At 68.7% G+C, this 55,377-nt stretch carries 55 protein-coding genes (1 of these 55 only partly in view); 15 read left to right on the forward strand and 40 right to left on the reverse strand.

The features are described 5' to 3' along the window. Window positions 1-517: 517 nt before the first annotated feature. Entirely contained in the window at window positions 518-1,120 is a 603-nt protein-coding gene (locus D7V80_RS11255; RefSeq protein WP_120588146.1) for a hypothetical protein, read from the forward strand. A gap of 80 nt (window positions 1,121-1,200) precedes the next feature. On the opposite strand, the gene D7V80_RS11260 is transcribed toward D7V80_RS11255, so the two are convergent. Continuing rightward, window positions 1,201-2,382, reverse strand: coding sequence for a right-handed parallel beta-helix repeat-containing protein (locus D7V80_RS11260; protein WP_120588147.1), 1,182 nt, complete (start codon window positions 2,380-2,382; stop codon window positions 1,201-1,203). Between the two features lie 289 nt (window positions 2,383-2,671). Between D7V80_RS11260 and D7V80_RS11265 the strand changes: the two genes are divergently transcribed. Further along, a complete protein-coding gene (locus tag D7V80_RS11265; protein ID WP_147447043.1) occupies window positions 2,672-3,187 on the forward strand; it encodes a homoserine O-succinyltransferase in 516 nt (171 codons plus the stop codon). Here D7V80_RS11265 and D7V80_RS11270 read toward each other — a convergent pair. Genes D7V80_RS11270 through D7V80_RS11280 form a run of 3 tightly spaced genes read right to left on the reverse strand, consistent with a single transcriptional unit; the run spans window position 3,180 to window position 7,220 of the window. Further along, complete coding sequence (locus tag D7V80_RS11270) at window positions 3,180-3,950, reverse strand: NTP transferase domain-containing protein (RefSeq protein WP_120588149.1); 771 nt, start codon at window positions 3,948-3,950, stop codon at window positions 3,180-3,182. The two genes, D7V80_RS11265 and D7V80_RS11270, sit on opposite strands and share 8 nt — an antisense overlap. Beyond that, the gene (locus tag D7V80_RS11275; protein ID WP_147447044.1) at window positions 3,947-4,576 is read right to left on the reverse strand and encodes a gamma-glutamyl-gamma-aminobutyrate hydrolase family protein; all 630 of its coding nucleotides are present in this window, start codon (window positions 4,574-4,576) and stop codon (window positions 3,947-3,949) included. The genes D7V80_RS11270 and D7V80_RS11275 overlap by 4 nt, the downstream gene beginning before the upstream one ends. Then, a complete protein-coding gene (locus D7V80_RS11280) occupies window positions 4,569-7,220 on the reverse strand; it encodes a PEP-utilizing enzyme (RefSeq protein WP_120588151.1) in 2,652 nt (883 codons plus the stop codon). The genes D7V80_RS11275 and D7V80_RS11280 overlap by 8 nt, the downstream gene beginning before the upstream one ends. A 176-nt stretch (window positions 7,221-7,396) precedes the next feature. Here D7V80_RS11280 and D7V80_RS11285 point away from each other — a divergent pair, with 176 nt between their 5' ends. Further along, a complete protein-coding gene (locus D7V80_RS11285) occupies window positions 7,397-8,185 on the forward strand; it encodes a hypothetical protein (RefSeq protein WP_120588152.1) in 789 nt (262 codons plus the stop codon). A gap of 5 nt (window positions 8,186-8,190) precedes the next feature. Here D7V80_RS11285 and D7V80_RS11290 read toward each other — a convergent pair whose 3' ends face one another. From D7V80_RS11290 to D7V80_RS11315, 6 genes are read right to left on the reverse strand one after another with little or no spacing between them, the layout of a single operon-like run. Continuing rightward, window positions 8,191-9,180, reverse strand: a complete 990-nt coding sequence (locus D7V80_RS11290; RefSeq protein WP_120588153.1) for a nucleoside-diphosphate kinase — start codon at window positions 9,178-9,180, stop codon at window positions 8,191-8,193. After that, window positions 9,177-10,853: an alpha-amylase family glycosyl hydrolase gene (locus D7V80_RS11295; RefSeq protein ID WP_120588154.1), complete on the reverse strand. Its 1,677-nt coding sequence runs from the start codon at window positions 10,851-10,853 to the stop codon at window positions 9,177-9,179. The genes D7V80_RS11290 and D7V80_RS11295 overlap by 4 nt, the downstream gene beginning before the upstream one ends. Beyond that, on the reverse strand, window positions 10,850-11,761 hold the full coding sequence (locus tag D7V80_RS11300; RefSeq protein WP_120588155.1) for a nucleotidyltransferase domain-containing protein: 912 nt from the start codon (window positions 11,759-11,761) through the stop codon (window positions 10,850-10,852). The genes D7V80_RS11295 and D7V80_RS11300 overlap by 4 nt, the downstream gene beginning before the upstream one ends. Next, window positions 11,758-13,008: an aminotransferase class I/II-fold pyridoxal phosphate-dependent enzyme gene (locus D7V80_RS11305; protein WP_120588156.1), complete on the reverse strand. Its 1,251-nt coding sequence runs from the start codon at window positions 13,006-13,008 to the stop codon at window positions 11,758-11,760. The genes D7V80_RS11300 and D7V80_RS11305 overlap by 4 nt, the downstream gene beginning before the upstream one ends. Continuing rightward, window positions 12,995-13,804, reverse strand: coding sequence for an ABC transporter permease (locus D7V80_RS11310; RefSeq protein WP_158616594.1), 810 nt, complete (start codon window positions 13,802-13,804; stop codon window positions 12,995-12,997). The genes D7V80_RS11305 and D7V80_RS11310 overlap by 14 nt, the downstream gene beginning before the upstream one ends. Beyond that, entirely contained in the window at window positions 13,801-14,622 is an 822-nt protein-coding gene (locus D7V80_RS11315) for an ABC transporter ATP-binding protein (RefSeq protein ID WP_158616595.1), read from the reverse strand. Before D7V80_RS11315 ends, D7V80_RS11310 begins: the two co-directional genes overlap by 4 nt. A 483-nt stretch (window positions 14,623-15,105) precedes the next feature. Between D7V80_RS11315 and D7V80_RS41720 the strand changes: the two genes are divergently transcribed. Then, window positions 15,106-15,261 (forward strand): hypothetical protein, encoded by a 156-nt coding sequence (locus D7V80_RS41720; protein ID WP_158616596.1) that lies wholly within the window; start codon window positions 15,106-15,108, stop codon window positions 15,259-15,261. Between the two features lie 229 nt (window positions 15,262-15,490). Continuing rightward, window positions 15,491-17,068, forward strand: coding sequence for a hypothetical protein (locus D7V80_RS11320; protein WP_120588159.1), 1,578 nt, complete (start codon window positions 15,491-15,493; stop codon window positions 17,066-17,068). Window positions 17,069-17,105: 37 nt separating this feature from the next. Here the strand turns inward: D7V80_RS11320 and D7V80_RS11325 are convergent, their stop codons facing one another. The 8 genes from D7V80_RS11325 to D7V80_RS11360 all read right to left on the reverse strand — a co-directional run bounded on the left by D7V80_RS11325 (window position 17,106) and on the right by D7V80_RS11360 (window position 23,058). Continuing rightward, window positions 17,106-17,612: an SgcJ/EcaC family oxidoreductase gene (locus D7V80_RS11325; RefSeq protein ID WP_120588160.1), complete on the reverse strand. Its 507-nt coding sequence runs from the start codon at window positions 17,610-17,612 to the stop codon at window positions 17,106-17,108. A gap of 42 nt (window positions 17,613-17,654) precedes the next feature. Then, complete coding sequence (locus tag D7V80_RS11330) at window positions 17,655-17,945, reverse strand: DUF2378 family protein (RefSeq protein WP_233585260.1); 291 nt, start codon at window positions 17,943-17,945, stop codon at window positions 17,655-17,657. 170 nt (window positions 17,946-18,115) lie between these two features. After that, window positions 18,116-19,159, reverse strand: a complete 1,044-nt coding sequence (locus D7V80_RS11335; RefSeq protein WP_158616597.1) for a hypothetical protein — start codon at window positions 19,157-19,159, stop codon at window positions 18,116-18,118. Further along, on the reverse strand, window positions 19,105-19,614 hold the full coding sequence (locus tag D7V80_RS11340) for a phage holin family protein (RefSeq protein WP_120588198.1): 510 nt from the start codon (window positions 19,612-19,614) through the stop codon (window positions 19,105-19,107). Before D7V80_RS11340 ends, D7V80_RS11335 begins: the two co-directional genes overlap by 55 nt. Window positions 19,615-19,625: 11 nt before the next feature. Further along, window positions 19,626-20,057 carry a hypothetical protein gene (locus tag D7V80_RS11345; RefSeq protein WP_120588163.1) on the reverse strand — a complete coding sequence of 144 codons (432 nt, stop codon included), beginning with the start codon at window positions 20,055-20,057 and terminating at the stop codon, window positions 19,626-19,628. Window positions 20,058-20,445: 388 nt separating this feature from the next. Then, a complete protein-coding gene (locus tag D7V80_RS11350; protein WP_147447045.1) occupies window positions 20,446-20,796 on the reverse strand; it encodes a hypothetical protein in 351 nt (116 codons plus the stop codon). Between the two features lie 54 nt (window positions 20,797-20,850). Continuing rightward, window positions 20,851-21,444 (reverse strand): hypothetical protein, encoded by a 594-nt coding sequence (locus D7V80_RS11355; protein ID WP_120588165.1) that lies wholly within the window; start codon window positions 21,442-21,444, stop codon window positions 20,851-20,853. A gap of 21 nt (window positions 21,445-21,465) precedes the next feature. Then, window positions 21,466-23,058, reverse strand: a complete 1,593-nt coding sequence (locus D7V80_RS11360) for a hypothetical protein (RefSeq protein WP_120588166.1) — start codon at window positions 23,056-23,058, stop codon at window positions 21,466-21,468. A gap of 322 nt (window positions 23,059-23,380) precedes the next feature. Here D7V80_RS11360 and D7V80_RS11365 point away from each other — a divergent pair, with 322 nt between their 5' ends. Together D7V80_RS11365 and D7V80_RS11370 are read left to right on the forward strand one after the other, a co-directional pair. Then, window positions 23,381-24,538 (forward strand): efflux RND transporter periplasmic adaptor subunit, encoded by a 1,158-nt coding sequence (locus tag D7V80_RS11365; RefSeq protein ID WP_233585261.1) that lies wholly within the window; start codon window positions 23,381-23,383, stop codon window positions 24,536-24,538. Window positions 24,539-24,559: 21 nt separating this feature from the next. Then, window positions 24,560-27,667: an efflux RND transporter permease subunit gene (locus D7V80_RS11370; RefSeq protein WP_120588168.1), complete on the forward strand. Its 3,108-nt coding sequence runs from the start codon at window positions 24,560-24,562 to the stop codon at window positions 27,665-27,667. A 105-nt stretch (window positions 27,668-27,772) separates the two neighbouring features. Here D7V80_RS11370 and D7V80_RS11375 read toward each other — a convergent pair whose 3' ends face one another. From D7V80_RS11375 to D7V80_RS11405, 7 genes are all read right to left on the reverse strand, one after another. After that, window positions 27,773-29,908, reverse strand: coding sequence for a glycosyltransferase (locus D7V80_RS11375; protein WP_120588169.1), 2,136 nt, complete (start codon window positions 29,906-29,908; stop codon window positions 27,773-27,775). Beyond that, complete coding sequence (locus tag D7V80_RS11380) at window positions 29,905-30,759, reverse strand: glycosyltransferase family A protein (RefSeq protein WP_120588170.1); 855 nt, start codon at window positions 30,757-30,759, stop codon at window positions 29,905-29,907. The genes D7V80_RS11375 and D7V80_RS11380 overlap by 4 nt, the downstream gene beginning before the upstream one ends. Continuing rightward, window positions 30,756-31,394: a hypothetical protein gene (locus D7V80_RS44090; RefSeq protein ID WP_120588171.1), complete on the reverse strand. Its 639-nt coding sequence runs from the start codon at window positions 31,392-31,394 to the stop codon at window positions 30,756-30,758. Before D7V80_RS44090 ends, D7V80_RS11380 begins: the two co-directional genes overlap by 4 nt. 307 nt (window positions 31,395-31,701) lie before the next feature. After that, complete coding sequence (locus D7V80_RS11390) at window positions 31,702-32,559, reverse strand: glycosyltransferase family 2 protein (protein WP_120588172.1); 858 nt, start codon at window positions 32,557-32,559, stop codon at window positions 31,702-31,704. 32 nt (window positions 32,560-32,591) lie between these two features. Next, window positions 32,592-33,227: a hypothetical protein gene (locus tag D7V80_RS11395; RefSeq protein ID WP_120588173.1), complete on the reverse strand. Its 636-nt coding sequence runs from the start codon at window positions 33,225-33,227 to the stop codon at window positions 32,592-32,594. After that, a complete protein-coding gene (locus tag D7V80_RS11400) occupies window positions 33,224-34,165 on the reverse strand; it encodes a 3-hydroxyacyl-CoA dehydrogenase family protein (protein WP_233585263.1) in 942 nt (313 codons plus the stop codon). Before D7V80_RS11400 ends, D7V80_RS11395 begins: the two co-directional genes overlap by 4 nt. A gap of 150 nt (window positions 34,166-34,315) precedes the next feature. Continuing rightward, window positions 34,316-34,951, reverse strand: coding sequence for a hypothetical protein (locus D7V80_RS11405; protein WP_120588175.1), 636 nt, complete (start codon window positions 34,949-34,951; stop codon window positions 34,316-34,318). A gap of 183 nt (window positions 34,952-35,134) precedes the next feature. Here D7V80_RS11405 and D7V80_RS11410 point away from each other — a divergent pair, with 183 nt between their 5' ends. Together D7V80_RS11410 and D7V80_RS11415 are read left to right on the forward strand one after the other, a co-directional pair. Further along, on the forward strand, window positions 35,135-36,643 hold the full coding sequence (locus D7V80_RS11410) for an aldehyde dehydrogenase family protein (protein ID WP_120588176.1): 1,509 nt from the start codon (window positions 35,135-35,137) through the stop codon (window positions 36,641-36,643). 80 nt (window positions 36,644-36,723) lie between these two features. Further along, window positions 36,724-38,418 carry a delta-60 repeat domain-containing protein gene (locus D7V80_RS11415; protein ID WP_120588177.1) on the forward strand — a complete coding sequence of 565 codons (1,695 nt, stop codon included), beginning with the start codon at window positions 36,724-36,726 and terminating at the stop codon, window positions 38,416-38,418. 23 nt (window positions 38,419-38,441) lie between these two features. Here the strand turns inward: D7V80_RS11415 and D7V80_RS11420 are convergent, their stop codons facing one another. Then, the gene (locus D7V80_RS11420) at window positions 38,442-39,296 is read right to left on the reverse strand and encodes a class I SAM-dependent methyltransferase (RefSeq protein ID WP_120588178.1); all 855 of its coding nucleotides are present in this window, start codon (window positions 39,294-39,296) and stop codon (window positions 38,442-38,444) included. Between the two features lie 74 nt (window positions 39,297-39,370). Between D7V80_RS11420 and D7V80_RS11425 the strand changes: the two genes are divergently transcribed. After that, a complete protein-coding gene (locus D7V80_RS11425; RefSeq protein WP_120588179.1) occupies window positions 39,371-39,802 on the forward strand; it encodes a helix-turn-helix domain-containing protein in 432 nt (143 codons plus the stop codon). 20 nt (window positions 39,803-39,822) lie between these two features. Here D7V80_RS11425 and D7V80_RS11430 read toward each other — a convergent pair whose 3' ends face one another. The 5 genes from D7V80_RS11430 to D7V80_RS11450 all read right to left on the reverse strand — a co-directional run bounded on the left by D7V80_RS11430 (window position 39,823) and on the right by D7V80_RS11450 (window position 44,091). Then, window positions 39,823-40,140 carry a hypothetical protein gene (locus tag D7V80_RS11430; protein ID WP_120588180.1) on the reverse strand — a complete coding sequence of 106 codons (318 nt, stop codon included), beginning with the start codon at window positions 40,138-40,140 and terminating at the stop codon, window positions 39,823-39,825. A 21-nt stretch (window positions 40,141-40,161) separates the two neighbouring features. After that, window positions 40,162-40,794: a glutathione S-transferase N-terminal domain-containing protein gene (locus tag D7V80_RS11435; RefSeq protein ID WP_120588181.1), complete on the reverse strand. Its 633-nt coding sequence runs from the start codon at window positions 40,792-40,794 to the stop codon at window positions 40,162-40,164. Between the two features lie 53 nt (window positions 40,795-40,847). Further along, window positions 40,848-42,080 (reverse strand): serine hydrolase, encoded by a 1,233-nt coding sequence (locus D7V80_RS11440; RefSeq protein ID WP_120588182.1) that lies wholly within the window; start codon window positions 42,078-42,080, stop codon window positions 40,848-40,850. A gap of 91 nt (window positions 42,081-42,171) precedes the next feature. Next, window positions 42,172-43,224: a lipocalin family protein gene (locus D7V80_RS41725; RefSeq protein WP_158616598.1), complete on the reverse strand. Its 1,053-nt coding sequence runs from the start codon at window positions 43,222-43,224 to the stop codon at window positions 42,172-42,174. A 78-nt stretch (window positions 43,225-43,302) separates the two neighbouring features. Next, complete coding sequence (locus D7V80_RS11450; protein WP_120588199.1) at window positions 43,303-44,091, reverse strand: AraC family transcriptional regulator; 789 nt, start codon at window positions 44,089-44,091, stop codon at window positions 43,303-43,305. A 77-nt stretch (window positions 44,092-44,168) separates the two neighbouring features. Between D7V80_RS11450 and D7V80_RS11455 the strand changes: the two genes are divergently transcribed. Beyond that, window positions 44,169-44,660, forward strand: a complete 492-nt coding sequence (locus D7V80_RS11455) for a DUF1772 domain-containing protein (protein ID WP_120588183.1) — start codon at window positions 44,169-44,171, stop codon at window positions 44,658-44,660. Window position 44,661: 1 nt separating this feature from the next. On the opposite strand, the gene D7V80_RS11460 is transcribed toward D7V80_RS11455, so the two are convergent. Next, the gene (locus D7V80_RS11460; protein WP_120588184.1) at window positions 44,662-45,069 is read right to left on the reverse strand and encodes a DUF3224 domain-containing protein; all 408 of its coding nucleotides are present in this window, start codon (window positions 45,067-45,069) and stop codon (window positions 44,662-44,664) included. 390 nt (window positions 45,070-45,459) lie between these two features. Here D7V80_RS11460 and D7V80_RS41730 point away from each other — a divergent pair, with 390 nt between their 5' ends. Next, window positions 45,460-45,630: a hypothetical protein gene (locus tag D7V80_RS41730; protein WP_158616599.1), complete on the forward strand. Its 171-nt coding sequence runs from the start codon at window positions 45,460-45,462 to the stop codon at window positions 45,628-45,630. A 4-nt stretch (window positions 45,631-45,634) separates the two neighbouring features. On the opposite strand, the gene D7V80_RS11470 is transcribed toward D7V80_RS41730, so the two are convergent. Continuing rightward, window positions 45,635-46,078: a DUF4437 domain-containing protein gene (locus D7V80_RS11470; RefSeq protein ID WP_120588185.1), complete on the reverse strand. Its 444-nt coding sequence runs from the start codon at window positions 46,076-46,078 to the stop codon at window positions 45,635-45,637. Window positions 46,079-46,180: 102 nt separating this feature from the next. On the opposite strand from D7V80_RS11470, the gene D7V80_RS11475 reads away from it, so the two are divergent. Next, complete coding sequence (locus tag D7V80_RS11475; RefSeq protein ID WP_120588186.1) at window positions 46,181-47,104, forward strand: LysR family transcriptional regulator; 924 nt, start codon at window positions 46,181-46,183, stop codon at window positions 47,102-47,104. A gap of 27 nt (window positions 47,105-47,131) precedes the next feature. Here the strand turns inward: D7V80_RS11475 and D7V80_RS11480 are convergent, their stop codons facing one another. Next, window positions 47,132-47,635 (reverse strand): nuclear transport factor 2 family protein, encoded by a 504-nt coding sequence (locus D7V80_RS11480; protein ID WP_120588187.1) that lies wholly within the window; start codon window positions 47,633-47,635, stop codon window positions 47,132-47,134. Between the two features lie 47 nt (window positions 47,636-47,682). On the opposite strand from D7V80_RS11480, the gene D7V80_RS11485 reads away from it, so the two are divergent. After that, a complete protein-coding gene (locus D7V80_RS11485) occupies window positions 47,683-48,987 on the forward strand; it encodes a hypothetical protein (protein ID WP_120588188.1) in 1,305 nt (434 codons plus the stop codon). 13 nt (window positions 48,988-49,000) lie between these two features. Here the strand turns inward: D7V80_RS11485 and D7V80_RS11490 are convergent, their stop codons facing one another. From D7V80_RS11490 to D7V80_RS11515, 6 genes are all read right to left on the reverse strand, one after another. After that, window positions 49,001-49,393 carry a hypothetical protein gene (locus D7V80_RS11490; protein ID WP_120588189.1) on the reverse strand — a complete coding sequence of 131 codons (393 nt, stop codon included), beginning with the start codon at window positions 49,391-49,393 and terminating at the stop codon, window positions 49,001-49,003. Between the two features lie 90 nt (window positions 49,394-49,483). After that, a complete protein-coding gene (locus tag D7V80_RS11495) occupies window positions 49,484-50,071 on the reverse strand; it encodes a hypothetical protein (RefSeq protein WP_147447048.1) in 588 nt (195 codons plus the stop codon). A gap of 109 nt (window positions 50,072-50,180) precedes the next feature. Beyond that, window positions 50,181-50,939, reverse strand: a complete 759-nt coding sequence (locus tag D7V80_RS11500) for an ABC transporter ATP-binding protein (RefSeq protein ID WP_120588191.1) — start codon at window positions 50,937-50,939, stop codon at window positions 50,181-50,183. Next, window positions 50,936-51,907 carry an iron chelate uptake ABC transporter family permease subunit gene (locus D7V80_RS11505; RefSeq protein ID WP_233585264.1) on the reverse strand — a complete coding sequence of 324 codons (972 nt, stop codon included), beginning with the start codon at window positions 51,905-51,907 and terminating at the stop codon, window positions 50,936-50,938. The genes D7V80_RS11500 and D7V80_RS11505 overlap by 4 nt, the downstream gene beginning before the upstream one ends. Next, complete coding sequence (locus D7V80_RS11510) at window positions 51,897-52,991, reverse strand: ABC transporter permease (RefSeq protein WP_233585265.1); 1,095 nt, start codon at window positions 52,989-52,991, stop codon at window positions 51,897-51,899. The genes D7V80_RS11505 and D7V80_RS11510 overlap by 11 nt, the downstream gene beginning before the upstream one ends. Continuing rightward, window positions 52,954-53,979: a siderophore ABC transporter substrate-binding protein gene (locus D7V80_RS11515; protein ID WP_120588193.1), complete on the reverse strand. Its 1,026-nt coding sequence runs from the start codon at window positions 53,977-53,979 to the stop codon at window positions 52,954-52,956. The genes D7V80_RS11510 and D7V80_RS11515 overlap by 38 nt, the downstream gene beginning before the upstream one ends. A 163-nt stretch (window positions 53,980-54,142) precedes the next feature. Here D7V80_RS11515 and D7V80_RS11520 point away from each other — a divergent pair, with 163 nt between their 5' ends. Then, window positions 54,143-55,377: the 5' portion of a family 43 glycosylhydrolase gene (locus D7V80_RS11520; protein ID WP_120588194.1), read on the forward strand. It continues 355 nt past the right edge of the window; 1,235 of the gene's 1,590 nt are visible here — the first part of the coding sequence; its start codon is at window positions 54,143-54,145; its stop codon lies off the right edge, out of view.

The raw sequence follows: 55,377 nt of genomic DNA on the forward strand, positions 1-55,377 counted from the left end.
TCGACCGCGCAGCTACTGCGCCAGGTGCGCGCTGCATTCGGACGCCTCGGCCGCCATCATGCGGCCCTGCGTGGCTTCTTTGCCCACGCAGGGCTCTCCCTTCATGGACTTACCTGAAGGGGATTAGGGCAACCGCGCAAGGCGTGCTTGCAGGGCCGCGAGCTGGTTTGACACATCATCCTTCACCGCCTCGTCTTGCGCGGCAGCGCGGCTCCGTGGACAGCCCCGTTTTACGCACCGGCTTGCCGTCGCCGAAGTAGGTCACCCGCGCGAGAATCGGGATGCCCACGACGCACCACACTGGCGACTGCGGGCCTTGGATATCCCGGGCTCAGGGCGTCTTCGGAAGGCCCGCGTTCCTACCCGTCGGTCGGGTGCCTTGTAGGCCCGGAGGAACTGTTTTCACTGTGAGTACCTTCTTCTTGGGTTCAGTGAAATCAGATGATTTCGCATTCACGGCACAATGCCTTGAACGCCAGTCGATGGACGGCGTGGGCACCGCCGCGGGGGAGCACACATGAACCCGAGCAGCGCCCCATCCCAGTCCTCCCAGGACAAGGCTCCTGCCGCCCTGCACGAGGTGAGCGGAACCTCGATCCTCAACTTCCTGAAGTACTTCGACAAAAAGGGCGTGCGCGCCACCATGCGCCAGCGGGTGAGCCCCGCGACGGCCATCTACTTCGACAAGCTCATCCTGCGCACGTCGTGGGTGCATCGCTCGGTGCTGGACGACATCTACGCGGCGGTGGCGATGGACGGTGGCGAGGACGCCGTCCGCCGGTTCAGCCTGGAGGTGACCCGGGACGGCTATGGGCCCATGGTGCGCCAGTTCGCCGAGACGCTGCTGGGCCTGATGGGCGCATCTCCGTCCACCCTCTTCAGCCGCTACGGCGCCATTGGTGGCATGTATGAGCACGGCACCGAGTACAGCTACACCGCGCTCTCTCCCCGCTCCGGGGAACTGGTGGTGCGGCTCGTGGAGCCCGCCCCGCGCCTCGTCTTCGTCGCGTGGGAGGGCGTGTTCCAGTTCGCCTTCGAGCTCACCCGGGAGCAGGGCACCGTCGCGCCGGTACAGGTCTCCGAGAACGGCCGAGTGGGCCGCTACCTGCTGACGTGGTGAGCGCGGAGGCCCCACGAGCGATGTTTCGGTCGAGCCGATCAACCCGGCGCCGTTCCCGAGCACGAAGCCTTCGTTCAACCCTAGTAGGGGGCGCAGACGATGCCGAAGCAGTCGCCCGCGCCATTGTCTCGCGCGACGTTCCCTCCGCCGTTGAAGGCGGTGGGCGCATGGATGCCCCAGCCGGTGTTGCCCAGGGCGACGTTGTTGATCAACACGGGGGTGCTGGGAGCCAGGACCCGGAGGCCATCGCCGTCATTGCGCAGGAATTGGTTGCCGCGGACAATGCCTGTCAGCGTGATGGGGAACTCAAGTGGCGTGTCGGACAAGGTCAATCCGCCCGCGTTGTCATGGAAGGTATTGCCGTCCATGTAGATGTCCACCGGCGCGACATGCAGACCCGCACCGTTGTTGACGGCCAGCGAGTTGAGCATCGAGAACCTGAACAGCTGCCACGCCGGAGCGAACGCGGGGGCGAACGCGGTGTTGTTCGCGATGAGCGAGTTCTCGAATCTCAAATTGCCGCAGGTGTCGGGGCCGCCAATGTCGACCAGCAGCAAAGCCACGGAAGCGTTCCACGCGAGCGTACTCGACCTGATGCGAATGGAGCCGTTGAGGCACCGGAGGACGTTTTCGTTCGACGTGAAGGTGGAGTCGAGCACGTCGATGGTGTGGAAATCCGCGGTCATCGCGGTCCCGTTGTGGGTGAAGACCGAAGTCCTCACGTCGAACGCACCGCTGGACTGCCCGTGATCACTGGCCAGCCCGGAGACGTTCCCGCTCAGGCGGCACTCCGTGATGAGCAGGTTCGTATTGAACCGGGTGTAGACGGCGTAGCCGTTGTCGAGGAGCACGAGCTTGTGCAGTCGCAGGTTCTCCGTGATCGAAGTAATGGGGGTGACGACTCCAAAGCTGAACCCCTGAACCGTGCCATTGCGCACCATGCTGTTGAAATCGACCGCGATGCCTTGCGAGTTCGGAGTGACCGGGCCTGTGCGGCGCACGGTATGGCCGCCAAGGTCCAGGACGATGCCTTCGGCACCGATCCGGAGCGCGAAGGGGATGTCCCCCGGGCAGTTGAGGTCGTGCGTGAGTTTCGTGTGCTGGGTGAGGGTGTCACCGCACTGGACGACGCCGCCGCCCAGGTTGAAGGCAACCGGGGCCTCCGCATCGAAACGCACCGCATCGCGGGCCTGGGCGGCGGGCGCCCCCATGAGCATCGTGGCCATGGCCATGGCGACGAGGAAATCGCAAGTCTTCCGCATGTTGCCTCCCCGGGGCTGGAGGTGTCCGGTCCCAAGCAAGCAGGCTAGACACTGCGCTCCCGATGGCTTCCCTCCCAAAGGTGGCAGCGCGCTGCACTGGAGGTGACACCCTCAGGCACCGTCACGGCCTCGTCCTGCGCAAGCGTGCGCCCAACGCTCCCAAGCTGGCATCCCGTTGTACGAGGTGCTCCAGGGACCTTGAGCATCCCGCCTGGGGTAGAACCACCGGAGCAGGCTGTCAGACCGCGAGGGCAAGCTTCCTTCGACTGGCACCGAGCGAAGGACGTTCATGGCAACCTTGAAACAGCTGGCGTTCCGGATGGCGCGCACCCCTGCCTCCGGCTCCCTGGTGCGCTTCGGCTTCGCGCACGCGGACCGGCTCCTGCCCCTCACCTCCGTGGACCGCTCGGGGCAGGCCGCCATCTACCGGCACCCGCGTCCCGTCTACGGCACCTTCCACCACATCGCCGTCCCCCTGCGCGGCGTGCCGGACGTCTTCGCCCTGGCGCACCCGCGCCACGCAGGGCTTCGCGCGGACCTCCTCGCGCTCATCGCTGGAGCACGGCAGCGGGCCCCCGCGTCGGTGCTCGTCAACGCGGGCCCCCGGCAGGACGTGGGCCAGGTGCACTTCCACCTCACGGACGACACGCCCTTCAGCGACGCCGTCCGCTCGGAGCACCTCACCTGGCCGGACTGGGACGCGGCCATTCGCGCGCTGACCTCCGTCCCCGACATCCAGGAGCGCTACCGCGCTGGCTTCTCGCTGCTCCAGGACGCCGGGGACCCCCGGGTGCGCCTCATCTGACGGCCGTGGGGGACCAGAAGCCCGCCAGTGCTCCCGAGGCGTGGGCCTCGGTGTAGCGGCGCAGGTCCTCCGCGTTGTCCGCCTCCAGCCAGCCGGACGCGATGGGCACGGCGTGGACCGCCACGCCCTCGGAGATAAGGTCCTGGAGGAAGGCCGTCATGGAGATGTTCCAGTAGCGTGGGTCCCTCGCCACGCGCTGGTCGAAGCGCTCCAGGAGCGTGTGCAGGACGCCGGGCCCGAACCGCAAGAGCCCGATGTACTGCCCCTGCACCTCCTCCACCGAACGCACCCTCGAGCCGATGTCCACGATGCGCTCGCCTTCCAGGCGCAAGGACTCGCAGTCCGTCGTGGGGTCCTCCATCCGCAGCTCCCAGAGCCGGCGCCACTGCGTGTCGATGGCGACTTCCACGTCCCGGGTCGCGGCGAGCATCCGCGCCAGCACCTCGTGCGAGAAGACGATGTCCCCATAGGAGACGAGGACCGGCTCCGTGCGGGACACCACCGGCAGGCTGAAGCGCAGCGTGGAGACCATGTTGCCGGTGGTGTAGGCCGGGTTCACCACGACGCGCACGTTCCGCCCCGCCCCGGTCAGCTCGGGATACGCGCCGGCCATCACCGTGACGTCCACGCCGAAGTGCGCGTAGACGGCCAGCTGATGGTCGAGCAGCGGGGCTCCCGCCAGCTCCACCAGGCACTTCGGCCGGTTCGCCGCGAGCGGCCCCATGCGGGTGCCCAGGCCCGCTGCAAGGATGATGGCTTTCACGGTTCGTACGCCTCCATGGATTCGAGGACTGCGGGAAGGTGATGGGGCTCACGCTCGGGGTGCCACAGGACGCCCAGCGAGCGCCGCTCCCGGTTCGCGAAGGCCTCCACCGCGCCATCCTCCGAGCGCGCCAGGACGTCCCATCCCTCAGGCATGGAGTCCTCCGCCACGCCCCAGTGGTGGAAGCTCGCGACTTCCGCGGGGCCCCGCCACGCCCGGGCGAGTGGACCCGTCAGCGCGTGGCGCACGCGCACGTGGCCTTCGACAGGCACGAGCCGCATGCCCGCGAAGCGCGCGAGCATCTGCGCGCCCCGGCACACGCCCAGCACCGGCGTCCGCGTCCGGGCGGCGAGCGACAGGAGGGCGGACTCCGCCCCGTCGCGCGCGGGGACGGAGTCCGGTCCCGTTCCCGGAGCGTCGTTGCCTCCACTCAGGATGACGAGCCCCGGACGGAGGGCTTCGAACTGGGCCACGGCCGCGGCGGCCACGTTCACCACGGGGAACGGCACCCAGCCGGCCTCCCACAGGCCTTTGGCCCAGGAGTCCTCGAGCGCATCCCGCACCTCCGGACGTCCCGGGACGCGGTCACTGCGCTGGGTGATGAGGGCCACGCGGCGCTCACTCATGGACGAGCCTGCGCCCCCCACAGTCCAGCGTCATCACCCGCCCACCCGACAGCCGCCGGAACTGCTCCCGTCCCACGCCGATGGCGGCGGGCAGCTGCAGCTCGGTGCAGCGCACCGCCATGTGCGAGTTCGCGCCCCCGTACGCCGTGACGATGCCGGCGACGCCCAGCGCGAGCAGCCCGTCGTAGCCGGGGTCGGCGCGCTCCAGCAGCACGATGTTGCCGCGCACGCGCTCCGGGTCTGGCAGCCCGTCCGCGACCAGCACCGGCGCGCGCACGCAGGCCTTGGTGACGAACAGGGGCTGCTCTCCACTGCTCACGTGGAAGAGCAGGTGCGACGTGCGCGTCAGGATGTCCGGCAGCTCGATGAGGTTGACGGCGGCGGCCTGCTCGCGGGCCTCCTCCACGGCGTCGCGGCACCACGACCGGGCTTCGCGCGGCGGAAGCGACAGGGCGGTCTCCACCTGCTCCAGCGACAGGTGCGCCAGGTCATCCCGGCTCAGCCCCAGCGGCTCGCCCCACGCCGCGAGGTGTTCGAGCACGCCACTCAGCGTCTTCGTGAACACGTGCTTGCCGTACTCGCGCCCCGCGATGCCCGCGCCCAGGTGCGAGAGAAACACCTCGCTGGTCATCGACAGGCCGGCGCTCCGCAGGCCCGCGCCCAGGCGCTCGTGGAGGCTTCGGGAGAGGGGAGCCTCGTGCCTGAACGGTTCCTCCGCTCCGGAGATGAGCGGACCGAAGTAGCGCTCCGGGTCCGCGCCATAGTGGGGCATCCGGATGTCATAGGTCCCCGGGCGCAGGTGCCCGAACTCCGCGACGAGCGCCTCCAGGCCCAGCTCGCCCCGCCGCACGCGGTGCGCGTCCGCTTGCAGTTGTCCCGCCACCGTCCGGATGCGCTGGAGCACTTCGCGCTGCTCGCTGAAATCCATCACGCCCTCGCGCACGAAGCTCTTGAGCAGCGCGGTCACCACGAACGCCGTCCGCGCCAGGTGCGCGAAGGGCAGGGTGCCCAGCATGCGCAGGCGCGCGAGGATGGGGCCGAGCCCGCCCTCGAAGCCCGGCGCGAGCGGCTCGGCCCGCAGCCGCTGCACCTGCTCTACCTGCGCGGGCAGGTCGCGAAGCCCGTGGAGCGTGATGTCCCTCAGCGCGGTGGCCAGGGCGTCCAGCTCCCCTGCATCCAGTGAGGACGCATAGAGCCTCCGGAGCCGCTCGCGCAGGCCCAGGCTCGCGCACGTGTCCGCGATCTCGAACTCCACCTTGTCATGCAGCTCGGGGGCGCTGGCCAGCCGGGCCAGCTGCTGGGAGATCAGGACCTCCGCCACGCGCGCCGGGGTGCCGGCCGGGATGAAGGAGTTGAGCGAGGCGCGCACGTCCACGTAGGCGTGCCCCGCGAAGTCGCGCAGCAGGGGCGTGCCGCGCAGGTCTCGGTAACCATAGGCCGCGCGCTGCTCCGCCCAGGTCCGGTCCGTGATGAGCCGGCCGTAGAGCGTCCTCGCGAGCGGAAGCGGGCGCCGGCCAATCATCTCCGCCGGGTTCCAGTCCGTCATCGTGCTGTAGACGGGCCCTTCTCCGACGACGGGAGCCTTGGGCCGCAGCAGCGCCTGGTGTGCCGTGCAGGCATCCGCCAGCAGCATCGCCCGGCGGACCTCACCTCCCTCCGGCAGCGACGAGCCCTTGGCGATGGGACGCGCCTGGAGGAGGTGGAAGTCACCGCCCGCCAGCGCGAACTCGATGTCCAGCGCCTCCACGCCCACGAGCTTCACCAGCTCACGCCCCACGGTGACGACGCGACGGAGCGAGTCCGGCAACAGGCCCCGGGGCACGCCGTGCTCCACGTAGGCGGACGAAGGCTTCTCCAGGGCGCCGGACGTAATCTGATCCGTGCGCCCGCTGGAGACGTCCGACGCCACCACCCAGTACGAGGCCAGCGTCTCCGGGTGCCGCGCCATCAGCACGCCGCTTTCGCTCACGGGGTGGACGTAGGACTGGAGGAAGACCTTCTCCTCCCTGGCTTCCGGACCGTACGACTCGAACACGTCCGAAATGGCGCCGCCCACGGCCGCGGCATCGCCCGCGTCCACGTCGAGCACGGAGAGGAAGCGGCCCGCGTTCGACGCGGTCCACGCATCCTCCGCGGAGCAGGAGGAGCGCACCACGATGCGCTCGTTCCCGAAGCGCTCGCGCACCCGCTGGAGCACGGCGTCCCGGTCCTGTTCCCAGTCCTCGCCCCGCACGATGTGCGGCCGGGAGATGCACCACGGCCCGTGCAGCTCCGACAGGATGTCGAGCGTGCGCGCCTTGTCCCCCAGCACGAGCCGGCCCACGGGGGCCTGGGGCTCGCTGGAGACCTCGTCCTCTTCCAGCTCGAACCGCGCCACGTCTCCGGCCTGGGCAAGCCTGTCCGCCACCTCGTCCAGGTCCCATCCCTCCAGCGCCGCACGCACCGCCTGGGTCCTTCCGACGATGAAGCGGCACTCTCCCCGCCAGGTCGCGATGACGGCGGAGGACTCATCAAGCAGCACGCGGAGCGCGCGTGGACGCGGGAGCACCGTTCCCTTGAACACGAGCGTCAGCGGCACGCCGTCGTACGTCTGGGCGAGTGTCTCCAGGACGCGCTCGGCCCAGGCCCGCATGGACGCGTGCACGGGGCCGACGCCACGGATGCGGCAGTCAGGAGGACTTCCAACCGGAGGGGTGGGGCGAAACATCACGGCTTCGCATTCCAGGGCTGTCACGGGCGACCTCGCACGAGCGGACGTGGGGCATGGCGCGTGCGCGGCATCGCATTGTGGCCTCTGCCCACGTGTGGTGGATTCGATGCATGAGAACCTTCGCCACGGATGAGCGGCTGGCGTACCGCCGCGCGGGCAATGAGCTTCAGCCCCGCCCGTCCGAGGACCATGTCCTCTCCTACGAGTACCGCTTGATGCAGCTGCCGCTGGTGCGGCCGGACCACCCGGAGGTCGTGCCGTTCGACCTCAAGGCCGGCTACGACTGGCTGGGCACCTACCGCGCGCCCCGCGTCTCGCTGGTGGGCTTCGTGGACTTCGGCGCCTTCGCGCAGAGCCCCCAGTTCAACCGCTTCATGAACGCCGTGGCCATGACCGCCGCGGCGCGGAAGATCTCCTGGGAAACCGTCGAGCGGCGCAAATACAGACATCACTTCACCATCTGCAACGGGCTGCATGAGCGGATGCCCATCGCGGACATCGTGCCCTTCGTGAAGCAGCGGCTGGAGGGCTTCCCCCGCTTCCGCATCCAGGTGAAGGGCGGCTGGTTCTGGGGCAAGAAGAACGGCCGCATCTACTTCCCCGTCTACCCGGAGCTGACGGACGGCCCGAACCCCGTGGACCACCTCACCGAGGTCCAGACGCGCCTGGGCCACTCGCTCCACCCGGGCTTCTACATCGGCTGTCTCCAGCTGATGGACCACCTGCGCTTCAACTCCGAGCTGGACGTGCACGAGGCGGGCGAGCTCTTCGACGTGCTGAGACGCTTCCGTGAGACGACCATCGTGGAACTCGACGTGACCGAACTCTCCATCCTGCGCACGCACGACGACCTCATCCTCAAGAGCCGGGTGCTCGAACGCGTGCCGCTGGCGGGGTGACGGGTTCATTCGAACTCCTGGAGCGCGCTGCGCAGGAGCACGCGCTCATAGGCGTTGCGGACCAGCGCCCCCAGCGGACCGATGAGCCGCGTGAGGTCCGTCTCGCGGTACAGCGCCGGGTGATGGAGCAGCTCCAGCACCGTGGCGACGAGCGCAGGCTCCACGCGGTAGTCGAACATCCCGGGCCGGCGAGGATGCGAGAGCCCCGCCTGGACCGCGTCGTCCACCAGCGCCGCCTCGTGCGCCACGACGCGCAGGTACACCTCGCGGGACGCCGAGGGCTCGGAGCGGAGCCCCTCCAGTTCGGTCGCTGCCTCGCGCCACGGAGAAACCAGGTCCTCCGGCAAGGGGGCGACGAGCTCCACCTCCTCCGCGAGGCGCAGGCGGAGGTGGACCAGGAACTCCAGGGGCGAAGGCCGCCACGCCCGTCCCACGACGGCACCCGGCAGCTGCTGGATGGCGGAGTTCGCGCGCCGGGTGGGACGCCCCTCCGACTCCAGCAGCATGCGCAGCTCTCGGGGATCGAAGGCCGTGGCGGCCTCTTCAATCATGGCGCGCGTGTCGTCCGAGGAATGCATGAGGCTCAGCGCGCGCGTCGGGGCCTGGAGCTGGCTGCGCAGGTGGTGCGGTGAGCGCTTGTGGGGATTCGCCGACCCCTTGAGCGACCTGAACGCCTCGCAGGCCGACCGGCTCGGGGTGCGGAGGATGAGCGCGCAGGAGGACTCCAGCAGGTACACCTCGCTGGGCACGGCCCACGTCTTGTCGAGCGCGATGGGACGGTTGGGGCTGTACACCGCCTCGATGCTGCTCTGCGTGAATTGGACGAAGCGCCGGTCCACGACGCGAAAGCCCTCGCGCTCCAGGAACGCGAGCGCCTCTTCCGCGAGCCCGAGCCCGATGGCGTACGGGTCGAAGAACGTGAAGACGAACTCTTCGCTCCCTGGACGCGAGCCGAAGGCCTCCACGAGGCCGGACACACTGGCAACGTTTCTCATGTGAGGTCTCCACTCCCGGCTTCCACGAGCCACAGCGCTTCGGAAGGCGCGAGCAGGACGTCCCCCTGGCCCTGGCGCCCGCCGAGCAGGTCCGTCCACTTCCGCAGCGGCACGGGGACGGACACGGGTTCCACGCCGAAGTTCACCAACACGTGCAGCGGCTGACGGCCATGGCCTCGCGCCAGGTGCAGGACCTGGGGCGCTGGCAGCCGCGCCTCACTGCCACTGTCCTCCCGCAGCGCGGGCGTTTGGTCGCGCAGGCGGATGAGGCCCAGCAGGGACTTCAGGATGCGCGCGTGCACCGGCTGCCGGACCAGCGCACGCAAGGCCCCGTCCGAGTACCGGTGCCGGTTCGCGGCGCGGGGATTGGAGGGCTCGACGCCCACCGCGTCCGGCAGCCCGAACAGCGTGGGGAAGTAGAGACAAGGCGTGGCAGGGAGTGCGAAGAGCAGCGCGTGCGCGGCCAGGTAGCGCTCGACGTCGAGCCCCGCCTCCGTGGAGAAGATGCGATGCAGGGAGCTGTTGAGCTCGTACGGCCGGGGTTCTCCTCCCACGTCCGCGTAGGACACCCGGACCCCGGTACGCTCCAGCCGCTCCATCACCCGCCGCAGGGTGGGGGCCTCCAGCGGCGGATCCATGGGGCGCAGGTGCACGCCGTCATGTGTCTGGAGGAAGGCGTAGCCGTCACGGCCGTGGGCATCCGCCGCGGACGCGTTCACCCAGTCCACCAGCGGACCGCCTTCGCCCGCGAGCGCCGCCGCGAAGACGAGCAGCGGCACCGCGAGGTGGTTGTCGTGCTGCGCCAGCTCCTCGCCCAGGTAGCACCGCTCTCCCGTGCGGTGGTCCGTCTCCGCGAGCAGGCGCACCGACGGGTCCACCAGGTCGGCCACGGCACGCAGCGCGCGCACCAGCAGCTTCGCCTCCGGCTGGTGAGGCCCTCCGGGAATGCGCTTCCACACGTGGGGAATGGCATCCAGGCGCACGACCCGCGCGCCTGCCTCCACCAGCCGCAGCAGGGTTCCCGCCATGGACAGGAAGACGTCCGGCGAGCCGTGGTTCAGGTCCACCTGGGCGCGCCCGTACGTGCACCACGCCCAGACCGCGCCAAAGCGCTGGAGGATGGAGGAGGTCCGCACCCGCGTCCCCCATTCGATGTCCCGCGGCTCGGAGAAGAGGTGGAAGTCCCCGGGCCGTCCCTCCCCGCGCAGCACGTCCCGGAACGCCGGGTGCGACGTGGACACGTGGTTCATCACCAGGTCGAGCATCAGCCCGCCGCTCACCTCCGACAGCCGCTCCAGGTCCTCCCACGCCCCCAGGCGGGGATGCACGGCCCGGTGGTCCACCACCGCGAAGCCGTCATCCCCGTCCGACACATAGGGCGGGAGCACGTGCAGCAGGGCCGGTCCCACGCCGCCCACCTCCTCGTCGAGGAAGCGCCGCAGCGCCGCGAGCGGAGCCATGCCCCCATCGAGCACGTGGTCCGGATACACGGCGATGACCGTGGGCCGCGCGTGCCCGGGCCTCGGGCGCGCGCGAACGCCCTCCGCCGCCTGGTCCAGCTCCCGGACGAGCGCCTCCGCGCGCTCCGCCCCGTAGAGCTGTCCCAGCGCGTCCCCCAGCCGCGCCCTCGCGGGGGCGCGGACCGGGTGGGCCGTGTGTCCGGGGGCGCTCATCCCTGGTGCTCGAGGACGTAGTCGATGCTGCCCTGGAGGAACTCCACCGCGCGCGCCAGCTCCGGCTCCGCCGACATGCGTTGGGCCATGCGCTGGTGGAGCGCTTCGATGCGCGTGAGGCAGCCGCCCAGCGGCCCCGTCGCGCAGTCCGCGTGCAGCAGGAGCCCCTCCTCCAGCAGGCCCCGGTCCACCTCGCTCGCGGTGGCCATCGCCTTGCGCGACTCGATGAGCAGCCACTTGCGCGCCGCGCTCGTCACTCCCAGGGCCGCGAGGATGGAGACCAGCGCCTCCTCCACCGCGATTCGCGCCACGTGCCGGCTGGACTCCTCGCTGACGGCACGGTGGCTGATGGCGTCCTCCAGATACTCGTGGACCTCCATGAAGTGCCGCACGGTGAGGTAGGTGGGCAGCAGCTCCACCAGGAACTCGTCCCGCCAGCTCGCCACCAGGCTCGGGTTCATCAGCGGCAAGCCCACGCGCAGCCGGTGCAGGAAGCGCAGCTCCGGGCCGTCGATGATGGGGATGAACTTCAGCTCGGACGGCTTGTAGAGCGCCGGCGCGATGGCCGTCATCCACGTCATGATCTCCGCGACGCGGCTGCGCTCCGCCAGCTCGATGTTGACCTCGATGCCGTCGCAGTACTGGAGCGCTTCACTGAAGCGGCTGTTCTTGAAGCGCACGCCCTCCTTCGTGGAGATGAGCGACGTGCGGTGCGGCACCAGCACCATCAGATCCACGTCCGAGCTGGGCGTGCCATTGCCGGCCGCGAGCGAACCCGTCAGCAGCACCCCGCACGAGGCGGGGGCGCTGACGAGCTCCGACAGGATGCGTTCGACGTCCACGCCGTGCGCGCGAAGCGTCTGCGTGGTGAGCGGTTGACCACTGGAGAGCTGATGCGTGCGCTTCATGATGCCACCTTCCCCCGTCCCTCATGGGACAGCTGCAAGTCCGAGAAAACGTCCGCGCACGCGTCCGCGACGGTGCGCACCATCTGCTCCTCATGCGTCCGCATCACGCTCAGGCGCAGCAGGCCGTGGCCCGCCGGGACGGCAGGGTGGATGACCGGGTTGGCGTAGATGCCCCGGTTCCACAGCAGCCTCCACGCCTGGAGCGTGTCGAAGTCCGCGCCCACCTCCACGCTGACGATGGGACCGTCGGACGGAATGGGCCGCAGCCCGCGCTCCACCAGCGCCTCGCGCAGCGAGCGCACCCGTTCCTTCAGCTGGGCCACCAGCGCCGGGTCCTCATGGAGGATGCGCAGGGCGGCCAGGGCCGCGGCCACGGAGGCCGGCGTGTTGGCGGCGGTGAAGAGGAAGGGCCGCGTGAGGACGCGCAGCGCTTCAATCTGCGCCTTGTCCCCGATGATGGCGCCGCCGCAGGAGCCCAGGCTCTTGGAGAAGGTGATGGTGATGAAGTCCGCGTCCTGGACGACGCCGTCCTCCTCCACGGTGCCCAGTCCCCGCGCGCCCACCGTGCCCAGGCCGTGCGCCTCATCCACGACGAGCGCCAGCCGCGTCTCGCGGCACACCTCCAGGAACCGGCGCAGCGGGGCCCGGTCACCGCGCATGGAGTAGACGCCCTCCACGACACAGAGGCCGGCCGCGGTGTCGTCCTTCGCCTGGGCCAGCAGGTGCTCCGGGTCGTTGTGGCCGAAGCGCTTCATGTTCGCGCGCGCCAGCCACACGCCGTCCAGGACGGAGGCGTGCATCTCCTCATCCACCCAGGCCCGGTCATTGCGGCCCAGGAGCGAACTCATCAGGCCCAGGTTGGCGCCGTAGCCGGTGGAGAACACCATGGCGCCGGTGCGGCCATAGAAGCGCCGCAGGGCTTCCTCCAGCTCCTCGTGGAGCGTCAGGTTGCCGTTGAGCAGGCGCGAGCCCGTCACGCCCGCGCCCCAGCGGGCGGAGGCCTCCTGCGCGGCGGCGATGACGCGAGGGTCGTTCGCGAGCCCCAGGTAGTTGTTGGAGCCGAAGTTGAGGATGTCCCGGCCCTCCATGCGGGTGATGGGGCCGGTGGCCGACTCCACCCGCGTGAAGTAGGGGAGGCGGCCAATGCGCTTGCCCAGCCGGGCCTGCGCCACGCGCGGATCCCCGAGCAGCCGCTGGATGACGGGCGCCCGAGGGCGGCCCGCGGTGTCTTGTTCAGGTCGTGTCATGTTTTTGGTCCCGGAAGTCGAACGCCAGACTCGCGGCGGTCGCGCAGACAGCAGTGAAGGTGAGGATGACGGCGGTGCTCTGGAGCACGACGCTCCAGCGCCCCTGGCCGAAGGTGGCTTCGTTGAGCGCGCGCAGGGCCCAGTAGTGCGGCGTGGCGTAGCCGAGCGTGCGCGACCAACCTGGCAGGGCTTCGGTGGCGACGATGGCGCCACCCACCGCGCTGAACGTCACCAGCACCAGGTAGGAGAGGTTGGAGAGCGTGGCGGTGCTGCGAGTAATGGCGAAGAGGAGGAAGCCCAGGGCCGAGCCGCTGGTCACCAGCGCCGCGCCGGTGAGGGCCACCTGGAGGACGTTGCCGTTGAGCGGCAGGCCCAGGCACACCGCCGCGAAGCCCGTGAAGAGCAGCAGCTGCACGAACGACATCGCGCACGCGGGCAGCACCTTGCCCATGGCGAACGCGAGCCGGGAGGGGCGGATCAGCGCCTGCCTGCCGTCGGTGTGGTACCAGAAGTCCCGGTAGAACGCGTGACCGGAGTAGGTCACCACCATGTAGCTGAACATCACCGCGAAGCCGATGGTGGCCCGGCCCATGGCGCCCGGAGCCGAGTCGAGCCCCGACACACCCGGGCCCAGGATGGCGGAGAGCACCGCGGGCAGGATGAAGATGAACACCATGGCCGTGCGCTCGCGCGCGAGCACCCGCCACTCCGTCAGCGCGTAGCAGCGCACCACGTTGACAAAACCCGCCACGCCGCTGGGAGCGGAGAGGGCACTGGAAGCGATGTCTTGATTCATGGCCCCTCTGACTCCCGAGCGAAGGCGCTCAGGGACGGGTCCCTCAGCAGGATGTCGCGGAGCCGGTTGCCGGACAGGCGCAGCTCGGACAGGTGGACATCGGAGGGGACCTCGCCCAGCTTCGAGCGGACCTCCTCCAGGCTGCTGGTGGCGAGCGTGAGCTCCCACGAAGCATCGGGACGCGCGCCACGCAGCGACAGCGTGCGCACCTGGTTCGAAAGCACGGTGCCCAGTTCGCCCAGGTCGAGAGTCTTCCCGTCCCGCAGCAGCACCAGCTCCGTGGACAGCTCCTCGATGTCCTCGGGGTAGTGCGCGGTGACGAGCACCGCGGCGCCCTCCTCGCGCCATGCGCGCACCCGGCGCACCACCAGCTGGCGGGCCTCGAAGTCGAGCGCGACGGTGGGCTCATCCAGCAACCGGATGGGCGGCGCATGGACGAAGCTCGCCGCCAGGTGCACGAGCCGCCGCTGCCCACCCGACAGGTGATGCACCCGCATGCGGGCGATGGGACCCAGCGCGAACTCCTCCAGGGTCCGCGCGATGGCGGCCTTCGCCTCTCCGCGTCCCAACAGCAGCCGGGCCAGGTGCCCGACGTTCTCCTCCACCGTGAGCACGGGATAGAGCGCGATGGCCTGCGTCGCGAACCCGATGGCGCGGCGGGCGTGCAGCCCACCCACGTCGAGCCGCACCGAGCCGCCCGTCGTTCCCCGAACGGTGCCGGTGAGCGCTCCCAAGAGCGTCGTCTTGCCCGCGCCGTTGGCGCCGAGCAGCCCCACGGACGTGCCCCCCTTCAAGCGGAGGGAGACATCGCGGAGCACGGGCGTCCCCTGAGGGAAGGCGAAGGAAAGCCGCTCCGCGGAGAGCAGGGCGGTTCCTTGCGCGGACCCCATGGACTGACGAAGACGCCCAGGTGTTTTGACTGGATCCTGAAATCCTGTTTCTTCAGGAAAGGTGATTTTTTCGGTCATCGTCGGGATGACCTTCTACAGATGCGGTCTGACATCCAGCGTCAGCGGTCCGTGCTGAAGATGAAGTGGCTGAACTCCTCAGGGAGGTTTTGTTGAGAGCCTTTTCCAATCCCTCACATCCTCCTCACGCGTCGGAAGCGAGTAGCGTCAAGGGAAGGGCGGCATGGTGACCCAGGCGGTCGCGGAGACGTCCAAGCCGAAGCTGCGCCCGGTGCTGGCCTGAAGCCTGACGTGGCTGGCTTTGGATGCACTCCGCCGAGCCCGGCGACTCCGCGATAACAGGATCTTCCAAATTGTCGACAACTCCTGATCATCGCTGGAGGTGCTCACGCGGTGCTCGACACCCACACCTGCGCGGCGGACATCGCCCGGAAGTTCCTGCGCAAGCCCACGGTGCGGCCCGACACCTCCTGCGCGGCCGCGAGCCGCATCGAGTTCCTCGTCGAGCCTCTGGCCCCTGCTGTTCCCCAGCCGGACGAGGCTCCGTGAGCCAGGCTCGGAAGGGCGTCAGTCGAACTGGAGCACGCTCCAGGTGCTACTGACGTCCATACGTGCCCGGGCTTGCTGTGGGCAGACATTGGACACGCTGTGCGAGGTCATGATCCCGCAGAACCTTGTGAAGGCGTCCGTTGTCGAAGTGCATGGGAACGGCAGCTAGAGAGTCGGGGATGCCGCTACCATGCCAAGCGCCGTGGATTTGGACTCTGACGGAGGGCGTATGCGCCTTCATCCCTTGCTGTTCGCCGTGCTGCTGTCCGCGTGTGCCGCCCAGGGACCCGTGTCACGTCCGACCTTCTTCACGCCTCATGCGGCGGCAGTGACTTCCTCCCCGCCTTCAGAGGACTACGGCACCGCGCATCCGTTCCTGCTCCTGGACTCCGCACCTGATGGACAGTGGCTCCTAGCCTGCCAGGCACGAGAGGACACCAACGGAGATGGGCGCATCGAGACCGTCTTCGGCCACCACGGCAATATCGTGGGTGACGCGCTTCGCCCGTACCTCTTCCTGGAGCCTGGAGCGGGCATCCGCATCGACGAGGTGCTCGCCGTGGCTCCCACGGGGCGCTTTCTCGTCCTGGTGCGTGACTCCACGCTCTGGCTCCTCGACATGGAGACCCGCGAGGAGAAGGTGCTGGCCTCGGAGTTCATGTCTGACACGACGAGCCCCCATCCCCCCAGCCGTGCCAGCTTCTCCCGGGATGGCCTGCGGCTTCTCTACCTGCGTCCCGAGGCAGGGCGCTCCGTCGCCGTCGTGCGAGACCTACTTCAGGGGACCGAGCGCGTGCTCGACGCCGGTCGCGGCCTGCTCGGACAGGCCCTGCTGGAGCCATCCGGCCAGTGGGCGGTGTTCGACGTGGTGGAGGACACGAACTCGGATGGAAAAGAGAGCTGGCCCCAAGCGGACACCACGCTCGCATCCGCGACATGCCGGGGGCCGGTCATCTCCAGCTCGCACTTCGGCTGGGAGGGCGACACCCCCGTGCGCCGCTACCGCCGGCTGGAGGGCGGACCGCTCCTTCAGGGCGACGACATCCTGCAACCCATGGGTGAAGGAGTGCTGCGGCGCGCTCCGGACCGCTCCATCTTTTTCGAACATGCGGATGGTCGGCGGGAGATCTGGGTCCCATCGAGCTGCAACGGAACCCTGGTGTTCGCGGACACAGCACGCGAGCAGGTCGTGGTGGCCTGCGAGACGCAGCCGGATCGCGGTCCCTTGGAACTGCACGGCGCCAGGGTTCATCAACCCCTGGGTTGGCAGACGTATCTCCCGTTTTCGGACAACTACCTCCGCTCTTCCGGAAGCGACGGAAGGCTGCTGTCGTTGTGGGTTGTTTCCGAGGCCGCTTCTTCCAATGAGGCGGACATCGTCATCGACCTGGAGCGGCGCACCGTCCGAGTGGTGCCCTTGGGGCAGGTGGTGGCTTTCCTGGGGGCGCACGCATTGCTTCAGGAGAGCATTGATCCCGACGGCGGGTGTCGGTGCGCACAAAGCGGACAACGGCTGTGGTTCTGGAACGTGGAGACCGGGGCTCCACCGAACGTCTTGAGCGAATCAACGGACTCCGGCCTGTTCCAGGCGGGCGACACGGTGCTCGTCATGGGGAAGCGGATCGACTTGCGAACGGGCAAGGTGCTGGGGGATGCCTCGGCCGGGGCTCTGGCGCTCGATATCCGAGGTCGGGTTCTGCGCCCGAGTCCCACCGCGGTGAAGAAGGAGCCGGGCTCGTCGGCCCAATCCGGTCCTGTCCGGTGGGAGCCCGCGCTGAAGGCTCACGAATCCCAGCGCACGCGGTAGGAGCAGTGGCAGCCCGGGCTGCCACTGCACTCACTGTCTACGGCACAGGCTTGGGAGCCGGCTTCACGTCGGTGTTCTGGCCGGAGACGATGCGCCACTGCTTCTGGGTGCGCTTGAGCACATACCGCATCTGCGTGCGCAGCACCCCCTCCTCGGTGTTCTGTACGCCCGGAGGGAGCCCCGTGTGGCCGGTGACCTCGTGCATCGTGTCCACCACGGCGATGTCCTCGCTGGGGAAATGGATCTTTTGCACGGTGACCTTGGCGTGGCTGGTCTTGAAGATGCTCGCGAAGATGGCGGCGTGGCGCGTCTCGATTTCCGCGCGGCCCTGGAACACCGTGCCGACGATGTTGATGAAGTCAGCGTCGTCCGTGAAGTCCCGCGTCCATGCCGTCGCGTCGTGGGCGTTCCAGGCCTCGGTCTGCGCCTTCACCAGCTGGCGCAGGTCCTGCCCGTCCCGGGCGTGGTCAGGGGCCGTGCACGCCGTGGACACCAACACCAGACTCAGCACCGCGGCGACTGCGAAGGAAGAAGAGCGGATCATGGCCGCAGTCTGCCATGAGGGACGGTGCTGGAAGGACCTCGTTCACGAATCCCAGCGAACGCGGTACGAACAGGCGTGGCCGTTGAAGTCGAACGGCTCCACGCGGATGTTCTTCGCGCCGGCCCGGGAGCTCTCCTGCATGCGGGAGAGCACCCGGTCGGGCCCGAAGATGGGCCACAGGGACACGAGCGCCTTGCCCAGCAGTGTGTGCTCCAGGCCCTTGATGACGGCCATGCCCAGCCGCCGCGCCTTGAGCTCCGGCGTGAGGCTCGTGCCCACGGAGCGCAGGAAGAGCCCCTCGATGGCATGGCGGTAGACGATCTCTTCACTCAACGCGGCACCCATCCCATGCGTCCGCCCCAGGGCGGGGCAGGGCGCGCGGAAGCATCCCTGGATTGGGGCTGCAATGCGCTCGCGCGCGGGGTGAAGCCGGGGACGACGAGGCTCCCGGGTCAGACAGCCCAGACCCGGGAGGCCTCCGTGTATCAGGGACCTTCCGGTGCTCAGTGCACCTTCGGCGCAATCTGCTCCAGCGGCGGCAGCGGAGGGATTCCGCCGCTCGCGCCCATGGAGACGGTTTCAGCGCTGGACGTGTCCTCTTCGCTGCCCTCCAGCTGCTGGCTCACCTGGTCTCCCAGTTGGGCCAGTCCTTCCTGTGCGCGGCGCTTGGCGGGCTCCAGGAGCTGGCGCTCCTTGTCCGTCACCGGCAGCAGGCTCGCGGCCATCATGCCCAGGGCCACCGCGCCGAGCGCGAGTGCCAGGGGCTGTTCCTCCAGGGCCCGGTCGTACCACTGCGAGGTGCGTCCCCGGATGGCCTGGGGCGACGGCACGCGCTCGCGCAGGTGAGAAGCCTGGCTTCGCACGGTGTCCGCCGCGTCGTGGACCCGGCCGCGCACGGTGTCCGCGGCGCTGCTCACCCGGTCCTTCACGTTCTCCGTGGTGCTCCCCACGGTCTCCTTCGCCATGTGCAGCGCTTCGCTCGCGCGGTCCTTGAGGTGCATGCCCTCGTCCCGGCTGGACTCCTCGCGAGTGTTGTAGCCCTCGACGGGGATGACCCGGCCCGAACCGTAGGCGCCGGAGTACTCGCGCTCGGCCTCGTACAGGGGGATGCGCTCGCGGCCAGGGCCCACCGGAACCCGCTCATACTCGCGGACGCGGTACTCGCGCTCCTCGATGCGCGAGCGGAACGCCCGCTTCATCAACATGGAGCCGACCCCGGCTCCCAGCAGCGCGCCCAGCAGCCCCAGTCCCCGGGGCGTATGGGTGGCCTCATCCGTCCATTCATACGTCTTGCGCATCGCTGTCTCCTTGGCGTGTGATTTCCAGTCGAGCACCTTCTCGCGGGCCTGCTGTTTCAGCTCCTCGCGCTTCTCCGCGGCGAGCTGCTTCGCGTGCTCCGTCACCTCTTCCTTCTTCTCGAGCGCGAACTCCTTCGCGCGGGCCTTCAGCAGCTCGGGATTCGCGCGGCGGCCGAGCTCATCCGCCAGCACGCTCATGCGTGCCCGTGCATCTGCGATTTCGCGGAGCGCATCGTCGTGCTCGCCCATTGGCTGTCCTCCTTGAGGGTCTGGATGGTCTTGCGCGGTGCGTGGACCGCCTTGAGTCGCTTCGCTCCCACGGCGGCGATGCCCGCCCCCGCGGCGATGAGCAGCACGGTCACCAGCAGCGCGCTGGCCCACAGCGGCATCACCTGCGCGAGCGCGATGACCAGGAAGGCCACCAGCGCCATGGCGCCCAGGAAGAGCACCACGCCTCCCGCCGCGAGCATGCCGCCGCCCGCCGCGGCCTTCTTCGCCTCGGAGCGCATCTCCGTACGCGCGAGCGTGAACTCCGCCCGCAGCAGGTGCCGGCCCTGCTCGAGGAACTCGGACACGATCGAGCCAAGCGACTGCTCGCCCAGCGTGTCCGTGTCACGGAAGCCGTCTGACTGGGGGCGGGTCCGGACGTCGTCCGCGTCCAGCCCCATGTATTGACCGCGAGCGCGTGAGGATGAGGGATCCATGTCCATCCCCCTCACGCCTTGAGGAATCGCGCGGCGACGAAGCCGAGCAGTGCGCACCCCGCCAGCGCCACGCCCGGGCGCTCGCGCATCCGCGTCTGCGCCTGGCGCAGCAGCTCTTCCGTCGAGTTCTGTTCCAGGGTGTCGGACGCCTTGCGCACGAAGCCCACGGCGCTGCCGATGAGCTGCTGGGGAAGCTGCGTGTCCCCTTGACCGGAGATGGACTCCAGCTGCTTCGCGAAGCCGTTGAGGCTCTCCACCAGGACACCCTTGCGGGAGTCCACCTGGGAGAAGGCGCGCTGGCGGGTGATGCCGCCGATGCGCTTCACCTGCTCCTTGCCCTCCTGTTTCAGCCCCACCCGCTCACTGCCGCCTGCCGATGCGGACTGGCTCTCACTGTAGAAGCTGGGATTCTTCAGGCCCTCTTCCTCGATGATGCTGCCCATGTCGCAACCTCCCCCGGTGTGATGGGTTCATGTGTGCCGTTGAACGACTGCACATGAAGCTATGCAATCAGCCGGGGTCCGCTTGGAGGGCGGCGTGCGCTGGTCGTGGAGCAGGCGAAGTGGCGGACCCGCTTCACGCGGGCGGCAGGGGAATAGCGCGCCCGGGTGAGACGCGTTGTGTCTCAGTGCTGGTTCGCTGTGTCAGTCTCGGGTCCGGCGCCTGGACGAACGTACGATGCGCCGTGGCTCCCGTCAGGCCGTGGGTGCCCACGCGGCATGCCTCCCCGCCTGCTTGGGGAGCCCCAGTGGCCTCGGGCTCAGTGCCAGCCACCACTGGGACGCCGTTGTCCAGAAGCCCTGGTGCGCGCCGTGTCGCGCTGCGGCTGCATCAGCCGGCGATCGAGCGCGCCGCCGCCGCCGCGTCCGTCGCCGCGCTCAGCAGCCTCGTCACGGTGGCCTGCTGTGTCGTGACGGATTGCAGTTGCGCGACGACGCTCTTCATCTGTTGAAAGGTGTCCTCACTCACGAGCCCCAGCGTGCTGGCGTTCGCGGTGAGCGCCACGATGCGCGCCTGTATCGCATCGCGGTCCGCGCGCAGCGTTGGAAAGCGCAAGGCGATCATCACGCGCTCGTCCTCCGTTACGTCGGCGTCATCGATTCGATCCGCCAGCAGATTCACCGCTTTGTAGATGCGGATCCACGCCATCCCCAGCTCATTGAGCTTCTCGTTGACTGTCATGACCTCACCTCCCTCGTCGTAGGTACACCCCTGTCGTTCCATGCGCGGAGCACGTCATCGGGACTGCGTGAGCGGGGCGCTCGCGTCCTTCAGGGCTTCTGTCTGCTGTCTCTCCTGCGCGAGCGCCGCCTCCGCGTCTTCCTTGAGCTTCTTGAACTCCCCCTGCGTCTTCGACAGGTAGTCGGCCATGAACTTCGCCTGCTCGGCGATGGACTGCTCCTGTCCCAGCGCCGACAGCTTCGAGACCACCTCGTTCAGCTTGTCCTGGCGGATGGCCACTTTCGTGTCCGCTTCGGCGAGGAGCATCCGGTGTTGCTCCGCCTGCTTGTCGAGCGCATCGCTCACCTCCGCGGCGGTGTTCGTCGCGGCCAGGAGTTCCGCGAACACCTTCTGGCGCTTCTCGTCGCCCGCCACCTTGTACGCAGCGATGCGCTGGTCGACCTCCGCCCGGAGTCGGGCGTCCGCCGCCTCCTGTGCGTTCATCAGCGCCTGCCGCGCACGCACGACCTCCCGCCGCATGTCGATGAAGTCCTGCTCGCTCTTCTGGAACACCTCGACGGTCCCGGCGATGCGGACCTCGGGCCCTACGCCACCGCAGCCCATCACCACCAGGGTGCATCCGACCCACAGCCATCGAGTGCCAATCATCGTCCCATCCTTGGGTGAGGGTTACAGGGCGGTGGCGAGGCCAACCGCGGTGAAGCCCGCGATCTCCACGAGGAGGCGCGCCAGGTCCTCGGGTTTCACGCCGCCGGCATGCCGCTCCACCACGGCATTGATGGGGACCGCCAGGACGTTCTCCCACTGCCTGAGGGCAACCGCGGAGAGATCGAGCGCCTGCTGATGGAGGTCACCGTTGAGCTGGACCAGGGCAATGCGTGCCCGTCGCTCCCCGATGGACCATGAGTTCCCGTAGTGGATGAGCGCGGCCGCGAGATCGATCCTGCAAGTGCCGCTCGCCTCTTGGAGTGACTCCATCAAGGAGGGTTTGGCCGTGGCACAGGCACGCGCGGGGCCCGTCGCAATCCGCCGCGCCTCCAGGAGCAGGCGGAGTTCATCCTGAAGCGCCTCGATGCGCGTCCGAAGCAGGGTGCGCTGCCGCTCCGCATGCGCCAGGCGGGCATTGGCTGCCTCTGCCAGGCCCCGCAGTCGCTCCGCTTCAAGCAGCAGGACGGGCAGCCTCTCCGCTTTCGCGAGCTTGTCGATGTCGATCGCCGTCACCAATACTTGCTCGATACCGTTCGCGTCCCCCGGCTTGCCTTTGAGGATATGGTTGATTGCGAGGACCACTGCGTCGTACCGCGCAGTGGCCTCGGCGGCTTTTTCGGGGAGGTGTGCGTTGCCCTTGGCGGAGCCAAGCAGATCGAGCTTCGCCTTCAAGCTCTCCAAGGCCGCCTTGACGTCGCTCCCCTTGGACGCCGCTTCATCGTAAGCAGCGAGGGCCGTGTCGAACTCCTGCCTGGCTGTCTTCGCGTTCGTGGAGGATTGATCCAAGTCCGTGGAGAGCGCATCGAGTTCACGCTGCGCGTCCGGGATGAGGCCGGTGTCTATCCGCGGTGGCTGGGCGGCGAGCGCGTCGGTGCAGTCGGTGACATAGACTTGAGCCATGGCGATCCCTGCCTCCCCGGGGCTCGCCTTGGAGAGGGGGGCCCTGAGTGCTTCAAGTCCGCTCGTCGAACACGTCAATGGCAGCGCGGAGAGCCCTTGCGACTTGCGCGTGAGGTTGATCACTCGCCCCAGCTCCTTGAGCGAGGCTTCATTGCGTTCCTTCTTGTTCTGGAACCCCACATAGGCTTGAACCTGGCCGAGCACGGATGATTCGGCGCAGGCCACTCCGTCAGTCGAGCCCGTGAGGCATTGGTTCTGGACTGACAGGAGTCGCTCAATGCGAAAGTCGATGTCGCACAGCAGGCTGCCCGCCTTCCCGCCGCTCCACCTGGGACTGCACTCGCTGTTGCCTCCGCCACCTGCCAGTGGCTGCCCCAGGATCAGCGTGAGGGCATTGTCGCGCTCGACGTCCACGGAGCGCCGTACGGCGGTCAGTTCCAAATCAAGCATCTTCTGAGACAGTTCCCGCTCGTCATTGAGCGCTTCGCTCAGGCGGGCCTCTTTGAATGATGCTTGCATCTGCTGCGCCACCGCGTGCCGCCCGGCATGGTGGCAGCCCGTGGCGCCCATCAAGAGCGCAGCGAGCAGGACGGGCCACGGCCTCCTCGTGCTTGCGATTTCATCGCGCACTCTCTCGACCGAATGACCATGCATGACTGCCTCCTCTTGAGTTCCCAGTCGCGCTGCGCGGGCTCAGCCGGAAAGCATTGGCGGGCAAATCGTACGGGATAGCCACTCTTCTGGAGTGTGGTGCTCCGCACTCCCCTCCCCAAAGTGTCAGGGAGTGCGCCCATAACGACGTCATCGCGTGCGCGCTCGAAAAAGCGCGCACGAAGCCAACCCAGGGAGTGGTCACAACCTGAACAGATTTTCAAGGGCGCAAACGCACGAAGGTTCGGCTACAGGGCGGCGCATTCCCTGACACGGCTGCTTCTGTCAGCCCGTTGGTGCCACGATGCATGCCTCTGCTCCTGAAGTGCCTTCCGCCTCACAGCCCCGAGCCAGCCGCCTCAAGCGGTGGATCATCGGCGTGCTGCTCCTGCTCGGAATCTTCGCGGGACTCGCCGCCGTCAAGGCGGGGCAGATCGTCTCGATGATCAACGCCGGCGAGACCTTCGTGCAGCCGCCGGAGTCCGTCACGTCCGCCCAGGCGGAGTCCTTCGGCTGGCAGGGGACCCGGAGCGCTGTCGGCACCGTGCTGGCGCTCCGGGGCGTGACGCTGAGCGCGGAGCTGCCGGGCGTCGTCAACGACATCCGCTTCGAGAACGGCGCTTCGGTGAAGAAGGGCCAGGTGCTCGTCCAACTCGACACCTCCAGCGAGCAGGCCCAGCTGGCCGGCGCCGAGGCCGACGCGGAGCTCTCGCGGCTGACCCGCGAGCGCGCGGAGAAGCTCAACGCCCAGGGCGCCAACACCCAGTCGGAGCTGGATGCCGTCCGCGCACGGGCGCTCCAGTCCTCCGCCACCGTGGCCCACCTGAAGTCCCTCATCGCCAAGAAGACCATCCGCGCGCCCTTCGATGGCCGCATCGGCATCCGCCAGGTGGAGCTGGGACAGCTCGTCTCCCCGGGCAACCCCATCGCGTCGCTGCAGTCCTCCACCCCCGCGCTCGTGGAGTTCCAGCTGCCCCAGCAGGCGCTGGCCCAGGTGAAGCAGGGCCAGAAGGTGCGCCTGCGCGTCGACGTCTTCCCGGGCGAGTCCTGGGAAGGGGACCTCACCACCATCAACCCCGAGGTGGAGCTGTCCTCCCGCAACGTGCGCATGCGCGCCACCGTGCCCAACGCGGACGGCCGGCTGCTGCCCGGCATGTTCGTCAGCGTGGAGGTGCTCTCCGACGCCAGCGAGCAGGTGGTGGCCATTCCCGCCACCGCCGTGCTCTTCGCTCCCTACGGTGACTCGGTGTTCACCCTCTCCGAGGGCAAGGACGCCGCGGGCAAGACGGCCCTGCTGGCGCGGCAGCAGTTCGTGCGGCTGGGGGAGCGCCGGGGTGACTACGTCGCGGTGACGTCCGGCCTGAAGCCCGGGCAGACCGTGGTCAGCAGCGGCGTCTTCAAGCTGAGGAACGGCATGGCCGTCGTCGTGAACAACGCGCTGGCGCCGCCCATCGAGGTCGCACCCCAGCCGGTGAACCCTTAAGGGACGCAAGAAGGCGAACCCATGAAATTCACCGACCTCTTCATCCGGCGTCCGGTCGTGGCGCTGGTCGTCAACCTCATCATCATCATCGCCGGCCTGCAGGCCCTGCGCTCGCTCAACGTGCGGCAGTACCCGCGCAGCGAGAACGCCGACATCACCGTCACCACGGTCTACGTCGGCGCCAACGCGGAGCTCGTCCGTGGCTTCATCACCACGCCGCTGGAGCGCGTCATCGCGGCGGCGGACGGCATCGACTACGTCGAGTCCACCAGCTCGCAGAACATCTCCATCATCCGCGCCCGGCTCAAGCTCAACTACGACGCCAACCGCGCCCTGAGTGAGATCAGCGCCAAGGTCGACCAGGTGCGCGGCGACCTTCCGCCCGAGTCCCAGGTGCCCGTGATGGGCATCGAGTCCGCGGACAGCCAGTTCGCGGTCGCGTACCTCAACTTCACCTCCGACTTCCTCGAGCAGAACGAGCTGTCCGACTACCTGGTGCGCGTGGTGCAGCCCCGGCTGTCCTCGGTGGAGGGCGTGCAGCGCGCGGACATCCTCGGGGCGCGCACGTTCGCCATGCGGGTGTGGATGAAGCCGGACCAGATGGCCGCGCTCAACGTCAGCCCCATCCAGGTCCGTCAGGCGCTCGCCACGAACAACTCGCTCGCCGCGGTGGGCCAGACGAAGGGCTCGCTCGTGCAGGTGAACCTCACGGCGAACACGGGCCTGCGTTCGGTGGAGGAGTTCAAGCAGCTCATCGTCCGCAAGGATGGCGGCGCGGTGGTGCGGCTGTCGGACGTCGCGGACGTGGTGCTGGGCGCCGAGGACTACGACACCGACGTGACGCTCAACGGGAAGACGGCCGTCTTCGTCGGCATCTGGTCGCTGCCCAACGCCAACTCGCTGGACGTCATGCAGCGCATCCGCCAGGAGATGGACTCGCTCAAGAAGGACCTGCCGGAGCAGATCCACGGCGGCGTCGCCTTCGACGGCACGGACTACATCCAGAACGCCATCGACGAGGTGGTGAGCACGCTCATCGAGACGCTCATCATCGTCGTCATCGTCATCTTCCTGTTCCTGGGCTCGGTGCGCTCCATCCTGGTGCCGGTGGTGGCCATTCCGGTGTCACTCATCGGCACGGTGTTCCTGATGCAGGTGTTCGGCTTCACGGTGAACCTGCTCACCCTGCTCGCGGTGGTGCTGTCGGTGGGCCTGGTCGTGGACGACGCCATCGTCGTGGTGGAGAACGTGGAGCGCCACCTGCGTGCCGGCCTGCGCCCGGTGGACGCCGCCATCAAGAGCGCGCGCGAGCTGGTGGGGCCCATCATCGCCATGACGCTCACGCTCGCCGCGGTGTACGCGCCCATCGCCTTCCAGGGCGGGCTCACGGGCTCGCTGTTCCGCGAATTCGCGCTCACGCTGGCCGGAGCGGTGACCCTGTCAGGCGTGGTGGCGCTGACGCTCTCCCCGATGATGTCCTCCGTGCTCCTGAAGGCGGGCCACGAGGACAAGGGACTCGCGGGCGTCATCAACCGCGGCTTCGAGCGCCTGCGGGCCGCGTACGCCCGTACCCTGGACAGCTCGCTGCTCGTCCGCGGGCCCATCTACGCGGCGTGGATCTTCCTGAGCTTGCTCGCGCTGGTGATGTTCAACCAGTCGGCCCGGGAGCTGGCGCCCGTGGAGGACCAGGACTTCGTCATCGGCATCATGAGCACGCCGTCCAACGCCACCCTGGATCAGCTGAAGCCGTCCGTGACCAAGACGAGCGAGCTGCTGATGGACATGCCGGAGTCCAGCTTCAACTTCCAGATCGTGCAGCCGAGCAACGGCTTCTGGGGCCTGGTGCTGAAGCCGTTCAAGGAGCGCCAGCGGACCACGGCGCAGGTGATGGCGGAGGCGCAGGAGCGGGTGAACACCATCCCGGCGGTCCAGACGTTCACCCTCCAGCCCCCCGCGCTGCCGGGCGGTGGCAACTTCCCGGTGGAGTTCGTCATCGCCTCCACGGCGGAGGCGGACGAGCTGCTGGGCTTCGCGCAGCAGCTCCAGGAGAAGGCGACGCAGAGCGGGTTGTTCGCCTTCCCGCCCATCATCGACGTGAAGCTGGACCAGCCCCAGTCGGAGCTCGAGGTCGACCGCGAGAAGGTGGCGCAGCTGGGCCTGAACCTGGGGACCGTGGGCCAGGACCTGGGGTCCGCAGTGGGCGGCAACTTCGTCAACCGGTTCAACATCGCCGGCCGCAGCTACAAGGTCATCCCGCAGGTCCTGCGCTCCTCCCGCCTCACGCCGGAGCAGCTCAAGGACATCCACGTCACCGGTCCCGACGGCAAGCTCGTGGCCCTGTCCGCCATCGCGTCCCTCAAGGACAAGGTGGCGCCCCGGTCGCTCAACCGCTTCCAGCAGCTCAATGCGGTGAAGCTCAGCGGCGTGGCCATCCGCCCGCTGGACGAGGCGCTCACGTACCTGGAGACGGAGGCCGCGCGCATCCTGCCCGCGGGCTACCGCATCGACTACACGGGCGAGTCCCGGCAGCTGCGCACGGAGGGGGACTCGTTCGCCCCGGCGTTCGGGCTGGCGGTGGTGCTGATCTTCCTGGTGCTCGCGGCCCAGTTCAACAGCTTCCGGGATCCGCTCATCATCCTGGCCGGGTCGGTGCCGCTGGCGCTCTTTGGCGCGCTGGTGACCACGTTCCTGCGGATGCCGAACCCGATGATGCCGTACTTCACGGACAGCTTCACCACCACGCTCAACATCTACTCACAGGTGGGGTTGGTGACGCTGGTGGGCCTCATCGCGAAGAACGGCATCCTCATCGTGGACTTCGCCAACCGCCTCCAGGAGGAGGGCAGGTCGAAGCTCGAGGCGGTGAAGGAAGCGGCCTCCGAGCGGCTCCGTCCCATCCTGATGACAACGGTGGCCACGGTCGCGGGCCACTTCCCGCTCGTCCTGGTGTCGGGCCCGGGCGCGGCGGCGCGCAACAGCATCGGGCTCGTGCTGGTGACGGGCATGGCGCTGGGCACGCTCTTCACCCTCTACTTCGTGCCTGCCATCTACCTGCTCATCGCCAAGACGCGCACCGTGGCCGCCAGCGAAGCCTCGGAGCTCCAGCAGGCGCCTGACGCCGCTGCGTAGAGGCGGGAAGGCTATGGGCTCTTTCGGTCTGCTCACGGTACGCGTGGGCAGATCGCGAGGGTTTTCGAGGACGATGCTTCGCAGTCCCGCTCCAGTGGATGCCGCTCAGCTCCGTTTCGCGAGGATGCGTCGGATGATGTCGTCCTTGACGGCTCGCACCTCGGGAGTGCGAGGCGTCGAGCGTTCGTGGAAGTAGAGATACTCCGGGATGTACACGGGCTGTCGGCACGCCTCGACGATGGGGAGCATCGTCGCGTAGTCGGTGCACTGCTCGATCCACCGTCCGTCGAGCTGCAGGTCTTCTGGTGGGATGGCGTCGAAGAGCCGCTTCCTGAAGGCGCGCAGGTGAATCCATACCTCGCCGCCCCAGTGCCTCCGCGGCTCTACGAAGTCGGGGTGGTAGAGCTTCGTCGGCTTGTCCGGCCGGAACATGGACGCCAACACGACATCGCAGCCCCGCTCATACTCGGCTCGCAGCCGGCCGACGGCAGCGCGGCTCAGCAGCGCATCATCCATGTCGAGTACCACCACGAGCGCTTCCGGATTGGCACAGAGCTCACGGATGCCCAGCCGGAAGTTGGGGATTCGTCCCGCATGCCATGCGTGCCGCACCAGCGTGCATCGGTCCCGGAATGGCTCAAGCAGGGAGCCCAGCCGCCAGGGCGACAGCCCTTCACTGGCGTCGTCGATGAGGACGACTCCGAAGCGCGGATCCTCTTGCATGGCAAGGCTTCCGAGACAGCGCCGCACCCGTGACAGGCCCGCGTTTCGCCCCTTGATGAGGAACACGATGGACTCTCGGCGTGGCTCATACGTCCAGTCCTTGGCGTGCCCCGTGAGATCCCATTGGCCCCTCTGCACGTCTGGCACGCGTCCCTGGCCGACCAGGTCACGTGCACGGGCGAGGAACACCTCATCCGTCTTCAAGGTGTTCGGAGGGTGGACGTAGAAGGTCCGTGCATCGCCGCCGCGCAGGGTCCTCAATCCATGCCGCTGTTGGTGCCCCTCCAGCGAGCGGTACCAGGAGCGCGCGAGCCGCCCATCGACGAGTTCGTTTGGAAGTGGCCGGCACGCACGAACCCGCTCCAGGTCGAGCAGGCCACAGCGCACCTCGGGGACGAACGCGCCGGAGGGCGCATCGTACGGCCGCGACGCCACTTCCGCGGGCTGCGGGATGTTGAACGCCACTCCCAGGACGTCCTCCGGCGATGCGGCCGCCCGCATCTCTTCAAGATAGTCGTGCCCGAAGTCGCAACGGCCGACGAGCACGTCGAGGTCGCACTGGAGCACATACCGGGTCCGTACCTGGTCGAAGCCCCAGAGTTGCGGAGTGATGGGGACGCCGCGCGCGGAGTGCGAGGCTCCACATGAGAGGCCGAACCACGTTGCGTTCACCTCCGCGATGAGTCCCGGCTCCTGGGGCGCAACCCAGACCTCGTCGAGGGTTCCCTCCTGCTGAAGCTGCTGTGCCGAGGAGAGCAGGCCCGGCAGGTCCCCCGGCGCGTATTCGCGCAGAAACGGGCCAGGGAACGGATCCACGAGGAGGACGCGTCTTGTGAATCGGCGCGGAGATTCGAGCTGCCCGACGATGTGCCGCACCTGCGTGAGGAGCGCCGCCACATCCATCGCGCACGCCTTGATGAGGAGCGTCACGTCGGAGGCCGGTGCGAGCTCCCTTGGCTCTGGCAATCCGGCGGTTCGCCACTGCCGATGCGCATGCTCGGTGAGCAACTCCCGGTAGAAGTCGGTGAAGCCAGGGAGGCTCGTGAGCGCGCCGTCCTCGCGCAACTCACGGCTGCGCTGTCGAAGCGCCTCATCCGTCCAACCGAGCGCGGCAAGGGAAAACGCCCTCGCCGCGGCGTCACGGAAGTAGTCGACGTTCATCGGGACGATCCACGCACCGATGTCGACGAACGTCAGCCCGCCCCCAGGGCGCCGACGGAAGTTCGCGCGCTTGATGTTCGCGCAGACGAGATTCTTTTCGAGACAGAAGAGGAGGAAGTCCCTGAGCTCGTCCAGGGTCATGTCCTCGGCGGAACCCGTCTCGAACCAGGGATAGCACAACACCCAGGTCTCTTCGGTGAACGTCCACTCCGGTTCGGGAATGAATGGCATGGTGCCGCGGAGTGCACGGCTCAACCAGTCCACCTTCGATGGGTCGATGGCGCCCGGATGGAATCGCTTTTCGACGAAGTCGCCGACGCGCCGGACGACTCCCTCCTGGCCCGCCCCCAGAATCATCGTGCGTCGCCCTGCGGAGCGACCCACGCTTGCGCCTGCGCGAACAGCGCCTGCCGTGAGGCGATGTATCGCTCCGAACGTCGGTTCGCCGCCGTCACATCTCCTCTCAGATTGTAATCGCAGTACAGCGGGTCCTTGAGCACCGCGCCTGAAAGAGCGTGGTTCAACAGCAGGTCCGCGACGAGCCAGTGGTCCTCGGCACTCCCGGCCTCCGGGTAGCGCCAACCCGCTCGTGGACGCAGCAGGAGGTTGCAGGAGGGCAGCTCGTTCCCGGCGGTGCCCTCGGCCATGGACCTTAGGACGGAGAGCACATGGTCCGGTTGCAGGAGCGCATCCGTCGCGGGGTTCATCCGCTCAAGAAGCCGTCCGTCCTGGACGAGCCGGTTCCCTCCGAGCACCCAGTGTGCATCGCGCCGGTCGCCCAACTCGCACGCCGCAGCCAGGGATTGCACGGTCGAGAAGCAGTCATCCGCGTCAAGCCGAGCGACCCATCGTGCGTTGCGCATCGCCTCGTCGACGAAGGAGAGCGCCGCATTGCGCGCTCGAGAAGGAGAGCCGCACTGCATGCGGCAGACCACGAGCGGAAGCCGTTGTCGGAAGCGTCCGACCGTCACGGCCCAATCGTCACTCGAGCCGTCATCGATCACCAGGATACCCAGGCCGCCAGCGGGGCGTTCCTGCTTCGCGATGGACTCGAGACAGCGGGCGAGCGGCCCGGCCTGGTCGTGAACGTTGACCGCGACCACCACCTCGGAGTCCCACGCGTGCGGTTCGCTGGCGACCGCCACCACCAGCGCCCCGGAAACACTCACGGCCCGAGCGTGTCCGAATCCTGCGAGCTCCGGCGTCATGTCGGCTTCCCGAAACGGGGAGCCATTGGCGCGGACACAGGCGCGGCGGCTTCGCCGGCGAGTACCGTGGGGAGCGGCCGGCCCGGCTTGTGCTTTCGCCACCAGGCCCGGTAGAGCGCAATCCAGGAGGGGGACATGCGCTCCTCAAGCAGCGCAGGCCGGAGGTTCGTGGGCACGTAGTGTCCGTCTCGGAACCGCCCGCACAGCCGGCAGTTGCGCTCGACGAGGTCCGCCATGTCATCGTCATCGCCGGGAAGCTCGCGCCGGCCGCCGCCCTCTCCGGTGATGCGCGCCACCCCGCCCGCCACGGCGCACGGGAAGTAGCCGAGCGGCGTGAGCCCCATCCCGCAGTCGCGCATGATGGCGCAGCCATTGCGGAAGTCGGCGTGCCGGTAGGCGGCATCGTCCACCGGCGCAAGGTTGAAGGGGCCGAAGGCCGGCTGCACCTCGCCCGTTTTGGCGGAGTTCTCGATCCAGATGTCCGCTGGCAGCCGGGAGAGCTTCGACCGGACGGCCTCCCCATGCCCGTTGGTCACGACCTCGATGAGGCACTCCGGATGCGACTGGCGGTAGCGGCGCAGTTCCTCAATGATGGCGAAGAAGGCGGGATGGAGCGTCGGCTCGCCCCCCAGCACGCGGATGCGCCGCCAGCGCTTCCCTCGTGAGAGGGATTGATCGACGAAAGAGGTTACGGCTTCAAGAGGCAGGTGGAGTGCCTCCGGAGCCTGCCTCACGGAGCGGTTGCAGTTGAAGCAGTTCAGGTTGCAGAGATAGGTGATGTCTATCTCGATGAGTTCCTGGCTGCGGCGGTACTGAGGTCCAAGTACGTGTGTGAAGCTTCGGGAGACTCGCTGATGGCGCCACCATGCCCGCGCCCGGTACCACAGCCGTAGCGGGAGCAACCACCGGCCCGATGCCTTCGGCGGCCTGCCGAAGCTGCTCTCAGACGCTCTCATGCAGATCCCCCCACGGCCGCTGGTGCGGGGGAACATCTTCCCCTCGCGCTTCGATTTCGGTGCGGCGCACGCCGAACAGCCCTTCGGCGCGCGAGAAGAACGCTTCGGCCTGGGCTTTCGACATCTCACCACCGTAGAGCCGCCAGAACCAGCGCAAGCCCGAGATTTTCGCCGGTGAGCGCGGTGACGACAGCGCATCCCCTTGGGTGGACAGGTGCCAGGTCGCGGTCCACTGGCCAGTGTATGCGACCCTGCTCTCCGGTGTCCTCAGCAGGCGGATGGCGAGGTCCCTGTCGTTGAGGCTCCGAAGCCCATCCCGGAATCCCCGAACCGTCGCCCACAGGCGCCGGGACACGAACGTATTCGACCCCTGCCATCCCGGATTCCCGACGAGGAAGTCGCCGGGAACAAGCCCTTCCGGAAGTGAGCGCTCCCGCTCGAGGCCATCCATCACCAGCCGGAGTCCGGACACGACGATGTCTGCCCTCGCACGCTCTGCGGCATGGAGGTTCTCGGCGACATGCGACGCCTCCCAGGTGTCGTCATCGTCGAGGAGGGCTACGAATCCGTCGCGTGAGCGGGCGAGCAGATGCTCCAGGCCGGTGTTCCACGCGCCCGCTGCCCCCGGGGTCCTCCGGTTGTCGAGCACCACGAGAGGCAGCGGATGGAGTAGTTCTCGCAGCGCCGCCTGCTGCTCGGCATTGAATGACGCACCGTCATTCACCACGACGACCTCGCGAACCGCGTGGGTCTGCTGGTGGATGGAGGGCAAGGAACGCCCGACAAGAAGCTCCCAGCGGTTTCGCGTGGCAACCAGCGCCGAGCATCCTGGAAGGGGGGGCATCCCTCCTTTCTCAGCGCGGTCTGTCGGCAGGTTCAAGCGCTATTGCCAATTCCAGGCGCCACATCCTTTGACTTCTCGCCAGATTCCGGAGTGCGCATGCGGATGGCCAGCGCACGGCAGCTTGCTTCGGGCGCTGTGTCGGCGGGCGGAGCCCACGCTCCGAGCGAGTGGTAGAGCCTGCCTTCGCGCCGCTCCAGGTAGAGGATCATGTTGAGCGGCCAGCCGCTGCCCTGGAACAGGTGCCGGTCCATGGGCGTGGGCTCCTGGCTGACGCGCAGGCCTCGCTCGTGGGGCGGGCCGATGCGGTGCCAGTCCGGGTGCAGGTGGATGGAGCCGAGCACCTCCAGCCCCTCGGCCTCGGCCTCGGCGGTGATGCGCAGCAGCTCGCGGGGCTCGCACCAGTAGCCGCGCCGGCCGTTGGCGTAGCAGGCGCCGAAGCGGGGGATGATGGCTGCTTCGAACTCCTGGAGCACGGAGTCGTCCGTCTCGCGGATGTTGGTGGCGAAGCCCACGCGCTCCACGTGCATCGCGTCGTCCGTGAAGCGCCCCAGCAGCACGGCCCAGCTGCGCGGCGGGAGCTCCGGCGTGCACGCCGTGTACTCCCGGACGGCGTCCGCCATGAAGTCAGACAGCGCCGCCGGATCCACGAGCACGACGTCGGCGCTCATTCCTCGGACTCCGGTGTGGGGAGGCGGCCCGCGGCCCGGTCCTCGCGCAGCTGCGTGATGAGGTGGCGGGCCATGCGCTCCTCGAAGGCGGCGGCGCTGTCTGGCGTCCACGGATAGAAGCCCTGGCCCGTCTTCAAGCCCAGCTCGCCCTGGTCCACCTTCTGGGCGAGCACCGGCGGCACCGGGCGCCCCGAGCCGCGCAGGACGTTGGTGATGAAGTCCAGGCCCACGAGGTCCAGCCGGTCGAAGATGCCAGAGGCGCCCAGGCGCCGCCCGATGCCCTGGGTGAGCACGCGGTCCACCATCTCCGGCGTGGCCACGCCCTCCGTCACGATCCGGAGCGCTTCTCCGATGAGCGCCTGTTGCAGGCGTGGTCCCACCGAGCCCGGCACGTCCCGCGTGAAGACCACGGGCGACTTGCCCAGTTCTTCAAGGAAGCGCCGCACCGTCTCCACCGCGTCGGGTGACGTCTTCTCGCCGGGGATGACGTCCACCAGCGGCACCAGGTGCGCGGGCAGGTAGTAGTGCGCGGAGAGGACCCGCTCGGGGTGCGCGCAGTCGCGGGCAATGGCTGTCACGCTCAGCGCGGTGGTGTTGGTGGCGAGCAGGGTGTCCGGTGCCGCGAGCCGGTCCAACTCCTTGAAGAGCTGCTGCTTGAGCGCCAGGTCCTCGGGGATGGACTCGATGACCAGGTCCTGAACCACGGCGGCCTCGGCGAGCACCGTGGTGCGATGGATGCGCGCGAGCGCGGTGGTGCGTTGCTCCGCGCCGAGCATCCCTGCCTCCACCAGCAGCGCGGCGTCGCGCTCCAGCTTCACGCGCGCTGCCTCGCTGCTCTGCGCCTGCCTGTTGAAGAGCACCACCTGTCTGCCGGCGATGGCGAGCTCGAGTGCGATGCCGCACCCCATGGCCCCGCCGCCGACAACGCCAATCCTCATCAGCCGCTTGTGTCTCATGCGACGCGAGCGTGGCCGCCCGCCGCACACATGGCAATTACTTGAACGGTGGCTGCAATTGTCCAGGGCGCATGCGTGACGCACCGTGCCTTGTTGGCGCGCTGCGAGGCCCGGCTCGCGAGCCACCGCCGGTCAGGCTTGCGTCGATACCTCATCCCAGCGGTCCACCCGCCACCGGTACAGCTTCGGGAGTTCATCGCTGTCCGCCCAGTCCTTCGGGTGGAGGATGAAGCCGCAGTACACCTCTTCGCCAGGCACGTGCGGCGCGATGCACGAGAGCACCTTCAGGAACGCAGCAGGGTTGTGGGTCAGGGGACCGACGAACAGGCTCTGGGGGGCCGCGCCACACACCAACTTGCTGAAGTCCTCGGCGGCCTCGGCGGTGTCCTGTGCGAGCTCGGATTCCATCTGGAACAGGGGGGCTTGGATGAAGTCCAGCAGACCAACGTCGGCGCGGATGGCCGGTGGGCATTTCTCCATGACGCAGGCGAGCACATCGAACAGGAACTCGCTGCGCTGGCTGCCACCGCGCTTGAAGTGCTGCGCGGGTCGCGTCTTCCGGAAGACGCACACGCCTGGGACCTGGGCGTAGTGCTGAACGAGCTGTCCTGCGAATGCCTCGATGAACGCGGCACTTCTCCGCGCGTGGAGATGCTCCTGGATGGGGCGCCATGAAAGGTCATCGGCCCTCGCGAGCCGGTAGGCCTGCGCGAGATGGCGAGCGAGGTCGTCTTCCGTGAGGAGTCGCGGTGGCTGGCGGGCGTTCATGCCCCCAGCGTATCGGTTCCAGGACGCTCGCCTTCCGGGGCTGCTCACGCCTCCCGGCGGGCCCCTGCCTGCCACCCCAGACAGACGGGGCGTGCATGACGATATTGCGAACATGCCGCAGCTCGTCACGGGCCGTGGATTCAATTGATTCAGCGCGGATTGGACGCGCGAGGAGGTGCACCCATGCTGGATACCGAACGTGGTGGCGAGCCCCTTCGTCATCTTGAAAGTCGTCTCCTGCTGGCCGAGGCACGGAGGGCCGTGCCGGAAGCCTTCGACTCCCAGGGCCGGTTGCTCTCTCCTGTCGCTGGGAAATGGGTCCAGCCGCCTGCCTGGTTCAAGGCCATCTCGCCGGTCGACGGCAGCGTCCTCGCGGAGCTGCCGCTGCTTGGCGCCGCGCAGGTCGCCGAGGGCGTCGAGCAGGCAGCAGCGGAGTTCGCGCCCTGGGCAGCCCGGCCGCTCGATGACCGCGCCCGGACTGTCGCGGAGGCGGTGGTGCTGCTCCATTCGCACCGGGACCTGCTCGTCCGGATCCTCGCATGGGACATTGGCAAGACGCTGCCCACGGCTTCCAACGACGTGGACCGGTGTCTCGCGGGCATCGCGTGGTACCTGGAGCAGATGGGCCGGATGATCGATGGCCGCAAGCCGCTCGGCCTGGTCTCGAACATCGCCTCCTGGAACTATCCCTTCTCCGTCCTGCTGCTCAACGTGCTCGTGCAGTCGCTCGCGGGCAACTCGGTCATCGCGAAGATTCCGACCCAGGGTGGCGGCGTCTCACTCACGCTTGCCTTCGCCTTGCTGCGCCGCGCGGGCCTTCCCGTCTCGCTCGTCGGCGGACGCGGAAGGGACCTCTCCGAGGCGCTCGTCGGCCATCCCCACATCGCGGGCGTCGCCTTCATTGGCGGTCGCGCCAACGGCGGTGAGGTCCACCGCCGCCTGCGTGACACGGACAAGCGCTATGCGTTGGAGATGGAGGGCGTGAACGCCTACGCCATCACGCACTTCACGGATTGGGACGGGCTCGGCGAACAGATTCGCGCGGGCTTCGACTTCGGCAAGCAACGCTGCACCGCCTACACCCGCTGGGTCGTCGAAAAGTCGCTCGTCCCGAAGTTCGTCCGGACGTATGTCGATACGGTTTCCACGTTGCGCGTCGGCAATCCGGTCCTGGGGGCGCACGTGGACTTCGGGCCGCTCATCTCCCCGAGCAAGGTCCAGGAGCTCCGCTCCCTCATCGACGAGGCGCGAAAGCAGGGCACGCAGGTGTTGCATCAGGGGATGCTCGCGGAGGACGCCTTCTCCGCGCGGCAGGAGCGGGGTGCATACCTGCCGCCCGTCCTGCTCTTCGGCGTCCCGCGTGACAGTGAGCTCTACCTGCGTGAACCCTTCGGCCCCGTCGACGTCCTGGTGTCGGTGGACTCCGAGGAGGAGCTGCTGCGGGAGGCCAACGTCTCCAACGGCGCGCTCGTGGCCTCGGTGGCGACGGACGACCCGGAGCTCGCCCGGCGCATCGCGGAGCGGCTCCATGCCTTCAAGGTGGGCATCAACGCGCTGCGCTCGCGTGGCGACCGTGAGGAGTCCTTCGGCGGCAGGGGCGGCTCATGGGCAGGCGCCTTCGTCGGTGGCATCCACCTGGTGCGCGCCTTCACGGACGGCCCGCATCCCATGGAAGGCAACTGGCCCGCTTGAAGCGCTCACCCGCGCGCCGGTTCCAGGGGGGCACGCGGCGTGGCAGCATGGTGCGACCTTGAGTCAAACGGGAGCGCGCGATGCAGGCTTTGAGGAACGCGGGCACGGTGTTGCTCGTGCTCGCACTGGGCGGTGGGGCCTTCGCGGAGGAGGACGGAATCTGGTCACCCAATGACCAGTTCCACGAGCCGAATGAGGATTGCGAGCTCGTGGCCGTCCTCCCCGCGCCCAAGGGCGCCTGGGGCGTGGTGGGGCACACCTGCAATCGATTTAACGGCGAGCCGGTGGGCAGCGTCGTGGTCATCGATGCCCTGGGCAAGCGCGACACGTCGCCTGCCTCCGTGGCGCTCGAAGCCGCGTCCGACCGGGACCGCATGAAGGAGCTGGTGCAGCTGCTCGCCGTGCCTTCCGGGGGCTACATCGCGACGTATTCCTCCCGCGACGAGAAGGCTCCCAGGGGCGAGAGTGGCCCTGCGAGCGTGGCCCACGAGCTCGTCCGCCACACGGCGGCGGGGGCGAGAGACGACGCCTTCAACCGCAAGGTGCGCGCGGCGCTGCTCGACAAGGTGGGCGCCTCGTCGTTCATCATCACCGCGGAGGTGGATGCGAAGTCGCGGCTCATCGTCGCGGCGTCAACGCCAGACGAGACCTACCTGAAGCAGGTGCCGCTGTGGCTGCTGCGCTTCACCCCCGCTGGCACCCTCGAACGCGCCGAGCGCTTCGACCCGGTCCTGAACGAGCTCAGGTTGGGCTGGTATGTGTTGAAGCAGGTCCGCGCCCGGGCCGACGGAGGCCTCTTCCTGAGCGGCCGGTTCCAACCGGAGGGGAGCCGGTCCGAGGTTCCCGTCCTCGCCCTCAACGCGCAGTGGAAGCCGGATACGAGCTTCAACACGCCTCTCATCTCCTGGGTGATGAAGGGGGAGGGCGGCATCGAGTTGAGCCTCATCGCTCCCCGTCCGGACGGCTCGGTCGTCGGGGTGGGAGACGTTGTGCAGGGAGAGACGCGCGCGCACGTCATGCGCCTGACGTCCGACGGGCGGCTCGACCCCACCTACAAGACCTTCCGGCAGGAGGGGGAATACCCCCAGGGCCGCTTCATGCGCGTGTCGGAGATGGGGCTTGGACCAGGTGGGAGCCTCGTACTCGCCCAGAACTACATCCCCGCCGTGGATCCGCCGGAGGGCCCCTGGCGCGCTCCGGGCCTGGTGCGCTTGAAGGCGGACGGCTCGGTGGATGCGCGGTTCCAGAAAGGGCTCGGCGCGGGACTGCGCTACCGGAAGGCGGCGGCGGAAGCGAAGCGCAATCCCGATACCTCGGGCTTCCTCCGGATGGTGGCGGCGATGCCGGACGGGTCCGTGGTGGTGGATGGGCTCTTCGACGAGTTCGCGGGCCAGCCGGTGACACCGCCCATCCGGCTCGCGGCGGATGGCACCCTCGTGGCGGGCTTCCAGGCGCGTTTCGAAACGCTCCTTCCGCCGAAGAAGCAGGTCCCCAACGCGACGACGAGCGCGTTCTTCAAGGCGGACGGCAAGGCTCACTACATCGAGTGCACCCGGCCGGGAGAGATGACGGAGACGTTCCTCTACTGGATGCAGGGCGACATCTGGGGACACACCCCCTCATGCGCGGTCCATCTTGGCGGGAGCATGGCTACACCCGCGGGGGCGTGGCAGCACTGCGATGCGCGGGTCCGCAGGGCCCAGGCCCAGGGGGCCACCTGCGTGGAGACGAAGCAGGATCCGCTGGACCGTAGACGCGGCTCCAGCGGGCCGTGAAATTCCCGGGCCACGTTGAAAGCTCAGGGGCTCGCTGACGCCCTGGCTCCCACCTTCCAGCAGGCAGCGGTGTAGCGGACCTCCGCTCCGTGCACGAAGGGCTCGAACGCGGCGCGGACCGTTTCGATGAGCTGGGCGCGAGTCCTCTCGTCCACCTCCGGGAGGACCCTTCCGAGGAGCCCGAACCGGGTCAGGTAGTTGACCAGCTCCTTCTCGGGCAGGGTGCAGGTGACTTCAATGGGTTGGATGTCGATTCCGGCCCAGCCGCTCTCTTCCAGGATGCGGTGGACCCGCTTCGAATCCGCGAAGGCGAACTGCCCAGGCGCGTCCGGCCGGCGGGTGGGGAGGTTCGGCACGAGCGGCGCCGCAGCGCGCTCGGCGGTCGTCATGAACGGGTTCTCCGAAGGACTGCGCCACGCGATGGCCAGGAGCTTGGCGTCGTTCTTCGCGGCACGGCGCAGGTTCGCGAAGGCCCGGACGGGGTCCTCGAAGAACATGACGCCGAAGCGCGAAATGATCATGTCGAAGCTCGCGGGCTCGAAGGCGTGCAGCTGCGCGTTGGCGCGGATGAAGCGGGCCGGGGTGCCCTCCTGGCTGGCCCGGGCCCGGGCGGCGGCGAGCATGGGCTCGGAGATGTCGATGCCGGTGCAGTGGCCCTTCGCGCCCAGCCGCCGCGCGACGGCGAGCGTCGTGCTGCCCGTGCCGCAACCGATGTCGAGCACCTGGCTCGCGGAGCCTGCGACGACTGCTTCGACGAGCAGGTCTTCGAGCGGCTTGAACATCGCGTCGAGCACCGCCTGGTTTTCAGCCCAGGCGTGTCCGGCGGTGCCGTTCCACAGCTTCGACTGCTCGTCCTCGGGCTGGCGCGTGTCATCCATGGGTGTTCCTCCGACTTGCCTTCAAGAACCAGAAGCCGCAGGGTGCCACTTCAAGTCGACTTGAGGTCAAGAGGATGACCGCATTGGACATCACGGAGGTGGCGAAGCGCTCCGGTGTTCCCGCCTCGACATTGCGCTTCTATGAGGAGCGGGGGCTGATTGCCTCCATCGGCAGGCGGGGGCTGCGCCGCCTGTTCGGGCCCGAGGTGCTGGAGCGGCTGGCGCTGATCGCGATGGGGCGGGCAGCGGGCTTCTCGCTCGATGAGATCGCGCGCATGTTCGCGCCGGACGGGCGACTTCGAATCGACCGGAAGCTGCTCGCGGCCCAGGCGGAGAAGCTGGACAAGACGATCCGCGAGCTGAGCGCGATGCGCGACGGACTGCGGCACGCCGCGTCCTGCCCCGCGCCAAGCCACATGGAGTGCCCCACGTTCCGCCGCCTCCTCAAGGGAGCCGCGTCAGGCGCGATGGGGGCGCGAAGGAAGAAGGCTCCGCGGCGACCGTAGAGCCTGGACGAGCGCTGCCGTCAACCAATGACGATTCTGGAGACCTCGGTGATGTCCAACGCGCTGAACTCCTCCAAGATTGAATCAATGTGTTCGAGGATTGCGGCGTTCTTCGGGCTGTCTGCCAACGCGTCCCGCAGCTGCCGGAACTCATGCATCAGTGCAGGCAGATCGTTCACATCGACAACTGGGCCGTCTTCAAACAACGGCACCCACTTGAGGCCAAGCTTCTCCGCCGCGGGAAGCCACACGCCATGGTACTCCCCCTGGGTGGCTCCCGGGATGTAGTGGGGAGCCCGGTCTGTCGATTTGAAATTGATGAGGATGGCGACGGACATCAGTGGGGCTCTTGGTGATGGTCAGACATCAAAGCGGAACAGGGTGGTGCTGGCGGAGGGGCGCTGTGCGAACTGCTGACAGAAGCGGTTCAGCGTTGCATGGGAGGCCGTGGGTAGGACGTCCCGGAACTCCAGATGGGTCACGAGGCAGAAGAGAGTGACCTCCAGGTAGCTCAGGCCCCGCTCAGGTGGGAGGGCGGCCAGCGCGGCGCTCGCGTTCGCTTCCAGCCAGGCCATCATGTTGAGCAATGACTCACGGAGCTTGCGTGCGTGGGTCGTGCCCTCTCCGGCGCCGGCCATCTTCTCCATGACCAGCGTCACCTCCGTCGCCATGGCCTGCAGGGTGAGCTCCTGCATGTTCGCCAGCAGGGGCGTGTCCAGGTCCTCCGGCCACACCACCCGGGGCCTGGGATTCGACCTCCGCCACAGCTCTCGGGAGACATTGAGCGCTCCGAACCAGGCGCCTTGAGCTGTCTTCAGGACGGGGATCCGGAGCGCGGGGTTGCCGCCGTAGTCCTCCGGGTTCGTGGACAGGAGGTCCCGCACCACCTGGAAGGAATGGTCGACTCCCAGCTCCGTGGCGAAGAGCCGGGCAATGCGTGTGAAGTGCGAGCTTGAACGGCCGATGATGACAGGCGTGTCGAGCGTTGCCATGGGAGCCTCCAGTCAATGTGACGTGGCAGGCTAACCCCATCTCGCCCCAACCCCTATGGCTGGGAGGGCCCCTGCAGGGCCGCCATGATGATCCGCACGGCGATGTCCGGCTGGTCCCCTCCCATGTGGAGCGTGTTGACCGAATAGATGAGGCGCCGGCGCAGATCCCGCGTGGCGCCCATCCCGTTGTTGTAGCCGTGCCGGTCGCCCGTCTTGCCCCAGAAGATGACGCCGTTGACGTCGTGGCGCCTGAGGCCCGCGCTGTAGCTGGCGCGGCCCCCTCCCGCGGCGGGCAGGTCCGGGACGGTGAACAGCTCCTCCTGCAGCTTGCGCGGCAGCAGCCGCCCCTGGAAGAGCGCGACGAGGAAGCGGTCCATGTCCTCGGCGGTGGAGATCATCTCTCCCGCGGCCCAGGGCACGGACTGGCTGGCTTCGGTGACGTCCACCAGGCAGCGCGTGCCGTACGCGATGGCACCCGCCGGGCAGCCTGTCTCTTCCGGCTCGACCTCCTCGTAGCCACGCGCGTGGCGCCCGGGGAGGGTCACGTCGTTGCCGGGCACGAAGGTGTCCCGCAGGTGCAGCGGCCGCAGGATGCGCTCGCGCACCGCGTCCCCATAGGGGCGGCCCGTCACCTGTTCGATGAGCAGCCCCGCCACGAGGTAGCCGATGTTGCCGTACTCCTGCTGCGTGCCCGGGGCGAAGCGGGGGCCCTGGGGGAGCGCCAGGGAGACGAGCTCCCGGGGACTGAAGCGCCGGAAGCGGTTCTCGAAGAACCAGTCGGGGTCCTTCTGCGGCACCGGCACGCCGGGCAGGCCGTGGGTGAAGTTGAGCAACTGGCGCACGGTGATGGGCGCGTAGACGCCCGCGGGCAGCAGGCGCGGCAGGTAGTCCTGGACGGGCCGGTCCAGGTCCACGCGCCCCTCGGCCGCGAGTTGCAGCACGACGACGGCCGTGAACGTCTTCGTCATGCTGCCAATGCGGAAGTGCGCGTCCGCGGGCACCGGAGCGCCGGTGCGGATGTCGGCCACTCCGGACGTACCCAGCCAACGCCCGTCCGCGCCGCTCACCCGGACCAGGGCGCCGGACACCTCCGCGTTCGGCAGCCCCGCGATGGCCTGGCGCAGCGCCTCGCGGTTCAGGGGCGGCAGGGGCGACTGCACCGCCTCCAGCTCCTGCTCGCCCGCCTCCAGCGCGGCACCGGCCGGTGCCTCCGGCCCGCAGGCGGGGGCCGTGAAGCTCGCGAGCAATGCCATACCCAGCCGCAGTCCGCGGTGCAGGACAGCCATGTTCCATCTCCTGTGAGGGAAGGGCCGGCGCTTTCCGGCCGGCGGATGGAACACCGGTGACCCCTGGCGGTGTCACCGGGCCGGGTGAATCTCAGTCCACCGCTACGTACAGCTCGCCATTCTGGCCAATGGCCCCCGGCGCCAGCGACCAGCCTCCGTTGTCGCTCATGAGGTAGAGCGTGCGCTTTCCCTCCGGCGAGCGCGCCGCCCCGATGAGCAGGTACCGGCGTGTCCGTTTCGCTCCGGTGAGCGTCAGCACGTCGTGCTTCACGCTCCAGGTGCCCTGGTCGTCATCGGAGCCGAACTTCATCGCCCCCACCTGGCCGGACGCGCCCCCGTACTTGTATTGGAACGCGTGATTGGCGCCGAAGGTGTAGTCGATGCTGTAGGAGACCGCCGTCATGGTGGTGCCGCCGGTATAGGCGTTGGCCCACTGGGCCGTGGTGCTGGTGCCGTAGACGAAGTGGCCCACCACCTCCGCGTCGTCCACCAGCGGCAGGCCCACGGGGCTGCCGCGCACACCCTTCAGCGCTTCCTCCACCCGGAGGTAGGACGTGTTCCAGGAGAACGAGGCCGACAGGGCCTCACCCAGACCCCCGGGCGTCATGAAGCTCTGGATGAACACGAGCGGCTCCAGGCGGTCGCCCGCCTCCACCAGATAGAGGCTCACGCGGAAGCTCCGGTCGTTGTTCTTCGCGCGCACCTCCGCGGCGGTGAAGAAGGCGCGGGCCCCGTTGGACATGAAGCGCCGCATTACCAGCGGGTTCTGCGGCACGCGGTTCCAGTCCGCGCCAATGCGCTCCTGCCACACCTTCGCGAGCCGGCCCTCGGCGTCGTCGAGCCCGGGCAGCGCCGGCAGCCGGAGCACCTCCACTCCCAGGGTGTCGCCCCGGTCGTCCCACTCGAGGATGAAGCGCCCGTCCTCCTGGGTCTTCCACCCCTGGGGCGCGTCGAACGCGAAGCCGCCGGGTTCGCCGGGGCTGCCGCCGCGCGCCCGGTTCACGGCCCCTGGAGCTCCGGGCGTGTCGCTGTCTCCGGCGAAGAGGCCCAGGGCCATGAGCCCCAGGGTTCCGGTGCAGCAGAACGCGCAGGCACCTCCGACCGCGAGGAGGATCCAGACGAGGGGACTCTTGGGACGGGCCATGGTGGGGTGCCTGGAAAATGGGCTCACCCGCTACTACGTGCGTCGGCGCCAATCTTCCCACCCGGGCTCGCGAATGCTTCAGCGTCCCGCGCGCCGCAGGACCGCGGGCGTGAGCCCCGTCACCCGGCGGAACACCGTGGTGAAGTGACTCTGGGAGCTGAAGCCGACCGCGAGCGCGATGTCTCCGAGGGAGCGGGTCGTGTGGCTCAACAGGTCACGCGCCCGCTCCACCCTCCGCTGCTGCACGTAGGCGTGCGGCGTCATGCCCATGGACTGCCGGAAGGCGCGGGTGAAGTAGAAGACGCTCAGCCCCGAGCGCCGGGCCAGCTCGCCCACCCGTATCTTCCGTGCGAGGTGCGCTTCGACGAAGAGCCGCACGCGGTGGAGCGCCGCCGCGGAGAGGCCACCGCGCCGCCGCGCCGCTCGCGACCCTCCGGGTTCCTGGAGCAGCTTCGCCACGCGGGCGGAATGGCGGTCCTGCACCTTCCTCGCCTCGCCCAGGAACCGGGCGATGACCTTCAACTCCGCGTCCGGCAGGGGCGCCATCAGCCGCAAGCCATCCGCCTGGAGGGGACCCCAGAGGGTTTCAATCCATTCGCGCGCATGCCCGGTGAGCGCGAGCCTCCTGGTGTTTCCCGAGCCCTCACGCTGGACGTATCCGGCGAGCTCCAATCGCTCCACATCCGCGCCTCGTGCGACCGCGCTCAGGGGGGCGGGGCCTCCGAAGTGCAGCTGCGCCAGACAGGTCAGCTCCTCGCGGCCGAGCGCGAGCACTGCCCCCACGGCGGAGTCGAACTCCGCGGAGGCTTCCTGGAAGCGGACGACGTCGGCGCCAATCTGGGCGAGGAGTGCGTGCCGGGGGCTCATGGAGAACACCGCAGGATTGAGAAAAACAGCACAAGGGCACGAAAGACGTTCGGGGGCATGGGACGCATGCTGGCCCCATGATGAACCTGAAGCCTTCCGCGGCGGAAATCCTGTTGTGGCTCTTCGTGCTCAACCTGGGCGTCGCGTTCGGCGCGGGGCTCTATGAGCACCGCATCGCGCTCCCCCGGTGGCTCGACGTCACGGGCGCGCACTGGTCCGCGGAGGCGGCGCGCCAGGATGACGTGGGCCGGCGCTTCTGGGGCTTCGTCACCACGGGGCCGCTGACGCTGCTCACGCTGGCCAGTCTCTATTTCGCCACGCGGGCCACGGGGCCGCTGCGCTCCTGGTGGCTCGCGGCCGCGCTGGTGGCGCTCGTGGACCGGGTGCTGACCTTTTCGTACTTCATCCCCACGATGGTCCGGCTGATGCAATCACCAGACACTCCGGCGGCCGTGGAGACCGCCGTGCGGTGGGCCCGGATGAATCAGCTCCGGCATGTGCTTTCGGGAGGCGCGTGGTTCGCGGCGCTCCAAGCCCTGTCATGGCTTCGGGTGACGCGAGGCGCGTGAGTCACGGCGCGTCGGGCAGGGTGTACTGGAAGTCGTAGGAGTGCTTCCCGCCCGGCGCGATGTCGATGGTCATCGAACCGGTGAGCCCCGTGAGCTCGCCGGTTCCGGAGTCCGGCACCACCGTGATGACCAGCTGGGGGGCACCTCGCGTCATGGTCCCGGAGTGCTGGAGCGCGAAGGTGCCGGCGCGGCCGTCCAGCGTCCCGCTGACGCGCTCCATGGCCACGTAGCCCGCGGACCCGTCCACCGGCGTCCGCACCGCGAGCATCTGTCCCTGGCTCGTGGCGTCCAGCCCGCCGTGAAAGCGCTTGTCGAGCATCATCCGGCCCGGAGCCGCCTCCACCGCGCCCGCCTCTGGCGCCATGGGGGTGAGCTTGACGTCGAAAGGACCACTCGCGCGCTTCGTCATGGGTGTCTGCTCCCTTGCCTGGTGGCCGGACAGATACGCCAGGAGCCCGCGCCTGGATTGCAAAAACGCGTCACCCCCGGCGCCTTGGGACTCGCGCGGCAGCAGCGACGACGCACACCGTCTACGCGACGTCCGGCTATTCGCAGCGCGTCCGCGACCTCAGCCAGATTTCGCTCTCACGCGACAACGTCTTCAGCGACGGCGCGTCCACGCAGTTGGCGACCGTGACGGGCAACACCACGGACGGTCATGCCGCGTCCCTGGTGGTGCCCGTCCGGGTCTGAGCCCGCCTGCCCGCCCGCGCTCCGTCCTGGAGGGATGGCAACCCTCCGGGAGGTGCCGCATGTTTGGAGAACAGTCGTCAGCCCCATCCGGACAGGAGCCTCGCCGATGTTCCAGCCTCCGAAGGAGACCACCTCGAAGAAGCACCGCGGTGGCTACATCCAGCAGACGAAGGACTTCCAGAAGATCCGCAAGCCCACCCAGGTGACGGGCAAGCGCATCGGCGGTGCGCTGCGGGCGGAGTTCGCCCGGCAGCAGAAGCGCCGCGACTCTCGCTGAAGCGTCACTTCGCCTTGGCGGGCGCGAAGTCGAAGGGCTTGTCCTGGGCGATGAGCATCACGCACTCGGCGTCCGGCGAGCACTGGTTGCGGTGCACCACCTTGCCGGGCTGGTCCCAGGTGCTGCCGGCCTCCACGGCGCCCGCTCCGGCGGCGCCCTCGCTGGTGTTCGTCATGCGGCCCTTCACCAGCACGCCGTGGTAGCCGGCGGAGTGGGTGTGCGGCCCGGAGTCGAACCCGGCGGGGAACTTCATCAGCAGGGCATACGGGCCCTTCTTCATGTCGCCCCAGAGCACGTGCACGGACGGGCCGCCGGGCATCATCTCCGTCCAGGTGAGCTTGTCGTAGGCGGTCTGCTGGAACGCGGCGGACTCCTTGCCCCCGGCGGCGGCGAAGGTGAACGCGGAGAGGACGGCGACGGCGGCGACGAGCTTGGGCAGGGTCTTCATGGGAGGCACTCCTCGGTGGAAGGAAACGCCGGGGAGGATGGCTTCGGGGCGGGCCTGCGAAAATGCCCGATTCCGCAGGGCACCTCTGCGAAAGTGCAGCCCATGCCCGAATGGAGCGACCTGCGGCACTTCCTGGCCATCGCGAGGGAAGGGAACCTCTCCGCGGCGGCGCGGCGGTTGAAGGTGGACCAGACCACGGTGGGCCGGCGCCTGGCCGTGCTGGAGAAGGAGCTGGGGGCGCGGCTCTTCGACCGGACGCCCACGGGCCTGCGGCCCACGGCGGTGGCGCTGCGCATCCTTCCGGCCGCGGAGGCGGTGGAGGCAGAGGCGCTGCGGGTGGAGCGGCTCGCCAGCGGCGAGGACCTGCGCCCCTCCGGGCCGGTGACGGTCACCGCGACGGACTCCTTCCTGGTCCACAACGTGATGCCGTGGCTGGCCGCGTTCCAGGAGCGCCATCCGGAAATCGAGCTGCAACTGCTCTCCGGCTACGAAGCGCTCTCGCTGGTGCGGCGCGAGGCGGACGTGGCCATCCGGCTGGTCCGGCCGCGAGAGGCATCGCTGCGGGCCCGGAAGGTGGCTGCCATTGGCGTAGTCCCTTTCGCGTCGAAGGCCTATCTCTCCCGCCGGGGGCCGGTGCGCTTCGACACGGGGCTCCAGGGGCACTCGGTGGTGGGCTACGCGCAGGACTCGCGGCGCTGGCCGGAGTCGAAGTGGCTGGACGTGCACGCGGCGAAGGCCACCGTGGCGCTGCGCCTGACATCCATCCTGGGGCTGCTCCAGGCCGCGCGCGAGGGACTGGGCGTGGCGCTGCTGCCGGCGTTCTTCGGCCACCTGCATCCGGAGCTGGTGCCCCTGCGTGACGCCCTGCCGGAGCTGGAGCGGACCGTGTGGTTGGTGTTCCACGAGGACCTGGCCCACAACGTCCGGGTGCGCGCGGTGGTGGACTTCCTGGCGGAGACCATCGGGACGCAGGCGGAGGCGCTCGCGAAGCCTCCGGCCAGGGCCCGGAAGAAGCGCGCGCGGTGACGGGGCCGCGTTACCGCACGTCCGGCGTCACGGCGTGCCGAGCCGCTTGCCGCGGGCGAACTCCAGGCCCAGCAGGTTGCCCCGGTGGTGGATGGGATCCAGCGTGACCTTCTGGATGCGCCAGCCCTCCGCGGGGGTCTTCACGACTTCGTGCGTGTAGCGTCCCACCAGGGTCCACTCCTGGGGAAACCCGTCCATGGTGAAGAAGTGGGACACCTCCGCGTAGGCGTGCACCGTGGCGTGCGTGGGGCTGGTGAACTCCGTGCGCACCGTGTTGGCGGTGGCGTGCTGCACGCGGGTGAAACACTCCAGTGCCTTGTTGCCGAACTGCGCCAGCACGGCGCGCGGCGCGGTGGAGGGCGGCACGCCCATGAAGCGGGAGTAGTCCGACGTCACCTCCGGGGCGAAGACCCGCTCCCACCGGGTCCAGTCACCCGTGTCCTTGCCATGGTCGATGGCCTGCCCGTACTCGGCGACCAGCTCCTGCACGGCAATCCAATCCAGCATGTACTCCAGGTTCTTCTCGCGCATCGTGCGGCTGCCTTTATGGAAGAGGATGAACTAGGCTTTCACTTCCCGTGGAGCCAGATCAATCCAAGACACCCCAGGCCGGTATCCCCGTCTCCAGCGCAGGGGCGGCGAGCGCCGCGTCGGTTTCGGCGGCGGGCAACGCGGCCCAGCACAATGTCAGCGCCCAGGTCGCCAACGACTTCCTGCGGCAGGGTGAAGCCGCCATCGACCTGCTGGGAAGACAGTACGTGAACGCCACCGACGCACAGCTCGCAGGGCGTGTGGCGGAGGAGTTCCATGTGGCGACCTTCAACGCGGAGGCCGCGCTCCAGGGCCGGCTGGAGCTCCAGGCCCACACGACCGTCAGCGTGGGGCGTCCCCATGATGCCGTCGACGTGGAGGTGTTGAAGCATGGCGTCAAGATGGCCGACGCCCAGGTGAAGTACCTGGGGACCGCGGAGCGGACCGCCAAGGGGCTCTCCCATCCAGGCTACGAAGGACAGGCGAAGATCGGGCCCGCGGACCAACTGGACGGCATCCGCGAGACCGCCAGGCGGGAGGCGGCGCGCAACGCCGGCAAGCGGCCCGCGCAGGCGAAGCACTACGAGGACACGGCTGGGAAGGCCAGTGACCGGCTCCAGTACGAAACGGTGCGCAGCAAGCCGCTGACGAAGAAGAACGCGGTGAAGCTGGCCCGGCGTGCTCGCAAGGGACATTCCGGGCTCGGGCGGGTTCCTCAGCAGAACGTCGCGCGACACGTGGGGCAGGCTGCGGGTCGCGGTGCCGTGGCCGGCGGCGCCGTGGCGGGAGCGCTGACCGCCGTCTTCTCGGGCGTGAGCAACGGCATCGACGCGTTCAAGGGGCGCAAGGGCGGACGCGAGGCGGTGGTGGACACCGCGAAGGACGCGGGGGTCGCGGCCATGGATGGCGCGGCGAAGGGCGCCGTGGGGGCTGGAGTGCAGGCCGGCGCCGCTGTCCTCGCGCGCAGCGCCGCCAGTCAGGTGCTCAAGAAGGCGGCGGGGACGTTGGTGCGCTCCAACGCGGCCCTGGCCGTGGGGACGGTCGCGGTGGACGCCGTGGTCGGCGGCGTCCAGCTGGCGCGCGGGAAGATCGACGGCGGCGAATACGCCCAGCGGGTGGGCGAATCCGCGGCGGGCGCCACCGGTGCCGTCGCGGGCATGAAGGCCGGAGCGCTGGTGGGCATGGCCGTGGGCGGGCCGCCGGGAGCGCTCGTGGGCGGAGTGGTCGCGGGCACCGCCGCCGCCCTGGGCGCGGGGCAGCTCATCCGCTGGGGCTTCCGGAAGAGGAAGCGGAAGCCGGAGGCCGAGGAGGACGCCGCGCCACCACCGGCGGAGACGGACCCCGCCGGTTAGTGGAGGGGGCTCCTCAGAGCGACGTGAAGGTGAACTCGACGTCGTCCTTGTCTTCCTTGTCGGTCTCCACGGTCACCTGGGGCTTCCAGCCGACCTGGATGGCGCCCTCGGCGGGCGCTCCCTGCCAGTCGAGCTCGAGGCGGTAGGTGACGTCGAGCCGGGAGGCGGAGTCCTCCATCGACACGGGGAACCCCAGCTTCCTCACGCCCGGCACGTTCGGCTGCGTGAGCACGAAGACGTGCTCGCTCAGGACCTTGTCATCGCGCTCATCCACGATGCGGACGCGATGCCAGGGCTGAAGCCCCGTGCTGGCTTCTCCAGACAGCTCCCAGCGGGGCTCCACCACGAAGGCGACGTCGACGAGGGACACCTCCACGCCGGAGCCCTTGCGGCCGGCGGCATGCACGCGCAGCCGGGGATGGGCACCGGGGGGCGGAGGCCGTCAGCGTCAACAGCAGCAGCAGGGCAGGGCGCATGTGCGGTTCCAGGGCAGGGGTCACGGCTCCGAGACGCTCACGCTCATGTCCTTGGGAAGGTCGGACGAGTTCAGCACGCGCGCCCGGGCGACTCCCGTCCACTCCAGCTCGACCGTGCCGGCGCCAGCGTCCGGCTGCAGCTCGATGGTCAGGTCCGTGCCCCACCCGCACTCCGTTCCCAGCTCACAGTTCGGATCCAGGTACGCGACGGTCTGCGCCACGACCTCCGTCCCTGCCTCCAGCACGACGGAGTGCGCGGGCCAGGAGAAGGTGGTCTCCCCGGCCCGGGACATCGAGACGCGCATCCAGGGCTGTGCCGTCTGCGTGGGGTCCGCCGGCGTCCATCGCGCCTTCACCTGCACCGTCAGCTCCCCCTCGGCGGTCTTCGACGGCGCCTTCGGCACCGTGACCTTCACGTTGATGGACCGCGTGAGCTTGGGCGCCTCCGTCGTGAGGGTCAGGGGAGCGCCCGTGTAGGGCTCGGAGATGACGTCGTCGGACACGCCTTCGGACGTGGCCACGACGCTGGCGCAGGCGACCAACAGAATCAGCCGGGTGGCCCAATGACGCAGGCCGGGATTCGGGGAGGCTTCGCGGGAGAGGGACATGGTGCCCGGGCCCCTGAGCAAGCCCGGTGCCAGGATGTCCCAGAGGGAACAGCTGTCCGGAGCCGCCGTCCTTCCGGCCCCGGAACGACACGCGTGTCACATCCCGGGCTCAGCGGTAGTGGACCGCGATGCGCTTCCCGTCGAGCAGGTGGATGTCGATCTCCATGTCATAGATGTCGCGGAGCACCGCGGGGCGCATCAGCTCCTCCGGCGTCCCCTGGAAGGCGACCTTCCCGGCGCGCATGGCGATGACGTGGTCGGAGTAGCAGGAGGCGTAGTTGAGGTCGTGCAGCACCAGCACCACGCACTTGCCCAGCGTGTCCGCCGCGCGCCGCAGCTCCTTCATCATGGCCACGGCGTGTTTCATGTCCAGGCTGTTGAGGGGCTCGTCCAGGAGCACGTAGTGCGTGTCCTGACACAGCACCATGGCCACGAAGGCGCGCTGGCGCTGGCCACCGGACAGCTCGTCCAGGAAGCGGTGCGCGAGCGGCTCCAGGCCCAGGTGGTGGAGCGCTCCCTCCACGAAGGCGCGGTCCTCCACCGTGGGGCGGCCCTTGGAGTGCGGGTAGCGGCCGAACGTCACCAGGTCGCGCACGGTGAGCCGCGAGGTGACGGCGTTGTCCTGCCGCAGGATGGCCAGCCTGCGCGCCAGCGCGTCGCCGGGCGTGCGGACCACGTCCATGCCGTCCACCAGCACCGTGCCGGAGGACAGCGGCAACAGGCGGCTCACCATGGACAGCAGGGTGGACTTGCCGGCGCCGTTGGGCCCGATGATGGACGTCACGCCCTTCTCCGGGAACTGGAGCGTGACGTCGTCCACCACCACGGTGTCTCCGTAGCGGCGGGACACGTTCCGGGCTTCGATCATCGCAGCACGCCTCGCATGAGCAGGGTGATGAACATCAGGCCGCCCAGGAACTCGATGATGACGCGCAGGTTGGCGCCAAAGGAGAAGACGCGCTCCAGCACGAGCTGACCGCCCAGAAGGCCAATCACCGCGAGGAACACGGCGGCCGGCAGCACGTGGGCGTGCCGGTGCGAACGCACCAGCCCGTGCGCCAGGTTCGCCACCAGGAGCCCGAAGAAGGTCACCGGCCCCACCAGCGCCGTGGACACCGACACCAGCACCGCCACTACCGCCAGGAGCCGCGACACCGTGCGCCGGTGGTCCACGCCCAGGTTGATGGCCACGTCGCGCCCCAGGTTCATCACGTCGCAGGTACGCATCAGGCTGAAGCCCAGGACGGACGCGCCCAGGGTCATCAGCGCGGAGACGATGAGCAGGTCCGGGTCCGGGTTGTTGAAGCTGGCGAAGAAGCGGTCCTGCAGGAAGTCGAACTCGCCCGGCGCGATGAGGCGCTGGAGGAAGCTGGACAGGCTGCGGAACAGCACGCCCAGCACCACGCCCGTGAGCAAGAGCAGGTGGACGCTCCTCCGGCCGCCCTCGAACAGCCAGCGGTGCAGCACCGCGGAGAAGGCCACCATGATGGCGACCTCCACCGTGAACAGCAGCCGGGTGTCCAGGCTCGCCATGGTGCGCGAGCCCAGGAAGAAGAGCAGGCTCGTCTGCAGGAGCAGGTAGAGCGTGTCGAAGCCCATGATGGCGGGCGTCAGGACGCGGTTCTCCACCACGGTCTGGAACAGCACCGTGGAGACGGCGATGGCGTAGCCCACCAGCAGCACCGTTGCGACCTTGCGCGCGCGGAACGGCAGCACGAAGTCCCACTTGCCGCCGGCATCCACGGTCATGAATACCACCACGCAGAAGGTGGCCAGGCCTCCCAGGAGGAGCAGCCGCCGCTCATGGCCTTCCATGCCCAGCGCGCTAGCCGACACGGTCGTCCCTCCGCAGGAGCAGGTGGAGGAAGAGGAGGCTGCCCACCACACCCGCCACGGTGCCCACGGGAATCTCATAGGGCTGGCGCACCACCCGCCCCACGATGTCGCACAGGAGCACGAAGCCCGCGCCCATCACCGCCACCCATGGGATGGAGCGGCGCGCGTTGTCACCCACGATGAGGCTGACGACGTTGGGCACCACGAGCCCGATGAAGGGAATCATCCCCACGGTGGCCACCACCACCGCGGTGACCATGGCGACGATGGCCAGCCCCAGCGCCATGATGCGCGGGTGGCTCAGGCCCAGGTTGGTGGTGAAGGCCTCGCCCATGCCGGCGACGGTGAAGCGGTCCGCGACGACGTAGGCGATGACGGTCAGCACGAACGCGCCCCAGAGCAGCTCGTACCGGCCGCGCAGCACGCTGGAGAAGTCGCCCGTGGTCCAGGCCATCAGCGATTGCAGCAGGGAGAAGCGGTAGGCGAAGAACGTCGTCGCCGCGTCGAAGATGGCGCCCAGCACCAGTCCCACCACGGGCACGACGAGCGCCGAGCGCAGCGGAATGCGCCGGAGGATGAACAGGAACAGCGCCGTGCCCGCCATGGCGAAGCCGGCGGCGACCGCAGTCCTGGCGAGGATGGGGAGGCCGGGGGCGAGCAGCGTCACGGCGAGCAGGCCCAGGCTCGCGGACTCCGCCGTGCCCGCGGTGAAGGGCTCCACGAAGCGGTTGCGCGCGAGCATCTGCATGATGAGGCCCGCGACGGCCAGGGACATGCCCGCCAGCACCAGGGCCAGCGTGCGCGGCACTCGGCTGATGACCAGCACCTGCACGGCGCGCTGGTGCTCCGCTGGCGAAAGCAGCGCCTCCCACGACACGTGGCTCACGCCAATCAGCAGGCTCACGCCCGCGAGCACCAGCACTCCGAGCACCGCCACGGCGAGCAGCGGGAGGGGGCCGCCCTTCGCGCCGGTCGCGGGCAGCGGCTCGGTGCGCGGGCGGACGTCGCGGGCGGCCACGGACGGCGCGCGCGAGACGAAGCCTGTCTCAGGGAGCGGGGGGCTGTCGGGGCTTCGCGTAGACATCGGAGATCTGCTCCATCAGGCGCCGCAGGGACTGGATGCCGCCGCCGATGAGGTAGGTGTTCGCCGGCTCCAGGTACACGACCTGTCCCTGCTTCCAGGCCGTCGTCTGGTGCACCAGCTCGTTGTCCAGGATCCGCTGCGCGCCGCCGCCCTCGCCAACGGCCGCGTCCCGGTCGATGACGAACAGCCAGTCCGGGTTGGTCTCCAGGATGAACTCCGAGCCCACGGCCTCCCCGTGCAGGGACGCCTTGAGCGCCGGAGCCGCGGGCGGGATGCCGAAGGTGTCGTGCAGCACGCCGAAGCGCGAGCCCGGGCCGTACGCGCTCATCCGCCCTCCGGACGTCAGCACGATGAGCCCCTTGCCCCGGCTGGCGGTGGTGCCCTTCAGCGTCGCGATGGACTGGTGCAGCGACTCCACCAGGGTGCGCGCCTGCTCCTCCTTGCCGAAGACGGTCGCCAACCGCTGCGTGTTGCCCACCACGGTGTCCAGGAAGTGCGCGTCGTCCGTGGTCTGGTCGATGGTGGGCACGATGGCGGCCAGCTTCGTGTACCTCGCGCTGGAGCGGCCGCCTGTGATGACCAGGTCGGGCCGGGCGGCGTGCAGGGCCTCGTAGTCGGGCTCGAAGAGCGTCCCGTAGCGCGGGTACTTCTTCGCGTCCCCGTACTTCGCCAGCTGGCCGGGGAAGTACTCACCCGCCACGCCCTGCACGTCCACTCCCAGCGCGTCCAGCGTGTCCAGCGCCGCCAGGTCGAACACCACGACCTGCTTCGGGTGCTCGGTCACGACGGTGCTGCCCTGCGCGTGGGCGATGGTCCGGCCCGCTCCCGGAGCAGGGGCCGCCGCGGCAGCCGGTGCCGCGCCTTCCGAGGGCGCGGGAGCCGGGGCCGGAGCCCGAGGGCCCCCCCAGAAGAAGACCGCGAACGCGATGACCGCGACCCCGATGAGGGCCGCGAGGAGGGGAGGGAACCGCCGGGGAGAGGTGCTCACGGGAAAGACAGTCCAGATGAAGGTGGGGTCAAGTGAAATTGATATTCATTATCGAAGTCTGCGGGTATAGCGGATCGTCGCCGGACGGTCAAAACCCATCGGCCTTGCGTGGTCCGGGCCTTCCCTGGAAGCTTGAATTTCAAGACTTCCATGGAGAGGCCTCATGAAGCCCGTCCGAGCCGTCCTGCTGTTGTCCCTCCTCACCACGACCTTCGCCGGGAGCGCTCTCGCGCAGGACAACTCGCGCACGCTGCTGATGCAGTGGCTGGCGGATCCGGACGTCTACAAGGAGAACGACGACCTGTTCTTCCTCACCGGCACGGGCAACGGGGTGCTGATTCCGCTGTATGAGTCCAACGACCTGACGGCGTTCCGCTTCAAGCGTGACTACAACCCGTCCGCGGCGGATCCGACCTACGACTACTGCTTCCTGTGGGCGCCGGACCTGAGCAAGGTGGGCAGCGTCTACCAGCTCCACTTCTCCGGACACCGGGTGCCCAACGGCGCGGCGTGTCCGCCGTCGGGCCAGGAGGTGACGACCTTCGTCGCCACGGCGCCGGACCTGAACCTGGTCTTCGGGGTGCCCCAGCCCATCAACGCCAACACCACCTGGCCGCGCACCACCACCGGCACGGCGTGCCTGCCGCAGGGGTGCAACCGGAACATCCGGATCGACTCGGCGACGTTCAACGACGGCGCGGACCGCTGGCTCTTCTATGTCTGGTTCCAGAACGGCAACAACATCTCCTCGTTCAAGCAGTCCGCGCCCGGCACCGTCTACAACCACGCGGGTCCGGCGGTGTTCGCGACGCCGGCCTACGAGGAGGGCATCAACGAGGCGCCGGAGCTCTTCAAGCGCGACGGGCGCTACTACATGGTCTTCAGCGGCGGTTGGTACAACAGCCAGTACGCCATGTACTACGTGATGGCGGACTCCATCCCGGAGCTCACGCGGGCGCGGGCGGTGCGGCGGCAGTCCCTGCCGCTGAAGAACTCCGCGGGCCGGCTGGTGCAGTCCCACGGCCACAACGTCATCGTCGAGCGGCGGGGCGAGTACTTCAACATCTTCCATCAGGGCGCCTTCGACAGCGCGGGCAACCTCACCTCACGCAGCACGTACAAGCAGCGCGTCGCGTTCAAGCCGGATGGGGCGATGACGTCGCTCAACCAGGTGAGCGTGCGCTGGAACCGGCTCGCGGGCTACAGCTACTCGTTGGATGTCGTGCTGAAGAATGGCTCGGTGGTGGGGCCGTGCACGTCCGTGGTGCTGCTGGGGCAGGCCAACAAGACGGTGTTCGACGGCGTGTGCCGCAGCGCGGGGGACCGCGTGGTGACGAAGGGGGAGATCGCCGCGTTCCGCCTCTTCTATTCCAACAACAACGTCTGGGGTCCCTCCGT

This window comes from Corallococcus sp. CA054B (assembly GCF_003611625.1).
In the GTDB taxonomy this organism is placed as follows: Bacteria; Myxococcota; Myxococcia; order Myxococcales; family Myxococcaceae; genus Corallococcus; species Corallococcus coralloides.

Coding starts and splice junctions, on each gene's coding strand:
- D7V80_RS11255 (WP_120588146.1), top strand. CDS start 518: ATGAACCCGAGCAGCGCCCCATCCCAGTCCTCCCAGGACAAGGCTCCT.
- D7V80_RS11260 (WP_120588147.1), bottom strand. CDS start 2,382: ATGCGGAAGACTTGCGATTTCCTCGTCGCCATGGCCATGGCCACGATG.
- D7V80_RS11265 (WP_147447043.1), top strand. CDS start 2,672: ATGGCAACCTTGAAACAGCTGGCGTTCCGGATGGCGCGCACCCCTGCC.
- D7V80_RS11275 (WP_147447044.1), bottom strand. CDS start 4,576: ATGAGTGAGCGCCGCGTGGCCCTCATCACCCAGCGCAGTGACCGCGTC.
- D7V80_RS11285 (WP_120588152.1), top strand. CDS start 7,397: ATGAGAACCTTCGCCACGGATGAGCGGCTGGCGTACCGCCGCGCGGGC.
- D7V80_RS11290 (WP_120588153.1), bottom strand. CDS start 9,180: ATGAGAAACGTTGCCAGTGTGTCCGGCCTCGTGGAGGCCTTCGGCTCG.
- D7V80_RS11295 (WP_120588154.1), bottom strand. CDS start 10,853: ATGAGCGCCCCCGGACACACGGCCCACCCGGTCCGCGCCCCCGCGAGG.
- D7V80_RS11300 (WP_120588155.1), bottom strand. CDS start 11,761: ATGAAGCGCACGCATCAGCTCTCCAGTGGTCAACCGCTCACCACGCAG.
- D7V80_RS11305 (WP_120588156.1), bottom strand. CDS start 13,008: ATGACACGACCTGAACAAGACACCGCGGGCCGCCCTCGGGCGCCCGTC.
- D7V80_RS11310 (WP_158616594.1), bottom strand. CDS start 13,804: ATGAATCAAGACATCGCTTCCAGTGCCCTCTCCGCTCCCAGCGGCGTG.
- D7V80_RS11320 (WP_120588159.1), top strand. CDS start 15,491: ATGCGCCTTCATCCCTTGCTGTTCGCCGTGCTGCTGTCCGCGTGTGCC.
- D7V80_RS11325 (WP_120588160.1), bottom strand. CDS start 17,612: ATGATCCGCTCTTCTTCCTTCGCAGTCGCCGCGGTGCTGAGTCTGGTG.
- D7V80_RS11335 (WP_158616597.1), bottom strand. CDS start 19,159: ATGGGCGAGCACGACGATGCGCTCCGCGAAATCGCAGATGCACGGGCA.
- D7V80_RS11340 (WP_120588198.1), bottom strand. CDS start 19,614: ATGGATCCCTCATCCTCACGCGCTCGCGGTCAATACATGGGGCTGGAC.
- D7V80_RS11345 (WP_120588163.1), bottom strand. CDS start 20,057: ATGGGCAGCATCATCGAGGAAGAGGGCCTGAAGAATCCCAGCTTCTAC.
- D7V80_RS11350 (WP_147447045.1), bottom strand. CDS start 20,796: ATGACAGTCAACGAGAAGCTCAATGAGCTGGGGATGGCGTGGATCCGC.
- D7V80_RS11355 (WP_120588165.1), bottom strand. CDS start 21,444: ATGATTGGCACTCGATGGCTGTGGGTCGGATGCACCCTGGTGGTGATG.
- D7V80_RS11360 (WP_120588166.1), bottom strand. CDS start 23,058: ATGCATGGTCATTCGGTCGAGAGAGTGCGCGATGAAATCGCAAGCACG.
- D7V80_RS11370 (WP_120588168.1), top strand. CDS start 24,560: ATGAAATTCACCGACCTCTTCATCCGGCGTCCGGTCGTGGCGCTGGTC.
- D7V80_RS11375 (WP_120588169.1), bottom strand. CDS start 29,908: ATGATTCTGGGGGCGGGCCAGGAGGGAGTCGTCCGGCGCGTCGGCGAC.
- D7V80_RS11380 (WP_120588170.1), bottom strand. CDS start 30,759: ATGACGCCGGAGCTCGCAGGATTCGGACACGCTCGGGCCGTGAGTGTT.
- D7V80_RS11390 (WP_120588172.1), bottom strand. CDS start 32,559: ATGCCCCCCCTTCCAGGATGCTCGGCGCTGGTTGCCACGCGAAACCGC.
- D7V80_RS11395 (WP_120588173.1), bottom strand. CDS start 33,227: ATGAGCGCCGACGTCGTGCTCGTGGATCCGGCGGCGCTGTCTGACTTC.
- D7V80_RS11400 (WP_233585263.1), bottom strand. CDS start 34,165: ATGAGGATTGGCGTTGTCGGCGGCGGGGCCATGGGGTGCGGCATCGCA.
- D7V80_RS11405 (WP_120588175.1), bottom strand. CDS start 34,951: ATGAACGCCCGCCAGCCACCGCGACTCCTCACGGAAGACGACCTCGCT.
- D7V80_RS11410 (WP_120588176.1), top strand. CDS start 35,135: ATGCTGGATACCGAACGTGGTGGCGAGCCCCTTCGTCATCTTGAAAGT.
- D7V80_RS11415 (WP_120588177.1), top strand. CDS start 36,724: ATGCAGGCTTTGAGGAACGCGGGCACGGTGTTGCTCGTGCTCGCACTG.
- D7V80_RS11420 (WP_120588178.1), bottom strand. CDS start 39,296: ATGGATGACACGCGCCAGCCCGAGGACGAGCAGTCGAAGCTGTGGAAC.
- D7V80_RS11425 (WP_120588179.1), top strand. CDS start 39,371: ATGACCGCATTGGACATCACGGAGGTGGCGAAGCGCTCCGGTGTTCCC.
- D7V80_RS11430 (WP_120588180.1), bottom strand. CDS start 40,140: ATGTCCGTCGCCATCCTCATCAATTTCAAATCGACAGACCGGGCTCCC.
- D7V80_RS11435 (WP_120588181.1), bottom strand. CDS start 40,794: ATGGCAACGCTCGACACGCCTGTCATCATCGGCCGTTCAAGCTCGCAC.
- D7V80_RS11440 (WP_120588182.1), bottom strand. CDS start 42,080: ATGGCTGTCCTGCACCGCGGACTGCGGCTGGGTATGGCATTGCTCGCG.
- D7V80_RS41725 (WP_158616598.1), bottom strand. CDS start 43,224: ATGGCCCGTCCCAAGAGTCCCCTCGTCTGGATCCTCCTCGCGGTCGGA.
- D7V80_RS11450 (WP_120588199.1), bottom strand. CDS start 44,091: ATGAGCCCCCGGCACGCACTCCTCGCCCAGATTGGCGCCGACGTCGTC.
- D7V80_RS11455 (WP_120588183.1), top strand. CDS start 44,169: ATGATGAACCTGAAGCCTTCCGCGGCGGAAATCCTGTTGTGGCTCTTC.
- D7V80_RS11460 (WP_120588184.1), bottom strand. CDS start 45,069: ATGACGAAGCGCGCGAGTGGTCCTTTCGACGTCAAGCTCACCCCCATG.
- D7V80_RS41730 (WP_158616599.1), top strand. CDS start 45,460: ATGTTCCAGCCTCCGAAGGAGACCACCTCGAAGAAGCACCGCGGTGGC.
- D7V80_RS11470 (WP_120588185.1), bottom strand. CDS start 46,078: ATGAAGACCCTGCCCAAGCTCGTCGCCGCCGTCGCCGTCCTCTCCGCG.
- D7V80_RS11475 (WP_120588186.1), top strand. CDS start 46,181: ATGCCCGAATGGAGCGACCTGCGGCACTTCCTGGCCATCGCGAGGGAA.
- D7V80_RS11480 (WP_120588187.1), bottom strand. CDS start 47,635: ATGCGCGAGAAGAACCTGGAGTACATGCTGGATTGGATTGCCGTGCAG.
- D7V80_RS11495 (WP_147447048.1), bottom strand. CDS start 50,071: ATGTCCCTCTCCCGCGAAGCCTCCCCGAATCCCGGCCTGCGTCATTGG.
- D7V80_RS11500 (WP_120588191.1), bottom strand. CDS start 50,939: ATGATCGAAGCCCGGAACGTGTCCCGCCGCTACGGAGACACCGTGGTG.
- D7V80_RS11510 (WP_233585265.1), bottom strand. CDS start 52,991: ATGTCTACGCGAAGCCCCGACAGCCCCCCGCTCCCTGAGACAGGCTTC.